This window comes from Acinetobacter sp. 766875 (assembly GCF_000582055.1).
Lineage (GTDB): Bacteria > Pseudomonadota > Gammaproteobacteria > Pseudomonadales > Moraxellaceae > Acinetobacter > Acinetobacter nosocomialis.
The window spans coordinates 1-57,671 of sequence record NZ_JEXX01000013.1; the positions used below are offsets into that span (position 1 = coordinate 1).

Consider the following 57,671-nt stretch of genomic DNA (forward strand, 5'->3'; position numbering starts at 1 on the left):
TGTGACGCCAGTCGCATCGCCGGGTAGCTATGTTCGGAAGGGATAACCGCTGAAAGCATCTAAGCGGGAAGCCTACCTCAAGATAAGATTTCCCTAGGAATTTATTCCTCTAAAGAGCCGTTCGAGACTAGGACGTTGATAGGTTGGATGTGGAAGCATAGTGATATGTGAAGCTGACCAATACTAATTGCTCGTGAGGCTTGACTATACAACACCCAAGCAGTTGTATATAAAGCATCAATCGATTCATAAATCTACAAACAAACTTGATTTAGTTATAACACTAGATAAAATGAACACAGTCAGATTCAATCAGCCCAGTCTGTAAAGATTTGGAAAACGCTTCGGCAGTCAATAAGACCAAAGCAAGTATCCATAAACAGTTGTGCTGGCGACCATAGCAAGAGTGAACCACCTGATCCCTTCCCGAACTCAGAAGTGAAACCTCTTAGCGCTGATGGTAGTGTGGGGTTACCCATGTGAGAGTAAGTCATCGCCAGCTCATTATTCTAAACACCCCCAACTAAAATTGGGGGTGTTTTTTATTGCGCGGAATAAAGTGAAAACACATAATCAAAAAATCAGATTTGCACGGTTGCCGTGCTTCAGAGATATAGGGTCTTAGTTCAATGTAATAAAAAACATTTCATAATATTCCAATCTTTGCTTAATCTATAAATAATTAAATTTGAGTTTTTATCTATGCAGTTCAAAATTATCGCAGCCCAAGATCTAGATAAAAATCAATGCAATCAAATTGCTGAATTGTGTTTTGCTGCTTTTGATGAAGATCCTTGGAGCCAATATACTTTCATGCAAAAAGCATTTCATGTCGTGGGTATATTAGATGATCAAATTGTTTCACATGCCTTATGGACGGATAGAGTTTTTACTATAAATGGTAGCTCCAATGTAAAAACTGCTTATGTAGAGTATGTGACTACTAATTACACGATGAGAGGTAAGGGGCTTGCATCACAATTACTAAAATATTTAGTTGAAGCATTAACTGATTTGGAATATGAACTTGCTGCATTACAACCAGAAGATGAAGCGTTTTATAAAAAATTAGGTTGGACTACTTGGTGGGGAGATTTGTACATCAAACAAGATACATCTACTTATCTGACTGATGACTATGAAATTATGCTATATTCTTTGAGTATCTCTATGAAAGATCTACTATTGCATCGCTCACAGGGCGATAGTATTTGCGCAGAATGGCGAGAGGGTGAGGTTTGGTAGTTAGAATGGTCTAATAATTTTATTATTTTTTTCTAAGTCTAATTTAGATGTAGTTGTCATTTTTTTATATTACTTAACTTTTTCTACTTTCCTGTTTATTAGACAAGCCTATAATGATTCAGAATCATTCCAAATCTAATAAGGATATAACATGTCTACCGACCAGCAATTTCCAACTCCCAACAATTTAGGTATCGCGGTATATTCCAATAATGCCGAAGCTATTGGTAATACACCTTTAGTACGTATTAACCGTTTGATTAAACCGGGCGCAACCGTATTAGCAAAAGTGGAAAGCCGTAACCCTGCATTTTCTGTGAAATGCCGTATTGGCGCGGCACTTATTGCAGATGCAGAGAAACGTGGTGTATTAAAAGAAGGTATGCATATTGTTGAGCCAACCAGTGGTAATACTGGTATTGCATTGGCGTTTGTTGCTGCGGCAAAAGGATATCCAATAACTTTAACTATGCCTGCAAGTATGAGCCTTGAGCGTAGAAAAGTACTGAAAGCTTTAGGTGCTAATTTGGTTTTAACTGAACCCGCAAAAGGTATGAAAGGTGCAGTTGATGAGGCTGTACGATTAGCAACTGAACAGCCAGATCTTTATTTCTTGCCACAACAATTTGAAAACCCAGCGAATCCACAAATTCATGTAGACACAACTGGTCCTGAAATTTGGCAAGCTACAGGTGGGCAAGTCGATATTTTAGTTGCGGGCGTCGGTACAGGCGGTACGATTACAGGTATTTCTCGTTACTTTGAACAGGTTCAAAATAAACCTTTGTATTCAGTAGCAGTTGAACCTGCTGAGTCTCCAATTATTACTCAAACCAAAAATGGTGAAAACATTACACCTGCACCACATAAAATTCAGGGAATTGGTGCGAACTTTATTCCAAAGAATCTTGATTTGGACCTTGTGGATGAAGTCTTACCAGTGAGTAGCGAAGAAGCAATTCAATGGGCGAGAAACTGTGCAACCCAAGAAGGTATTTTAGTGGGTATTTCAAGTGGCGCTGCCCTGGCTGCTGCTGCAAAAATTGCAGAACGTCCTGAAAATGCTGGTAAAACCATTGTTGTTATTCTGCCAGACAGTGGGGAGCGTTATTTGTCTTCTGTCTTATTTGAAGGTTTATTTGACGAATAAAATTAATCGCATAAAAAAGCCCATCCATTGATGGGCTTTTATTTAAGCTTATTTATAAGGCACTTTTTAAGTTTTTTTGATGGTGCTTAATAGATCGAGCATATTTTTTCGCTTTGTGGCGGGTCCAGAAGCTTCGCTCATATCCTGTTGGCCCAACATTATAATAGGCCGTGGCTTTGAACCAGCTATCTGCTGTTTGATAGTAATGATTTAAAATATAAGCACCACATTGGATATTTGTAGATTCATCATATAAATTACCAGCACAAGTTTGTTGCCAATAGCTTGGAATAATTTGAGTTAAACCAACAGCCCCAGTCGGAGAGCGGGCATTACTATTATAGTTCGACTCTTGTCTGATAACTGCCGCGAGTAAAAGTGGAGGAACATTATATTTGTCAGCACTTTGAATAATCATAGGAGATAATCTATTCGCTGTACTCGGTGGAACGGAATAAGCTTTTTGTAAACCAGATGATAGCTTATTTGAACGCCAAGTAAATGAGCCACTATTAGGGCCTAAGCTTGTACATCCTGTCATTATGATCATCAAGAAAATTATGAAAAATTTCAGACCAAGGATGTGTAATTGTGATGGTTCAAAACGATTTTGGGTTAAAGATGGGGTAAGCAAAATACAAAACCAATAATGAAGTTTTAAATAAAGTGATGGTATTTAGCCGTACTTATAGGATCAATATTAGTTCTGTTGCTCAGCACATCTAAAAAGTAAGAATTTTGTATAATTGAAATGAAAAAACCCCGACATCCTGTCGAGGTTCCTTCGTATTCAGCTTTATGTAGCTAACTCCTGTCAACTACCGCTTCCTGCGTTCTTATTCTTCTTCAATGAGACATCCTGTCTCTCTATGATTCATATATTATGAAATAATACTAAAGCTGAATATCCGCAAATCACCGCAAGTTTTGTAAGTTTTAACTTACAGACGTACTTTTTTAACATTCTTAAATACAAGGTCAACGAGTTTCTGGGCTACAGGAGCACAAATCAATACACTCGGAAAAGCCAGTATCCATGCAATAATCCAAGCTGATATCCACAATGAAACGAAGTAATGATTTAGTCCTACTACTTTAAAAGTTGAAATACCTGAAACGATAAAAGACATCATTCCCGATAAAATTAAGAGGAATAAAAGTTTCTGTGCTTTCATGGTTTTATATTCCTTGATAAGCACTTAAGGTCAATGCAAAATTTTCTCCAAACTGTTGAGCAGTTTTAATATCTCCTTCATCAAACCTATCGGCATTACTGCCATGTTCAGCCTGAGCCATTAAGCCTGACCATGAACCAAGACGATTGGCTGCTTGAATATAAGGAATACCGTGGTGTTGCTCGGGCAGAATCGGGTTGCCGACCCAGAGCATGCCGTGTTGCATACAAAAGGTAAAAATCGAAATTAGTGTCGATTGTTTATCACCAGCGGGAAGAGAGGAAACGGTAAATCCAGCTGCTAATTTTCCTTTAAAATTCTGCTTTTTCCATAATGGCCCTGTTGCATCCATGAGTTGTTTTAATTTGGAAGATACGCCACCTAAATAAGTAGGAGATCCCCAAATTAAGCCATCATATTGATTAAGAATTTCTGGGCTCTCGATAAGATCTTCAGCATTAAGTAAATCTACTTCAATATCTTGATGGCTTAAAATACCAGTTTGAATTTGCTGAGCAATAAATTGGGTATGTCCTTGGCGACTATAGTAAATAATGGCAACAGTTTTCATGATTATTTTCCTCTTTATCTAAATTTGAAATATTTTTGCAGTGAGATATAAACCACAGCCAAAGACACTATGGTTCAGTAAGCTTTTTAAGCAGTTCAGAAAAGGGTGCGGGGTTTTTGATGAAGCAAAACCACTACCCATGGCCGGTTGCATAATAAAAAAGGGAATTAGAACAGTGACTACACCAAAGATTAGTGCTGAGTAAAACTGAGGATGAATGAGCCAATCTGAGCCGATAATGAGAAGAAAGCTCAATGCAAAAATAATCCCGACACTATAATGAGCAATCCAGCCCAATAAATATTCACCCTTAATTTGAGGGCTTTGAGCGATAGATTGATGGATGAGTTTTCCTTGAACTATCCAACCTACCCAGCGTCCGAGAAAGGAAAAATTTAAGGTCGGGATCTTAAATATTTTTAGTATTAACAGCCATATATCCATAATAACTGTTGCACCAATACCAAGACATAAAGCTTGAAAGAACAATGTAGAGGTATTCATTTTTACACCTTGCTTTTATACGTATGAAACGTGATAAATTTATTGTGCAAGTTCAAGTTCACTTGAAGTCAAGAGGATGTTATGGATATTGGTGAAGTTTCTAAGAAGGCAAAAGTCACAACAGCTACGCTACGTTTTTATGAAGAGAAGGGGTTAATTAAGTCAATTGGGCGGCAAGGTTTACGTCGGCAGTATGGTAAGCAGGTACTTGATCAACTGGCACTTATTGCTTTAGGACGTGCTGCGGGATTTTCTTTAAATGAGATCGCTACTATGTTTGGACAAGATGGTAAGCCTGATCTTGATCGTCAGAAACTAAAAAATAAAGCTGAACAACTAGAGCAAATGGCAAAGCGATTACATTTTATTAGTCAAGGATTACAACATGCAGCTGTCTGTCCAGCCGAAAATCATATGGAATGCCCAACCTTTCAGAACTTTTTGAAAGCAGCAATTGCTGGAGAATATCAGCCAACAAAACTTTAATTCGTTATAGTGAAGACATTTAATTTATGTTTGTATTGAGCAGTGGGCTTGTCATATATTCGCCATAAAGATTTCATCTTTTTGAAGCAAAAACTTCATATAAGCTTGATTAAATTTGCTTAATTTTTTACCAAATGTATAAAATCATGAGCAAAAAAACTTTAGTCGCATTATTATGCTGTGCCAGTTTAGGATTGACGGCATGTAATGATGATAACGATCAAGAACAAACTTCACCTGCAGAAAACGTTACCGAACCAACTTTAATTTCTTTTGCCAAATTGCCTGTAGAAACCTATGCTGCTGGCCCAGACTCTGGTGCATATGTAAAAGGTGCAAATGGAATTTATCCGCCATTTAAAGGCCAGCCTGTACAAGGTTTTTCGGCTGCATTAAAAAATGAAGATGGTAGCTATATGGCAATGGCCGATAATGGTTTTGGTACCCAAGATAATTCTTCTGACTTTTTGCTTCGTATTTATAAATTAAAACCTGATTTTAAAACTAAAGCCAAAGGTACAGGGCAAGTTACTGTACAAAGCTTTATTCAATTGCGTGATCCAAACAAGTTAATTCCTTTTAATATCGTGAATGGTAACACGCCTGAGCGTTTATTAACGGGTGCTGATTTTGACCCAGAGTCAATGCAACGGACTAGCGATGGTACTTACTGGATTGGGGATGAGTTTGGCCCTTATTTACTTCATTTTTCAGCGGATGGTGTGTTATTAGATGCCCCAATTCCTTTACCAAATCCATTAAATCCGACTCAAGAATTACGTTCACCACAAAATCAGTTTAATAAAGCACAAATTAATTTTGTAGAGCCTTTGGTTCAGCAAAGTGGTGGTTTTGAAGGAATGGCAATTTCACCAGATGGACAGTATCTTTACCCGCTTATAGAAAAGCCAATTAAATCAATTCGGGAAACGGAAAGACAATTACTGATTTCTCAATTCGATATTAAGAAAAAAGCCTATACAGGAAAATATTATTGGTTCCAGCTAGATAGTAAGGCAACCAACATTGGAGATTTCCAACTCTTTAATGATAAAGAAGGCATTATTATTGAGCGTGATGCAACTCAGAATAATTTAGGCGGATATAAAAAATTAATTCGTATTAAATTGAATGAGTCAGGCCAGCTAGTAAGCCGTGAAGATTTAGTCGATTTAATTAAAATTGCTAACCCGAATATGTTGTATGGCACAGCAAGAGCAGGGGATATTGGTACGGGACAAGTTTTTGCTTTCCCGTTTGAAACCATTGAAGATGTGATTATTGAAAATGGCACAACGCTTACAGTACTAAATGACAATAACTTCCCAGGGTCGACTGGGCGTAACACAAAACTGGCTGATGATAATGAGATTATTCAAATTCGTTTGCCAAAAGCTTTGTTCTAATGCCTATAAATAAATTGTGTTAAGACTACGGCGGATTTTATTCCGCCGTATTTATTCCGAGAATAAAATATTGGATAAACTTTAATCAAATTAATTTCTATATTATTGTTTTCGTATGTTTTATAAACAAGGAAAATGAATGAAATTCATGTTAAAATGATCGGCTTTCATCTTTAGATGTCTCTCCTTCATCTGCTAGCCGAGATTCGCAAGCCATGTCTACCGCTTATACCATGCAAACTGCGCCAAAAGCGTTGTTTGATTACGACAAATATTGGGCGTCGTGTTTTGAACCAGCGCCATTTTTGCCGATGTCACGAGAAGAAATGGACCAACTCGGCTGGGATGCGTGTGACTTTATTTTAGTCTGTGGTGATGCTTATATTGACCACCCATCATTTGTATCGGGTGTGATTGGGCGTGTACTTGAAGCACAAGGTTTCCGTGTCGGAATTATTGCGCAGCCCGACTGGACCAACGTTGAAAGCTTCCGCGTTTTAGGTAAGCCAACGATTGCTTGGGGTGTAACCGCAGGTAATATGGATTCGATGATTAACCGTTATACGGCAGATCGTAAAATCCGTTCGGATGATGCTTATTCCCCAAATAATGAACCGAACAAACGTCCTGACCGTGCTGCAACAGTATATTGCCAACGTTGTCGTGAAGCTTTCCCAGATGTACCAGTATTATTAGGTGGGATTGAGGGCAGTTTACGTCGTATCGCGCACTATGATTATTGGTCAGACAAAGTCCGTCGTTCAATTTTGATGGATTCAAAAGCCGATATGCTTATGTATGGTAATGGTGAACGTGCCGTTATTGATGTGATGCACCGTTTGGCTAAAGGTGAAAAAATTCACGAGATTACAGATGTTCGTGGGACAGCATTTATTATTAATAAAAATAACAGAGCATCTAAAGCAAAATTTGTTGAAATTGCCAGTAATGATGTAGATACGATTGGGCGTGTTGATCCAATTATTAACCCTTATGTCATGACTGAAGATATTGATGGCTGTGAGGTTGAGAAAGAAAAAGGTAACTCTTTAGCTCAATATCAAAATTTCCAAAAAGAGATTGTTGCAAATCCGATTGTACGTGAAGGCGATAAACTAGATGACGACACTCAAATTGTTCAACTAAAGCCTGCGCAATCAAAAGCAATTAAACACAAATTACCACCACGAGAGTTGGCGGTCATTCGCTTACCTTCTTTTGAAGAAGTGGCAAATGATCAAGTGCTTTACGCGCATGCAAACCGTATTTTGCACCTTGAAACTAATCCCGGTAATGCTCGTGCATTGGTGCAACGCCATGGTGAACGTGATGTATGGATTAACCCACCTCCAATTCCTCTAACGACTGAGGAAATGGATTATGTGTTTGATTTACCTTATGCACGGTTGCCACATCCTACTTATGGTGATGCTCGTTTTCCTGCATTTGATATGATCAAATTCTCGGTCAACATTATGCGTGGCTGTTTTGGTGGTTGTACGTTCTGTTCAATTACAGAACATGAAGGTCGTATTATTCAAAACCGTTCGGAAGATTCAATCTTACGTGAGATTGAAAAAATCCGTGATACGGCACCAAATTTCACCGGCATTATTTCAGACTTAGGTGGCCCAACGGCAAATATGTACCGTTTGCACTGTAAAGACCCAGAAATTGAGAAGAACTGTCGTAAACCTTCTTGTGTTTATCCGGGCGTTTGTCAAAACTTGCATACCGATCATGCGCCATTAGTGCAGCTTTACCGTAAAGCGCGCGCAATTAAAGGTGTGAAGAAGATTCTGATTGGTTCAGGTTTACGTTATGACCTTGCAGTATTGAACCCTGAATATGTCAAAGAGTTGGTACAACATCACGTTGGTGGTTATTTAAAAATTGCTCCTGAACATACTGAGCAAGGCCCGTTATCTAAGATGATGAAACCGGGTATTGGTACGTATGATCGTTTTAAACAAATGTTTGATCGTTTCAGTAAAGAAGCAGGAAAAGAGCAATATCTAATTCCTTACTTTATTGCCGCGCATCCGGGTACTTCAGATTATGACATGATGCACCTTGCTATTTGGTTGAAAAAGAATGGTTTCCGTGCCGATCAAGTACAGACTTTCTATCCTTCACCAATGGCAACTGCAACAACGATGTATTATTCGGGTAAAAACCCGCTTGCTAAAGTCGCTCGCTATACTGAAAAAGTTGATATTGTAAAAGGTGAAAAACGCCGTCGTTTGCATAAAGCATTCTTACGTTACCATGACCCAAATAACTGGCCATTACTTCGTGAAGCCTTAAAAGAAATGGGCCGTGCCGATTTAATTGGTAATTCAAAGCAGCATTTAATTCCGACTTATCAGCCAAAAGGTACTGAAGGGGAATATAAATCTGCCCGTAAGAAAAATTCGTCTACAGCAGGTGACTCAGTTAAACGAAATAACCAGCAAACGAATAATCATTCAAATCACAAGCGTCCACAAAAAGGTCAGGTACTTACCCAACATACGGGTTTACCTCCTCGTGAAACAGGTGAGAAGAGACCATTTGGTGGCAAAAGTAAACCAAAATCCAAAGCTCGTGGATAATGATAAAAAAGGCTCTTAAACAGAGCCTTTTTTATTTTTGAAGAGGGGATTTAAATCGTATAGTGAGATTTTTGAGAATTTTTGACCTAAAAATTGTAATGAAAAATGATAAATTCTGAAAATCTGACGAACTGCACTTGATTGTTGCTGACTCTATGATTATAAATAATGTGAGGGTGGCTAAATTTAAGCCAAGCTTGATAACTACAAGTGAAATTACTAAGTGAACCTTTTAAAAAACGGCTATGTCGTTATCAATTAAAACAAAGCGTGATCTAGCAAAATCATTATAAAAAACTTAAAGGATTGGACCCATGTACTATTTAATTACGATCTTATTACTCTTTTTGACTGTCGTGATGGCAGTGAAAAGTCTCTCAAGAAAGCACCAACAAGACAGTGCTTTAAAGCGTCGCGCCGTGTTAAGTAGTCATGAACAAATGACACTAACCCGCTTACAAACAGTATTGCCTAAATTTACTGTATTAGCTCATGTTTCATTTGATGCCTTATTAACGACTAAATATGCTCATACTCGCCGCAAATATCAGAATATGACGGCTGACTTTGTTGTACTTGATCAAAATTATCAGGTTTTTGTGGTGGTTATGCTTGAGGAAAATGGGCTACGTCGAGCACATCAGCAATATGAGCGCCGTTTATTACAACTTGCAGGGTATCGTGTACTTCGTTATAGCAGTGTGCCTGATTATCATGACTTAAGAAGAGATTTATTAACTCCTGAATCTGAGATGGCAACTTTACCTGCCACACCTCAGTTAGAGAGAATTTCAAATGCTTTCGTGAAGTCTTAAAAGTTATAACTAGATGTTATAGCAATTTAATTTTAGGGCTCATTAAAGAAGATTTGAATAAAATGCTGAAATTAAAATTTCTAAAAACATAAAAAACTGAGCACTATCTTAATCAATATTGCTCAGTTTTTTTATTAATTAAAATCAAAGAGAATTAAGGAAGTACTGCAACGACAGTCATTTCTACCAGTACATCAGGTGCATAAAGTTTAGACTCCACACAAGTACGAGCAGGCGGATGCTCTTTGCTAATCCATGTATCCCATACAGCATTCATAGCCGCATAATCCGTTTCAATATCTTTTAGAAAAATCATGACAGAAAGAATATGACTCTTGTCCGTACCAGCTTCAGCAAGTAAGCGATCAATATTGTCTAAAGTTTGTTGGGTCTGCGCTGTAATGTCCACGCTGGTATCATCAGCGAGCTGTCCTGCTAAATGAACCAAATTACCCGAAATCGCCACTTCACAATATCTTGAAGTCACGTGTAAGCGTTTTACCGTCATAAAAATGCTCTAAAGTTTCTTTATGGAATAGTTCGATTTTATGAAGAGTTAGTAGGCAGGTGCAAGCAAGTGCAAAAGAATTTGGGTAGATTATTGTTGTGATTTATAAGGATGGGCAAGCTCCATGTACTTTAAGTGCCCTGTAATATTCGGATTTGGTCGTCGCGCCAATCACAGGACGATATGCCAAAAATAAAGGTTGTTTTTGACATGTTGCAAATACATGGGTAATGAATATGCGCTGATTAGATTACTTCAAACTTTGAGCAAAAGGGAATAGATTTTGTTTAAAAGTTGTTCTTTTGTATAAAAAAACAACACTTACCATAATGACAACTGAAAGTCGTCAGCTTTGGTCTGTAATTGATAAACTCCAATACCAATCAGCCGAAATTGGAAGTTTTCGGGAATATGCATCTCATTTAAAAGTAAGAATAAAACTTGAATGAGGTCTTGTTGAGAATGAATTGGGTTCTTAAAACTTTTACTGTGTTGGAGTGTCTGGAAATTTTTGAGTTTGAGCTTAATATTTACACCACGAGCATTAAGTTGCTTTTTCTCTAAGCTTTGCCAGACTTTTTCGGCTAGGCCATGCCAGTAGGGTTGGCACTGGGCTAAAGTAAAGTCACTATCAAATGTGGTTTCTTTTGAAATTTGCTGACGAGCACGTTCAGCTTGAACGGGCCGGTTATCGATGCCTTGAGCGTATAAATAAAGCTGTTGCCCATATTTACCAAAGTGGTGAACTAAAACAGCTTCTTCAATTTTTTGTAAGTCACCCAGCGTATGTAACTCAAGCTGTTGGAGTTTTTCTTGGGTAACTTTACCGACCCCCGGAATTTTTTTTAAGGGCAAGTCTTGAATGAAATTGGCCACCTGAGAGGGCTTTATCACAAACAGGCCATTCGGTTTATTCCAGTCGGACGCAACTTTTGCCAAGAATTTATTGGGTGCTACACCAGCCGAAGCTGTTAGTCCTGTTAGCCTGAAAATATCTTCCCGAATATGCATGGCCACTTCGGTCGCACTCGCGATTTGTTTTAAATTTTCAGTGACATCAAGGTATGCTTCATCTAAAGATAAAGGTTCAATAAGAGTAGTGTATTGTTGAAAAATGCTATGAATTTGAGCCGAGATAGCACGATATTTTTCAAAATTAGGTTCAATAATAACAACTTGAGGACATAGTTTTCTGGCTTGGCTCATAGACATAGCAGAGCGTAAGCCAAACTCACGGGCAGGGTAAGAAGCTGCCGCAATAACAGCGCGTGGATGATGTGAAGATATAACGACGGGCAGATGCTTTAGATCAGGACGTTCTCGCAATTCGACTGATGCATAAAAGGCATCCATATCGATATGAATGATTTTGCGCATATTATTGTGCTTTCACGATGCCTTGCTGCTGTAAAAATTGGTGCCATTCTTTGACTGAACCCTCATAAACATTTAAGTCTACTGGCTTGGTCATACCTTCAATTTTACCTTGATTACTATGTTGCCAAAAGAGCCATTTTCTTTTGTCTTTAAGCTCAGGTTTTCCTTCGTAATCTCTGACCCACAGAGGTGTATTAGGGAAACTACCTATTAATACAATGTGGTAAAAAGTTTTGGAAATATAAAAGATAGGCTGTTTACCATAATGCTGTTTTAAGCGGTCATGCATGATGCCTATTTCTTTAAGTAGTTGTTCTTTGGTGTGCGCATTAATACAGTTGCCGTCATATTCCAAATCAATAACAGGGGGAAGGGCATCGGTCTTGTTGGGCACAGTGGCAATAAAATTTTCAGCTTGTGTTTTACCATCACGGCATAAACGATAAAAATGATAAGCCCCGACATGAAATCCATGTTCGCGTGCTTTTAGCCAGTTTTCTTGAAATTTTGGGTCTTTATAATCACCGCCTTCAGTTGCTTTTAAATAAACAAATTGGAATTTTTTTGGGGATATTTTTTTCCAGTTGATATCTTCTTGATGATGAGAAATATCAAAGCCTTGAACAGTGTAATCTTGAGCGATTGCTTTTTGTTGGTAGAACAGACCGAAGTAAGTCAGAACCCCCATAACACAAGCTAAAACAATCCCAATTAGGGTATTGTAGCGTGGTGCAGAAAAGGTTTTTGCCAGCTTGGTCATGCAAAACTCAGTATTGATATGAAGCCCACATCATAGCGTGATTTAAGAAATATAAACCATGCTAAAAATGCAACTGCTTACACAGGTGTATTTTTTGGAATTTGCCAAAAGATAATCGCAGTAATGACATTAATACACCCTAAACAAATAAGGGTGACATGGAACGCTGTTGTTACATGGGCTGTACCATAGTAATTGGTAAATACATTGATGAGTGTACCTGCTAGCGCAACACCAATACTCATTGAAAGCATCATAATCATTGATAAGAAACTATTCCCACTACTCGCATCTTGCTGAGGCAAATCTTTTAAGGTGAGTGTATTCATTCCTACAAATTGTAATGAGTTTAATGTACCAAATAAGAAGAAGTGTAAAGCTCTAAACCAAGTTGGGGTGTCGACAGTCATAATTGCAAAAGACCCAATACATAGTCCCACTAAAGTTGTGTTAATTAACAGAAAACGACGATAACCCAGTTTCTGAATGATCGGTCTAACAATCGGCTTGGAGAAAAGCGAGCCTAACACTAGCGGAATCATCATTAATCCCGCAATGAATGGCTCAAAACCAAAAGCGACCTGTAGCATGAGTGGTAAAACAAAAGGTAGGGCATTACCACCAAAGCGGGCGAAGAAATTGCCTAAAATACCAATCGCATAAATTTTATTTCTAAAGAGACGGCTACGGAATAATGCATTTTGATGTGTATGTGAATGATAGGCATACCAAAGCGTTGCGATTACTCCCACCACTAACAGTGAAATACTGAACCATTTGGAGTATTCAGGCGAGGCAATATGTTCAATACCTAAAGACCAGCCAATCATTGCAACGACTAAGAGCACAAAACCAATAAGATCAAAGGATTTTACTGTAGGTTCTTTTACATTTGGCATGACTTTTAATGTCATTAATATACCGAGTATACCCATTGGAATATTAATAAGAAAAATCCAGTGCCATGTTGCAACTTCAACGAGCCAGCCTCCGAGTGTGGGACCTGCCAAAGGACCAAGTAAACCTGCCAGACTCATAAGACTCATGGCAGCTAGGAACTGAGTTCGGGGAATAATTTTTAAAAGTGATAAACGACCAACGGGGAGTAATAATGCCCCCCCAACACCCTGAATGACACGGAAAAATAAAAGTTCATTAAGGCTTTGAGAAAGACCACAACCTAAAGATGCAAGCGTAAAAATAACAATTGCTGATAAAAACGTATTTCTAACACCAAAGCGGTCTGCCAACCATCCACTTAAAGGAATACAGGCCGCCACAGATAAAACATAAGCTACCACCACGCTATGCATACGTAATGGATCTTCATTTAAATGATGTGCCATTGCAGGAATAGCTGTATTTACAATTGTTGTATCTAATGCCTGCATAAAAAAGCCAATGGAAACCAAAAGAACCAATAGGCGATATTCAGGTTGCAAAGCTTGATGAGTCGGCGTGGCATTCATAACATTTGAAAATTAACGTTTTCGCTTAGTGTAAAACAAATTGAAAGTAAAAAGAGTAAGGCAATGTTGAGTACCCCTTTACTAAATCTAATTGCTTTTGAAGGCAATCGTGAAAATAGTTAAAACAAAAAAAGCGGAAGAACCGCTTTTTTATTGAGATAGGAGAGTTTACACAACAAATCTTTTTGGCATTTTTAAATTTTTAATGACGTTATAAATTTGATCGATTTCTTCACATACAATTAATTTAGCTCGATGCTGAAGAGGGAGGAAGCCTTCTTGTACAGCATGGTCTAACTGAGCAATTAATGCATTATAAAAACCATTTACGTTATATAAAATCATAGGTTTTTGATGCTGATTGAGTTGACCCCACGTCGCAATTTCCAAAATTTCTTCGAATGTTCCCAAACCACCAGGTAGTGCGATAAAAGCACTCGCACGCTCTGCCATCATGGCTTTACGTTCATGCATGGTTGCGACTACATGCAGTTCGGTCAATCCTGCATGAGCCACTTCATAATCAAGCATAAATTCAGGAATGACACCTACAGCTTCTCCACCATGCGCAAGTACGCTTTCTGCAACTTGTCCCATTAGACCAATGCTGGCACCGCCGTAGACCAAACCAAAACCTTGTTCAGCAATTCCGCTGGCTAACTCAATTGCCTTTTCGCGATAAATCGGGTTATTTCCTGCTCGTGAGCCACAATATAATGCAATAAGAGGTTGTGTTGTTTTTACAGATGTTATTGGTGAATCATTTACTGCCATTGTTAATACGCTATTCATTGCTTTATTTTCACCTTATCACGTTCATATTTCTTGTCTACACTAAGCAAAAAATATGACAACTTTATAAGCAGTTTTATAGGAAAGATTCATGTTTTGTATGGGTTTGGTGAATACATATAATGATCAAATAAAAATGATGAATTTATGTTAAATCTTGCCTATACTGAAAATTCGTTTAACAACATATGAACAAATATGGGTAGTGGTTGTAGTCGCTCCGTTTTAATTTCTTGTCCTAAAAAAACATTATTCCCCTTTTGTCTAGGCACGCCTATTGTGTTGCCCAATAAAGATAAAATCCACCCAGCACAGGAGCAGGATCAATGATCTTTGAATGGATGTCTGATCCGTCTGCTTGGGTAGGCTTAGCTACATTAATTGTTCTTGAAATCGTACTAGGGATCGATAACCTCGTCTTTATTGCTATTTTGGCTGAAAAGTTACCGCCAGAACAACGTACTAAGGCACGTATAGTGGGTTTAATACTCGCTTTGGGAATGCGTCTTATTCTGTTAGCTTCAATTGCTTGGGTTGTGACACTCACCCAACCACTTTTCCATATTTTTGACCATCCATTCTCTGGCCGTGATTTGATCTTGTTATTCGGTGGTGTGTTCTTGTTATTTAAAGGCACCATGGAATTGCATGAGCGCATGGAAGGTAAACAGCTTCATAAAGAAGATAATCCAGTTCATGCTGCGTTCTGGATGGTGATTGTCCAGATTGTAGTGCTTGATGCCGTATTCTCACTAGACAGCGTAATTACTGCTGTAGGTATGGTCAAAGAGCTTTCAATCATGATGGTTGCTGTTGTGATTGCTGTAGGTATTATGCTGTGGGCTTCAAGACCACTCATGGACTTTGTAAATAAGCACCCAACAGTCGTTATTCTGTGTCTTGGCTTCTTAATGATGATTGGTTTCTCGTTGGTGGTGGAAGGTTTTGGTTTCCATATTCCGAAGGGTTACTTATATGCTGCGATTGGTTTCTCGATTTTAGTCGAAATGATCAACCAAACCATGCGTCGCAATCAAGAAAAGCTAGTGACGACTACAGATTTACGTTATCGCACAGCTTCTGCGGTTTTACGTATGTTAGGCAGTAAAAATAGCGGTTCTACTTCAGATGCCCAAACGGCTGATAAAGAAGATGTATTGGCTACTCAAGCTTTTGCCGATGAAGTCTTTGATGAAGAAAATGGTGCTTACCATAGTGTGCTTGTACAAGGCGTACTTGGGTTATCTGAACGCCCAGTAAAGTCGGTGATGACTCCACGACCTGAGCTTGAATGGATTGACTTAGACGATGAACCAGAAGTTTTAAAAGAACGTTTAATGTCGATGACACATTCACGTTTAATTGTTGCTCGTGGTGAACTTGATAATATTGAAGGTATCGCGCTTACGCATAAAGTTCTAAATGGCTTTATTGAAACAGGTGTTGTTGATTTTCAAAAGTACTTACGTGAGCCAGTCATTGTGCATGAAAATGCTCAAGTGCTTATGGTGATGGAACAATTGCGTCAGGCTCCTTTGCAAATGGCGATTGTTCTAAATGAATATGGTTCAATTGAAGGTATTGCGACACCAATTGATATTTTAGAAGCAATTGCGGGTGAGTTCCCTGATGAAGACGAACTAGATGCAGCAGCAGAAAGTTTAGAAGACGGTTCGTTAATACTTGAAGGTTCAACCGATATTCGTCATGTATCGCTTTTACTTGGTCGTGACTTAGTTGATGAAAGTGAACAATATTCTACTTTATCGGGTTATTTATTATTCCATTTAGGCCGTTTACCTGAAAATGGTGAAACTGTTGAAGCGGATGGTTATCGCTTTGAAGTTGTAACCATGGAAGGCCATAAAATCGAGAAAGTTCATATTGTTTCTATCGAACAAGATGAATCGAAAGATTAAATTGCGTGTCAGATTTAGAAACATCATAAAATAGCTCAACTTTGAGCTATTTTTTATTTGAGAAGTACCAAATGACCCAACAAACTTGTCCATGCGGAAAAGGCAGCTATGCAGAATGTTGTGAACCTTTACATTTAGGCACAACAAAAGCACTCACCGCAGAGCAGCTTATGCGTTCACGTTATAGTGCATTTGCATTGCAGCAAATTGATTATATTGTGCAAACGACGGCTTTAGGTCAGCAAACTGCTCTTGATAAAGAGGCTATTGCGGAATGGAGCAAACAAAATCAATGGTTGGGTTTAGAGGTGGTTAACGCCAACGAAAAATTAGATAAAACCCATGCACAGGTAGAGTTCAAGGCCCATTATCATGATGGTAAAAGCGCTCAAATTCATCATGAAGTTTCACATTTTGTATTTCATCAGCAACAATGGTTTTTCCTTGATCCGACGGTCGATATGCAGGTCACCATGAAACAACCTTGTATATGTGGTTCAGGAAAAAAATTTAAGCAATGCTGTGCACAATTCCTATAACTTTATCTTAAAATACGCCCACCGTTTGGCCTGAGGGAAAGGGCAATGTTACTCACCGTTATTTATATTATTGCGATTACTGCCGAAGCCATGACTGGTGCATTATCTGCTGGGCGACGGAGTATGGACTGGTTCGGTGTTGTACTGATTGCCTGTGTGACGGCCTTGGGTGGTGGTTCTGTACGTGATGTACTACTTGGACATTATCCCTTAACGTGGGTAAAGCATCCTGAATATTTAGTTTTAACGTGTTGTGCTGCTTTTGTTACCATCATTATTGCCAAGTGGATGCGCCATTTACATAACATTTTCTTGGTGCTTGATGCTTTAGGTTTGATTGGATTTACCATTATTGGTTGCCAGATTGCCTTACAAATGGGACATGGCTTTGTCGTGTCGGCTGTAGCAGGCGTTTTAACGGGAGTATCTGGCGGTATTTTACGTGACATCTTATGTAACGATGTCCCGTTTGTTTTCCGCCGTGAGCTCTATGCAAGTATTTCTTTTGTTGCCGTTATTTGCTATTGGGTCTGTCTAGACTTAGGTTTAAGTCTAGAACTTACTGTTATTTCAACCTTGGTATTTGGTTTTACGCTTCGTTTAATTGCCATTTATTTTGGTTTGGAAATGCCTAAATTTATTTATAAAGATGATGATGCAGAGTCTGCTTCTTCAACCGACGAACATTAATCATGCAGAACTTCATGTGGGCATGATATAACAATTCTATATATGGTCTTGTCCACTTATTCTTTCCAGTAGAGTTGTTCCTATGGATCTGGTTTCACGTATACAAAATCTTCCAATTGGCAAATTTCACTACACGCTTTTATGGGTAGTGGGCTTAGGTTGGATGTTTGATGCGATGGATACCGGTATTATCGCTTTTATTATGACGACCCTTGTTAAAGACTGGTCATTAACGCCAGTTGAAAGTGGCTGGATTGTCAGTATTGGCTTTGTGGGAATGGCCATAGGTGCAGTTTGTTCTGGTGCCTTGGCAGATCGTTTTGGCCGAAAAACTGTATTTGCGATGACTATGGCCATCTATAGTATTGCGACTGCCTTATGTGCTTTTGCTCCAGATCTGAAGTGGCTATTAATTTTTCGTTTTATTGTGGGACTAGGGCTAGGTGGACAGTTACCTGTAGCAGTTACATTGGTCAGTGAATATGTTCCTGCTCATGTTCGTGGACGGTTTATTGTTCTGCTTGAAAGCTTTTGGGGATTAGGCTGGCTAGTCGCAGCACTTATTTCTTATTTTATTATTCCTAAATTTGGCTGGCATATTGCCTTTCTTGTGGGCGGTCTTCCACTTATTTATATTTTAGTGATTTGGAAAAAAGTCCCTGAATCGATACCGTATCTAATTAACCGTGGTCGTATTGAAGAAGCGCATGTACTTGTACAAAAACTAGAAGCCAAAGCAGGTGTGCAAATTGTTCACCATATTGAAGTCGTGCCTGTGGCGATGCGACAAAAAGTTTCATTTAAACAGCTTTGGAGTGGTCAATTTGCTCGAAGAAGTTTAATGCTCTGGCTGATCTGGTTTGGTATTGTTTATTCCTATTACGGCATCTTTACTTGGTTGCCGAGTTTATTGGTGAAACAAGGCTACGACGTTGTCAAATCATTTGAATATGTATTGCTTATGATTTTGGCGCAGTTACCGGGCTACTTGGCGGCCGCGTGGTTTGTTGAACGATTAGGCCGAAAAATCACACTTGCGGCATTTATCGGTTTTTGTGCTTTGTCGGCATATTTCTTTGGACAAGCCGACAGTGTAAATAGCATTATGTTTTGGGGCTGTCTCATGTCATTCTTTAATTTGGGTGCATGGGGAGTGTTATATACCTACACACCAGAACAATATCCAGCCAACATTCGGGCCTTTGGTTCGGGGTGGGCATCGGCAATGGGGCGTATCGGTGGAATTGTTGCGCCAATGGTCGTGACACATATGATGGTCGCCAAAAACGGGTTTAATCACGTTTTTATGATGTTTACTATTGTTTTACTTGCTGTGGCCTTAGTTATTTTGGTATTAGGTGAAGAGACTCAAGGTAAAAGGTTAGAGTCGATCGGGCTATAGTTTTTGCCTAACTTTATAGCAAGTAACTAAAAATATAGAGAGATAAGACACAATTTGACGCTCAGGTGACAGAGTCCCTCTTGTGTCTGTAACATAGCCCACTTAGCATAATACACACTTAAAATAACGACTGATTTGGAAGATAAGCTGACTATGACCAGCCTTGCGCATCATGCGACAGAAAACCGCTCTGTAGCCGAATTTACTGAACAGGCTTACTTGAATTATGCCATGTACGTCATTATGGACCGTGCATTGCCGCATATCAGTGATGGCTTAAAACCCGTACAGCGCCGTATTGTCTATGCTATGAGCGAGCTAGGCTTAAAAAGCAGTGGCAAGCCAAAAAAATCAGCGCGTACAGTGGGTGATGTACTTGGTAAATACCACCCACATGGTGACTCGGCTTGTTATGAAGCCATGGTCTTAATGGCTCAGCCATTTAGCTATCGCTATCCTTTAATTGAAGGTCAGGGGAACTGGGGTTCACCAGATGACCCTAAGTCTTTTGCTGCGATGCGTTATACAGAAGCCAAACTCTCGGCTTATAGTGAATTATTGCTGAGCGAATTAGGCCAAGGCACCAGCGAATGGCAAGATAACTTTGATGGTTCTTTAAAAGAACCGATCACTTTACCTGCACGTGTACCTAATATTCTTCTTAATGGTACGACAGGTATTGCTGTAGGTATGGCCACCGATATTCCACCGCATAATTTGCGTGAAGTGGTAAAAGGAACAATTGCCTTAATCCGTAATCCGCAAACCTCGGACGAAAAATTAGCTGAATATATTCCGGCTCCAGACTTACCAACCAAAGCTGAAATTATTACTCCGCCAGAAGAGTTACTTAAAATCCAGATGACTGGTCGTGGTAGCTACCGCATGAGAGCGGTTTATTCTGTTGAAAAGCATGAAATTGTGATTACTGAGTTGCCATATCAAGTATCTGGTTCTAAGGTGATTACTCAAATTGCTGACCAGATGCAGGCTAAAAAGCTGCCATTGGTCGTTGATGTGCGTGATGAGTCGGATCATGAAAACCCGACACGACTCGTGATTGTGCTGCGTTCTAACCGTATTGATGCGGAAGCAGTGATGAGTCACTTATTTGCGACCACCGATTTAGAGTCGAGTTATCGTGTCAACTTGAACATGATTGGTGAAGATGGCCGCCCTCAAGTTAAATCGATTCGCCGTATTTTACTGGAATGGATTGAAATCCGTAAAAAAACGGTAACTCGCCGTTTGCAGTATCATTTAAACCGTATTGAAAAGCGTCTACATATTTTGGCAGGTCTTTTAATTGCTTATCTCGATATTGATACTGTTATTCGTATTATTCGTGAAGAAGATCAGCCTAAACCAGTGTTGATGGAACACTTCAATATTGATGAGATACAGGCTGAAGCAATTTTAGAGCTTAAATTACGTCATTTGGCAAAACTTGAAGAGATGGAAATCCGTCATGAACAAGATGAGCTTTCGGCGAAAGCTGCCATTATTCGTGAACAACTCGAAAATCCTGAATCTCTAAAAAATCTGATTATTGGTGAACTAAAAGAAGATGCGAAAAAGTTCGGTGATGAGCGCCGTTCTCCAATTGTCGCACGTGCTGAAGCGGTTCAAATTAAAGAACAGGATTTAATGCCAGCCGAAACGGTAACAGTTGTGTTGTCTGAAGCTGGCTGGGTCCGTGCGGCAAAAGGTGCAGATGTTGATGCTGAAAATCTGAACTACCGCGCAGGGGACCAATATTTAAGTCATGCTGTCGGTAAAACCAATCAGCGAGTTTATTTCCTTGATGAAACAGGGCGTAGTTATGCCTTACCGATTAGTAATTTACCTTCAGCCAGAGGCTTGGGGGATCCATTAAGTTCTAAGCTTTCTCCAGCAAGTGGTGTATCGTTTATTCAGGTTTATTTAGATGATGATGAGTCTGAATTGATTGCTGCAAGTTCCGCAGGTTACGGTTTTAAAACTCAAACTAAGCAATTAGATACCACTGCGAAAGCCGGTAAGACATTTTTAACGGTACCAGAGAAGTCAAAAGCTCTACCACTCATTTCTGCCCAAAATATGACGCATTTGGCTGTACTGAGCTCAGCAGGGCGTTTGTTAATTTTAGATTTGGCCGAGCTGCCAAATTTAAATAAAGGTAAAGGTAATAAGTTGATACAACTTGAAGCCAAAGAGCAAATTTTATCCATGACAACCCTGAACTTAGATGAAATAATTCAGGTGGTTGCAGGTCAACAACATCTCAAATTAAAAGGTGATGATCTACAAAAATACATGGGTAAACGTGCTTCGAAAGGTCAGCTCTTACCACGTGGATATCAAAAAGCAAATAAACTGTTGATTCAGAGATAAAGCTAGCGTCTGGCAACATAAATACGCTATATATGGCAACAAGTTCAAGCAGTGAACTGAACTTGTTGGTATGGAATAATGATTAAAAGGGCAGCAATTTGGAGTACATAATTTGTACTCCATGCAAAAAATTTGGCAGGGTCAAATTTTCAAAACTTCTGTCTCATAATCTTGTTCGAAAGTGTCATGAATGTGCCAATAAGTTTTAAATATGTTCTGGCACCAAGAAGCTAAAGAATAGCTGGGGCATTGAATAACAGTTATTACTAAGGATTACGAATCGGAGATAATGGCATTATGGAAAAGATTTGGTTTGCAGAATACCAAAAGACAGGGATTCCAGAAACAGTAGCATTGCCTGCAGAAAATACCTCACTTGTTGATATTTTTGAGCGTAATTTCCAAAAATTTGGTTCTCGTGATGCCTTTATCTTTATGGATAAAGCCATGTCATTTAACGAGTTGGAACTTGCAAGCCGTAAGTTCGCGACCTATTTGCAAAATTTGGGGTTAGCAAAAGGTACGCGTGTTGCAGTAATGATGCCAAACGTATTGCAGTACCCTGTAGTGGCATTGGCAGTCTTCCGTGCTGGCTTGATTTTAGTGAATGTTAACCCGCTATACACAGCACGTGAGCTTGAACATCAGTTAAATGACTCAGGTGCTGAAGTTCTCGTCATTATTGAAAACTTTGCGAGTGTTTATCAAAGTATTTTAGGTAAAACTCCAGTCAAGCATGTTGTAGTTGCTTCTGTTGGAGACATGTTAGGTACACTAAAAGGTACTTTAGTGAACTTTGTTTTACGTAAAGTGCGTAAACAAATTCCAGCTTGGAATATTCCTGGCCATGTTAAATTTAATAGCGCATTAAATAAAGAAAACCCAAGCAATTATAAACGCCCGACTTTAACTTTAAGTGATACTGCTGTGCTTCAATATACGGGTGGTACAACAGGCGTTTCAAAAGGTGCTGAGCTGACGCATCGTAATTTGGTTGCTAACCTTTTACAGTGTGACGGTATTTTCCAAAGTAAATTTGGTGCAAATGATGGTGCTAAAGGCGATCGTATCGTTTGTGCATTACCGCTTTACCATATTTTTGCATTCATGGTTTGTGCGATGTACGGCATGTACAAAGGACAGGCAAATATCCTGATTCCGAACCCGCGTGATTTACCAGCCGTGATTAAGGAATTACGTAAATACCAACCTTCTTTCTTCCCAGCAGTAAATACATTGTTTAATGCCTTGGTAAATAATGAAGAGTTCAAACAACTTGACCATAGCAATTTAAAAATGGCAATGGGCGGTGGTATGGCAGTTTTACCTTCTACAGCAGAAGCTTGGAAGAAAATTACTGGCACTACCATTATTGAAGGCTACGGTTTATCAGAAACTTCTCCGGTAGCGACTGCAAACCCTCCAGCTTCTACTGAATTTAGCGGCACCATTGGTATTCCATTACCTTTAACAGAAGTTGCTATTTTAGATGATGACGGTAAAGAATTACCTTTAGGTGAACAAGGTGAAATCTCAATCCGTGGTCCTCAAGTGATGAAAGGCTATTGGAACCGTCCAGATGAGACAGCTAAAGTGATGACAGCTGACGGCTTCTTCCGTACAGGTGACATTGGTGTAATGGACAGCCGTGGATATACAAAAATTGTAGACCGTAAAAAAGATATGATTTTGGTTTCAGGCTTTAACGTTTACCCAAGTGAAATTGAAGAAGTTATTGCTAAACATCCAAAAGTGTTGGAAGTTGCTGCAATTGGTGTTCCAGATGAAAAATCAGGTGAAGTACCAAAACTCTTTATTGTGAAAAAAGATCCAAGCTTGACCACAGAAGAAATTTTGAACTTTGCTAAAGAAAACTTAACAGGTTATAAACGTCCTCGTTATGTTGAGTTTATGGATGAATTACCAAAATCAAATGTAGGTAAAATTTTACGTAAAGATCTACGTAAACCTGCTTAATCGTTAGTGATTAAAAAAAGCGCCGTAGGGCGCTTTTTTATTTAGTGGCTTTTCATAAACCAGCGATCTACATAAGGACGGCCGATTCCAACCATACCAACGAAAATAATCATTGTGCCGAGTTGTAGGCGTAAGTGAGACAAGTCAAGTTGGCCATAACTAAGGTAATTATCTATCAGACAATACACGGTAATTACAATGAGCCAATGCCATAAAGGAAGTCTTTTGACACCCACTGCAATAAAAGTGATTGTCAAAATGACAAAGGTACCCAGTGTCGATTGCCAATTGAAATTCGCGCAAATCACACTCAGTAAAAAAGCGACAATGGGTAATACAATTTTGAAGATAAGATCTACCTGAAGCTGGTTCTTCTTTTGCTTTTCTAAGACCTCGAGCAATTCTTTTTGATCAGGTTGTTGCATACATAGCCCTATAAATCAGTGATGACATGCGATTGCATAAAATTTCACGTAAAAACGATGAGTTATGATAGCATGATCAACAGTATTTTCAGTGATGGATGGCACTATGCACGGCATCAGCAGCATTATCTATATTATTTTAGTGGCATGTTTGCTGCCATACGCATTTACCGTAATTGCAAAATTTAAGGGTGGTTTTCAGCCCTCTGATAATCAGAACCCAAGAGATTTTCTTGCTAATACAAAGGGGATCGCTGCTCGGGCAAATGCAGTACAACAAAACAGTTTTGAAAGTTTACCTTTATTTTTAACAGCTATTCTGATGGCTGAATATATGGTGGTGCCTGAGTACTTTATTTTGAGACTGGGCTGGGCATATATTATTTTGCGCGTGATTTATGGCATTTGTTACTTGAGTAATTGGGCAACTTTACGCTCGATTGTCTGGTTTTTATCATTGTTATGCCCAATATTCTTGTTGATCGTGACAATTAAGTTGACTTGAGTGTCATTCTGTCACCATTCATATCAACTTTCGCGTGTGCGCATTGTATAATCGGCATCATTTTGATGATATCCACGTTATAATCGAGTGGATTTTACATCTGACTTCATAACGAAAGAGTATTGATATGAGTTACAGCAATATCCCAGCAGGTAAAGATGCACCAAATGACATCTATGTCATCATTGAAATTCCTGCAAATGCAGCGCCAATTAAATATGAAATTGACAAAGATTCTGATGCATTGTTTGTAGACCGTTTCATGGGCACAGCAATGTTCTATCCAGCAAACTATGGTTATGTACCAAATACTTTGTCTGAAGATGGCGACCCATTAGACGTACTTGTTGTAACTCCGCATCCTGTTGCTGCTGGCTCTGTAATTCGTTGCCGTCCAGTGGGTAAATTAAACATGGAAGATGACGGTGGTATCGACGCGAAATTAATCGCGGTTCCACATGAGAAATTATCTCCACTTTACAAAGATGTGAAGGAATATACAGATCTTCCTCCATTGTTGATTAGCCAAGTTGAGCATTTCTTCAGCCACTATAAAGATTTAGAACCAGGCAAATGGGTAAAAATCAGCGGTTGGGAAGGTGCGGACGTTGCTAAAGCTGAAGTATTGAAAGCAATCGAAGCTGCTAAAAAATAAGTTCTGATTTTATGAGTCTAGTGTGTCTCAATTGATATTCTAGGCTCAATAAAAAACCTACCTGTGTTACCAGAGGTAGGTTTTTTTATGCTTGATAGATCTATGAATTAGAATAATTTCACAGGGATATCAAGGAAGATACGCCATTCGTTTGTATCACCGATGTACGCACCTTGGTAAGAATCACTTGCACGGTAATAAGAGTTACGGACACGAAGACTTGCATCTTTAGCAAAACCACTTTGAACTGTGTATTTTACTTGGTTGAAGAATTCGCGCTCTTGAGCATTGTCAGTTACATCACGAACTTTGATGTCCCAACCGTATACAAATGCAGTTGTCCAGTTCAAACCAGGTAATACGCCTAATTTACCGAAATCAACGTTGTATTGAATTTGTGCAGATTTCTCGTGGTTACCAATGAAATCAGACATATAAGAGTTTGGTAAATAAATACTTTGGAAACCGTCAGCGTTTTGACCATAGTCATAACCAACATTACCAGTGTTTTGTTGGTAAGCAAGCATCACACTGTGTGGACCAGTAGCATAAGTTCCTGAAATTGCCCAAATGTTGTTGGTCTTTTCTTCGCCTGCTTTACCATTATCAGCATAATCTGGTGCTACAAAGCCAGTTGCTGAATAAGTGCGTGCATTTGCATCAAACTTAGTATGGTATCCACTGAAATCATAAGTTAATGAACTGTCATTAGCCAAAGGCTGTTTATAGTTCACATTAGCATAATGACGTTCAAGTTTATTTTTGCTATCTAAACCATAGTAAGAGGCATTTAAGTTATCATCAAACTTGTATTTACCGCCCCAAACGATTGCACGATCAAGACCTTTACCAAATACATCAGCATCGGTATTAATTTGATCAGACATTTGGTCTTTAGTGAATTTACCAGCTACTAATTCAAGGTTCTTGATTTCATGGCTTGTTAATAAAGTACCTGTAAAGTATTCAGGAACCATACGGCCAGTGTTACTTGCTAAAACTGGTAAATCGAGTACTTGAGTACCATAACGTACAGTCGTATTTGAGAAACGAGCTTTAACGCTACCGCCACCACGGCCCCAATGATCGTAAGCTGAACCATCATTGTGCTTAGGAATCATTTGGTTACCGGCATTATTATTTTCACCGATTTTAAATGAACCGTCACCAACAACGCCTACACCGAAACCAACAATACCAGGGGTAAAGCCAGATTCAAGATTTACAATTGCCGATTGAGCAAATGAACTAGTATCTTTCGCGCCTTGTTTTTTGTCGCGAGTTAGATAACCTGTACGGAAGAGAATAGAACCGTTCGCATCTTCAACAAATCCTTTTGCCTCACTTTGCTCGCTTGCCTGAGCTGAGGAAATTATTGCCGCAGAAATGAGAACTGCTAATGTAAGTTTTTGTGCATTTAGCATATTTAAAGAACCTCATAAAAACGATAAATCCTGTGCCTTGTTATAGTTCAGGGCCTAGGATTTCCATCAATTGTATAAGTAATCTATAAAAAAGATATATTTTTGTTGATTTTATTTTATATATGCTATGCAGAAATTGATTAATGTGCTACCGGTTATTTAGTAAATTTACTCATAGCCTTTTGTACTTAATGTATTGTTTAAAATAAAAAAAGTAATTTATTTTTTAGTTGATTTTTACCATTTATTTTATAGTCAAACTTCAAAAAATACGTGATTCTTGTGTTCATTTTTTATCCTTTTTTGCTGGATATGTTTACTTTTTAACCTTGCTTTGAGTTGATTTTTTCAACGATTTATTTTAAGCCTACTTATAAATTGTTACTGTATAACATTATTTTTAGAAGTACTGTATATATGAACCGATTGTTATAATAAGCCAATAGAATTTAATTGAACTGATCAAATCTAGTGCGATATTTTGCATAAATTCTGTGCAGTACTTTTTTTATTTATATTGGTGCCTAAAAAAGACCCAAAATAGTTCATCGACTTTAACTCAGAAATAAATACAGAAATGAAGTAAGCAAAAATGCTCAATCACAGATCATTTCATCTACCGCCTTCAATAATTTACATACTTTTTATATCTCAACTTTAGATCTAAATAGAAAATTTACGCGTATCAAAGGAATACTTCTTACCTCGGTTACTAATTTCCGATAAGGGGTTTTTCTATGTTGAGTATTTTTAGATTTGTAATAAATCTATTCTATATATTTGTTTTTTATAAATATATTTCTATGAGCGTTAGGCAATATTTTCATTTTAAAAAGAATTTGATTTCAAAACTTATGCAGCCCAGCGATACGAAATATGGACTTGGCACAGCAATTGCTAAAGCTTAAGTAACAAAATTTGTTTAATTCAATTAAATCGTGCGTTCATTGTGGGGGAGATCAAAATGATGAAATTTGCACTTAAAGCAGTAGCAGTCGGCGTACTCACAGCAGGTTCAACCATGGTTATGGCTGAAAGTGCTCCATCTTTCTATGGAATCACGACAACAGGTAGCGTAGCAGCAACTACAGATTATCGTTTCCGTGGTGTTACACAATCTTCAAATAACCCTGCCATTCAAGGTGGTTTTACTTTTTCTCATAAATCAGGTGCTTATTTATCGCTTTGGGGTTCAAGTGTTGATTTTGGTGTAACAGGTAACTCAACTGAAACAGATGTCGCTTTGGGCTATACCAATACATTAAAATTATCCGATAAGCTTGCGCCAACTTATGATGTAGGTGTGATTCATTATGGTTACATTGGTTCGGGCCATAGTTTTGACCGTAACGGTATTGGTTACGATGGCAAAAATGGATTAGATTTTAATGAAGTTTACGGTAAGTTAACGTTTGCCGACTCTTTATTTAAAGGTGATGCACTCAGTGTGGGCGTTAACTATTCAAATGACTACTGGGCGAACTCTAAACAGTTCTGGTATTTTAACGTAGGTTATTCGGCACCAATTGCAAACACTGGATTTACTGGACTTGCATCAGTTGGTTATAACAAATTCAAAAACAAAGAGGCTTTAGCCGTAGTTGCGGGCGGCCCTGGTACAGACGACAGCTATATCGATTATAAAGTTGGTGTAAACCGTAACATTTTAGGTATTTTGGCTGAATTAGACGTAGTGGGTACCGATGTGAGCACTTCTGGTATGACTGATGCTCAGAAAAAGCCTTATGACGCCGGTCTAGTATTTAGTTTAACTAAAACTTTCTAAGTTTATGCTGTAAAAAAGCGGGTAAATAAACCCGCTTTTTTATTAGTTTTCTATTTCAGAAAGTAGTTGTTTTAACTGATTAAGCTCAATATTTGTGGCTTTAGACAAAGGCTTACGTGGTGACCCCGCAGAAATACCTTTTAACTGTAAACCTGCTTTAATCGTTTTAGGCAAACCACCAGTTACAATAAAACGTAGGACAGGAAGTTGTTGGTAAAATGACTTCTGAGCTTGCTCTAATTCACCATTTTTGACGTGTTGAATAAGCTGTTGAGGTTGTTGACCTAGCAAGTTTGGTGCTGCTGTACACCAACCGCTTGCTCCCGCACATAAGGCCTCTAAAGCTAGAGGATTACAACCGTTATAAAACGGAAGTTCACCTTTTGATAGTTCATAAATTTTATGCATGCGCTGAATATCGCCGCTGCTTTCTTTTACCATCGTGATATTTGCGATGTTGTTAAACATACGCACAATTAACTCTGGAGACATATCAACGCCACTGGTTGCAGGGTTGTTATACACCATAATCGGTAAACTCGTGGCCTGAGCAATCGCTTGATAATATTCAAAAATCTCTTGATCAGTTAGTTTCCAATAAGATACAGGAATCACCATAAGTGCATCTGCACCATAGCTTTGCGCGATCTGGGCTTTTTTGATGGCTTGATCAGTGGTGAGTTCTGAAATTCCAATAATGACAGGCACGCGCTTATTAATGCTTTCAATTGAGGTTTTTGCGACTAAGCACCATTCATCCCATTCAAGATAAGCGCTTTCGCCTGTACTGCCTAAAGGTGCAATTGCATCGCAACCATTTTCAATAAGCAAATTCAGCATTTGTTTTAGAACAGGAAGATTAATGGTGTTGTCATCAGAAAATGAAGTAACAGGGTAGCCAATAATGCCTTTTAGTTTCATGGTCGAAGTCTCTTTTTAAATACAGTCAGAATGGTTTTTCAAAGCTTTACGTGCGTAGTAAGCAAAGTTCACTTTGTTGCGTTTATCGTTAGATACCCAGTCATGTGCTTCTGTTGCTAGACTGTGGGGGATAGGCTGAATTTGCCCGGCAGACATTGCCAGTAGTTGCAGTTGGGCTGCGCGTTCAATTAAAAGAGCCAAGTTACATGCTTCTTCAATGGTTTTTCCTGTGACCAGTTGGCCGTGGTGAGACAACAAAACAGCGCGGTTTTTACCCAGAGCAGAGGAAATCAAAATGCCTTCTTCATTACCTACAGGAACACCTGGCCAATGACCTACAAATGAGCAGTCCTCGTAAAGTGCACAGACGTCCATTTGAGAAATCATGAGTGGAATCTGTAGCATAGATAAAGCAGCTACATGGGTGGGATGTGTGTGAATAATGCAATTCACCTCTGGATGTTCTTTATAAATCCAAGTGTGAAAACGGTTGGCTGGGTTTGCCATTCCTTCTTGATTGATGGGTTCTAGATCTTGATTTACTTCAAGTAAGTTTGAAGCAGTAATTTCATCAAAACCTAATCCGAAACGCTGAGTAATAAAAGTTTCTTTATTTTCACTACGGCAAGTAATTTGTCCCGCTAAACCAGCATCATGACCATGATCAAATAAAATACGACAAGTGAGTGCAAGCTTTTGACGATCAGTTAAATCTGAGTCGCTAATCCACTTTTGCATGTCTTGCTGTGCATGTTGCATCAGCTCTTGTTTGTTTACAGAAGCAGTCTTCATCTCTTCTCCAGTCCAGTTGACCAAATTAAGTAGGTGAAGGCAGAATAGAAAATAACTGGATGAATCAATACATCCAGTTTTTATAAGTTATATGGTCCAGATGGGGCGAATATGTTAAGACCTTGGCAAGTACATTTTCGTATCGATGAGAGAGAAGAAAAAACAGTTTTTTTAAAGCTTACTAACTTGATTAGCCAAGAAATTTTAAATGGGCGTTTAGTACAGGGAACTATGCTACCGGGGTCTCGTAGCTTGTCAAAAGAACTAGGAATTAATCGGAAAACGGTACAAGCGGCATATGAGGAATTAGAGGCACAAGGATGGCTAGTGACTCGCCCTCGAAAAGGCACATTTGTGGCAGATGTTTTGCCAGAAAAACAGCTTCAAATAGAGTCAGTATCTGAGCTAAAAGTTAATGAGAAGCCAATTATTCAAGAAGTGATTCAACGTCCACATAATGATGGTGTGCCAGATCCGAGGCTTATTCCATACGAATTGTTTTCGAGGGCCTATCGGCATGCACTCATTAAAATTACGCAAAATCAGTACATGGGATATGGTGACCCACGAGGAATGATTGAGTTAAGACAAGCCTTGCAACAAATGCTATCGATGGAACGTTTTATGAATGTTGCCGAAGATGAGATCTGTGTTGTACGTGGAAGCCAGATGGGAATTTTTCTTGCATCGCGCGCGTTACCAAACCGCCAAGGCGTCATTGTCGTTGAAGAGCTGTATTACCCATCTGCTTTTAAGGCATTCCAGTCAAATGGTTTTCAGGTTGTTACTGTCAAATTAGATGGGCAAGGTATTGTCATTGAAGATTTGGAACGGATTTTACAAGAATATTCTGTCGCTGCCATTTATACAACGCCACATCATCAATATCCCACAACAGTTACCATGCCAATGAGTCGTCGTCTTCAACTCTTAGAGCTTTCAAAAAAATGGGGGTTTTACATTATTGAAGATGACTATGACCATGAATTTCACTATGACAGCCGACCTATGCCACCCTTAGCGAGCTTACCTCACTCTGAGTTGGTCATTCATGTGGGCTCATTGTCTAAAGTTTTTGCACCTGGTATTCGGTTAGGCTACATCGTGGCAGCTCCCCCTATCATTCACTCCATTACTGGAGATATTTTATTGATTGACCGGCAGGGCAATAATATTACGGAACTCGCTTTAGCGGATTTAATGCAGAGAGGAGAGATCAAACGACACATACGTAAAATGAAAAAGATTTATAAGTTACGTCGTGATCATGCCTTAGCTGAGTTTCAAAGAGTTTTTGCTCAAAGTATTCAAATACAACCACCTGCAGGTGGAATGGCTTTGTGGGTGAAATTTCAGAAAACATTTACCCAAGAACAGCTCATAAAGTTAAAAGAACTCAACATTGATACAGAACATAAGTTTAAACAGGAAGAACATCCTAATTGTAGTATTCGCTTTGGTTTTGCAGCTTTATCAGAGAAAGAAATTACGACTTTAATTGAAAACTTAAACAATATTCTTAATAAAAATAAATGAACAGCGGACACATAATCCGCTGTTTTATTTTAAGAATGATTGCCTCGATAAGAGAGTGCTTCTGTAAGGTGAGGACTTTGAATCATCTCACTTTGAGACAAATCGGCAATGGTGCGAGCAACCCGTAAAACACGATGATAAGCACGTGCAGATAAATTTAAACGTTGCTGAGCCATTTCAATCATTCGCTGTGACGCGTCATCTAGGGCAGCGAATTGTTCTAATTGTTTCGGTGAAAGTGCCTGATTCAAACAATCCTGCCTTTTTATTTGTTGTTCATAAGCATAAATCACACGTTGTCGCACAGTTGTTGAATCTTCGGCGGGTGTTGGATCTTGTAGTTCCTGAGCTTTTAATGGCGGTACATCGATATGTAAATCGATGCGGTCAAGTAATGGCCCCGATATACGATTTTGATAGCGCTTAATACTTTCGGGTGAACACTGACAACGACTGTCTTGATTAAATGCGTAACCACATGGGCAGGGGTTCATTGCTGCTATAAGCTGAAAGTTGGCAGGATAGGTAATTTGCCGGGCTGCCCGTGAAATGATAATTTCTTTTGACTCAAGCGGCTGGCGTAAGACTTCTAATACTTTGCGATCAAACTCGGGTAATTCATCTAAAAAGAGAACCCCTAAGTGAGATAAGGTAATTTCACCCGGTTTAGGATGAGAACCGCTGTCATTTACAGCAATAGAATAGAGTGGCATTATAGATAATCAATAGGTTGTCACTCTAATTTCACACAATTAAATTAGATTATTTACATAAATAGATAAGAGTGGCTTGCAAAATTACATTAATAGGCACGAGTGCCTGAATGGTGAATTTTTTATGAAAAAATTGAGTGACGAATACTCACCTGTTAGAAAAGCTCAAACTGTTTATGGGAGTATTTCGGGAAATTATGCCTTTAGAGGCGAGAAAACCATTTGGTTTGAATCGACCCTTGAGCGTGATTTCATACTTAAGCAAGAATTTAATAACAATGTGATTGATGTTGTCGGTCAACCTGTAGTTATCCCCTACATCACTGAATTGGGTAATCAATCAACCTACACTCCTGACTTTTTAGTGCAGTTTTCAAGCTCGAATTGTGATGATTTTGAGGATTTTCCTGTACCAATGCTCATCGAAATTAAGCCTAAGAAAAAGCTTGTTGAAGACTGGGATAAGTTAAAACCAAAATTCAGAGCAGCCCATCGTTTTGCTGCTGATAAAGGATGGAAGTTCAAAATTATCAGTGAAACAAGATTATATGATCAGTATTGGGAAAATATTAATTTCTTAAAAAAATTTAGACGCTCTCATGTCGATGCCGTTGATCAACAATTATTACTCGATACTCTGCAAAAATTAGGTCAATCAACAATTAATCAATTACCTGCCCATATTTTTAAAGATAAAACCAATGTTTTAAAAGGGATTCACCAAGTTTGGGCATTAGTGGCAAAGCGAATGGTTACTTGTGATTTGTATTGTCCTTTAACTGCTGAAACAGTGATATGGGTGAACCAAAATGATGCATTTGCGAGGAATATCTAAATGATTGAATCTAATGCTGTCAATATCGATCGTAGTCGTATCATTCTAAAACCCAATGTGGTTGTCGGTTATGAGGGGCAACCCTATAAAATTGTGAATGTTTTAAATGCCAATGACATTGTTATATCAAGTCTTGATTCGGTACGTAGTCTACAGGTCAATGCTAGAAGTTTGACCGTTTTTAATGGGGAAAATACGCTAACTGAGAGTTTGAATAAGGGTGATCAGGATATTAGTAATGAAGCTTGGCAGATTGCTTTACAACGTTATGAGATTATTAAGCCTTTGATTGAGTATTCAACGACTGAACTGGTCGAAAATAGGGCGAATGAATATGATGTGAATCGCTCAACATTGTGGAAATGGCTTAAAGATTATCGGGAAAATAATTCTCTAATGGCGTTGATTCCCAAAAAACGAGGTTGGACAACTGAAAAATCGAGGTTGTCACCTCAAGTGAGCAATATCATTAAACAAGCCATCAATGATGAATATTTGAATGCGAAGAAACCAAGTATTTCCAAAACGATTGAAATTGTAAAAGCAGAGTGTTCTCGGCTTCAGCTTGAAGCACCGCATGAAAACTCTATTCGTAGAAGAATCGAGGCTTTAAATGATTACCAAGTAACGAAAGCACGTCTTGGATCAAAAGCTGCAATAGATAAATTTAAGGCTGCTGCGGGTTCATTTCCAAATGCTGATTACCCTTTGGCGTATGTGCAGATTGATCATACTCCTCTAGATATTGAAATCGTGGACGATGAGTTTAGAGAAGCGATTGGAAAACCTCATTTAACCTTGGCAATCGATGTTTTCAGTCGGATGATCGTAGGGTATTACCTATCACTAGAAGCGCCAAGTACGACTTCAGTGGCGATGTGTATCGCATCTTGTATTTTGTCAAAAAAACGTAAGTTGATCGAACTAGATATTGATGCTGAATGGCAGGTCGAAGGGATTATGGACTCGGTGCATACAGATAATGGCCCCGATTTTAGAACCAATCACATCAGTAAAGCTTGTCTAAAGTATGGGATTCATTGGGAATACCGACCAATTGGTGGGGCAAGATTTGGTGGTCATATCGAGCGTATGCTTGGTATCGTCAATCTTGAAATGCATGTCTTGGATGGTACAACTTTTTCAAATGTACAGCAGCGTGGGACTTATGATTCCGCTAAACAAGCCTGTATGACATTAAAAGAGCTTGAATACTATATCGTGTATTGGATTACTAAAGTTTATCACCAGAAGAAACATTCCGCTTTAGGAACATCCCCAATCGTTAAATGGGAAGAAGGAGTTTGGGGGACGAAGACGACAGCAGGTACAGGTTTGAAAGAACGTGTATCAGATGAAGATACCTTGTTTATTGATTTTCTACCTGAATTTGAAGCGACTATTCAGCGTACAGGGGTGCAAAAAGATAACTTATTCTATTTTGCCGACTGTTTAAGACAATGGGTTAATTCTATTGATCCAGAGGACAATAATCGAAAGCGTAAAAGAAAATTTTTGTTTAAACGTGATCCGAGGGATATTTCACAGATTTGGTTTTATGAGCCATTTTCTAATACCTATTTTAAAGTACCCACTGCAAAGCGAGAGATACCACCGATTAGCTTATTTGAATATAAGCAGGTTCAGAACTATCTCAAAAGTGAACGTCAGGATGTTCAGAATCAGGATGAGATTTACATGGCGATTTTGCACCTACGTGAGCAGCTTAATCAGGCTCGAAGCTTGACTCGAAAACAACGTCGCTCAAACCAAAGAAAAAAGGAAAATGAAAAAGCCATTACTCAGCTATCCGAACAGAATCAGTCTAAAAAGGCTGTAGTTTCTGAAAGCCTTCAGACAAGTGATGATTTGTGGAATACCCCTTTAACTGCATTTGATGATTTAAGGTGATGTGATGGAAAAATATGAACATCTTGCAGAGCATGTACTTGAAATCATGCAATTAAGCGATAGTGAACGGATTGAGACATTATTTACTGATCGATGGATTGGCTATAAGAAAGCCATTACCATCATGAATACATTGACCGATATTTTGAATCGCCCCAGAAAACTAAGACCTGAGTGCCTACTGATTGTGGGTGACTCCAATATGGGTAAAACAACTATCATTCATGAGTTTGCTAGACAGTATTATACAAAAACCGTAAGTGATGCTGACATGGATTTATTGTCCGTGACCAAGCCTGTTTTACCGATACTTGCTCCAGCAAAAGCGAATGTTAAAGAACTCTATATTAATATTTTAAATCACTTCTTTGTGCCATTTCGGGCAAGTGATCCTGAAGCCAAATTAAGAAATCAAGCCGTACACTTGATGCGTAAGTATGAAACAAAAATGTTGATTATCGATGAAATTCATAATTGTCTGACAGGTTCAGCCAAATTGCTTCCCGAAGTCATGAACACACTCAAGAACCTCAGCAATGAATTGAGTCTGAATATCGTAGGTGTCGGTACTCGTGAAGCAATCACCATACTGCATACTGATCCGCAATATGCCAGTCGCTTTGATGTGGTGAATTTACCCAAATGGGAACTCAATCAAGACTTTTTAAGATTATTAGTCAGCTATGTTCGATTATTGCCATTAAAAAAACAGTCTAACCTTGCATCCAAAGAGATTGCTACGTTGATTTTTGAAGTGTCAGGTGGAAATCTGGGGGATTTAAATCGATTACTGGTGGAGTGTGCCAAAGAAGCCATTTTACAAGGTGATGAAGAAATCACCTATGACATCGTACATAAGTTTAAATGGCTTAAACCGACTGAGGGTTTAAGAAATATTAGAAATATAAATCTCAGCCTAAGTTAATTCTGCGAAATCATTATAGGGAGTTAGAGATGAGTCAACCTGAACAATGTTGGTATATCAGAACTCCCATTCAGCAAGGGGAAGTATTCTCATCGTGGTTGATACGTTCCGCCTTAGATGTAGGTTGCTCACCTATGGTTCTAATTGAGGCTTTATGGGGGAAATGGAGAGCATTAACGATTGATTTAGACAAAGGGGTAGATGCAGAAAGGTTCGATGCTCTGTTGTCTCATAGTATGGAGTCAAAACAAAATATACAGCAATCGATGTTGAGTAGCGTTGTTTCTGAGATACACACAAATTATGATCCAAAGCAAAATACCCCTTGGGTTTTATCCTTGGGCACACGAAACCGCTCAAATACATCAGGTCGGCAAGTGTGTGTTGAATGCTTGAAAAGTCGTGAAAATCCGCCTTATTTGCGTTTAATGTGGCGTATGGGGTGGCATTGTAGTTGTGTTGAGCATCAAGTAAGTTTAATTGACCATTGCCCTGAATGTGGTGTGACGATCCAACCATTTAAAGCCGATATGGAGCATGGTTGTTTAGCGATCTGTACGACATGTGGTTTTGATTTAAGGCATTGTGAGGAAAACAAAATCATCAATTTAAATGCTTTAGACTTCCAAAATAAAGCAGAGCAAGTCTTAAAACAAAAATTTGGTTTTTATAATCAATCCCCAGTAACTTCTCAAGTATGGTTTGAAATTGCTCGTGCATGGCTTAGTGAGATCAGATTTTTGGTCAATACGCCCAATAAAAATGTGATTCAATTATTTGAAAGTTTTGACGTAAATTTACATCTTCCAAATCCAATTACTCCTTTGGCATTTGAATATCTGAATACTCAGGAACGAATAGTTTTGCTTTCAATATTGGATCAGATTATGGATATTCCATGTGATTTATTGGTACAGCGATCAAATGAATATGGAGTAAGTCGTGCAAACTTTTGGGACAAGCGCAAGAAGTTGCCTGTTCAGCTTCAACAGATGAAAGATTTAATGATTAAGCCTACAAGACGTTATCCTGTCTCTCGTGTAGCAATAACTGTTACTAAGCCAAAATCTAAAGCGACTGTACAACGTCAATGGTTAAATTTATTAAGAAGAAGCAATAATAGTGGAGCGAGGCATATTGACTGAAAATGTTATTGAACATGACTGTCATGGATGCAACCAGTCTGTTTCTTTCATAAAAAAACGATATAAAGGCAAGAAATATTGTTCGACTTGTTATGCTCGTATCTTTAAAAAACGATTATGCCCAAGTTGTGGTGAATTTGCCCGACTCCCTAGAGATGATGAACAAGCTATCTGTAATGAATGTATTAAGAAACAACCCTGTATTCGATGTAATCAGACAAATAAACCAATAGGTAAGCTGACCGAATATGGTGTGGTGTGTAATAGTTGTTCCGTGTATTTCAGACCCATTGAGCCTTGTGAACGATGTGGTACGCCATCACAAAAATTGACCCGAATTTCACGATTTAATGATGATCTACGGGTATGCCCAAAATGTGCGACACGAGATTATGAGACATGTCCATCGTGCCAGAAGCATCGTTTATTGGAGTCTGATATATCAGGACAAAGAACGTGTAAAAAATGTAGAGATAAGCCTCAGAAATCCTGTAAAGCATGTCATTGTATGATTGCAGCAGGTTGTGCTGATTTATGCGATGATTGTTATTGGCATCAAAATCTATGGAATAAATTTGATCAAAATCAGAAAGTATTTGAGTCTAGTTACTTAAAACAGCAGTATGAAAACTATACAGGCTGGTTAGAAAAGAAAGTTGGATCACATAAAGCTGCATTATATATAAATAAACATACCCATTTCTTTATGAAAACCGAAATAGATTGGAATCAATCTGTGCCTACCCCAAAGCAGTTATTAGTGAGGTTACGAAGTAGTGGGCTTAGAAAATTTGAATTGGTGATGCAATGGCTTGAAGAAGTGCATGACATTCGAATAGATATGGATAACAAAAAAAGTTGTTCAGAACGAGATCAGATGGAAAAGCTTGTGCAACGTATTTTGCAACCATCTTTTGCTTATGATGTTGTACTGGAATACAAAAATAAATTAGAAGAAAAAATCAAACGAGGTGATACCTCAATACGTTCAGCTCGGTTGGCAATAAAGCCTGCTGTGGCGTTAATGCTGTCAATTGGGGAAGAAAGTGATCAGTTACCAAATTTGGAGCATGTCAAAGCGTATTTGGCTGATTATTCGGGTCAAGCTGCTGCACTCACTGGATTCATTAACTTTTTAAATGAGAATTACGGTATTTCTATTGATTATTTAAAATTAAAAAAGTCTTCTTTTTTAAAGACTAAGCAAAAGAAAAAACTAGAAATGGAACTTGTTGCACTTACCCAAACTGATTTAAGTGACAATGAACTTATTCTAAGTTGGGTGAGAAATGGGCTTAGGTATTTTCATCAACTTCCTTACATTGATGCTCTAAAGATTAAAACAGAAATGATTACAGAAATAGAAGATGGTTATGATGTAAGATTTAATGGACATTCATATTGGTTACCAAAACCCATAGAGCTTCAAAAAAACAGCTAGCTATTTGTTTTATCAGTAAAATTTTTAGCAAACATCTTTCTTAAACTTAGTAGGGGGAGAGTATGAATAGCACTTTAAAAGGGTAAGCGGATTAAATGGTTGATCTTACCTTTGCATGAGAGTGAGGCAAACCGGCATCTCATCGGATTATCTGGTTGGCACTCCAACCTACTGCTGATGCATGCTTCCCTCGCTAATTCCAGCAAGAACCCCACACGCCTTAACTTCCCGGTCATCGTTGCAACGCGCTCTTAGTGAAACGAGTTGTTTCTCAAGCGCCTGTAGAGCGGTTATCTGCGAGCGCACATGAGAGATGTGATCATCGAGCAAGGCATTGACAGCGGTACAGGACTGATGAGGGTCGTCCTGATAGCGCTTTAGTTCGTGAATTTCTGCCAGTGACAGATCCAGGATGCGGCAGCGACGAATAAAGGCCAGCCGCTCAACGTGTTTCTCGGTATAGACACGGTAACTGTTCTCCTGCCGACCAGGCGGCGGCAACAAGCCCTGCCGTTCGTAGAAGCGGATCGTCTGTGTATCTACCCCTACTGACTGTGCCAACTGACCAATACGCATCGGGTTCCTCCGCAACGGATTCTCTACGCTATTGACATTATAGCTACTATATAGTTTTAAATGAAAACCCGATCACATTCAAGTGGAGTCATATCATGAGCAAAAACTGCGGAGGCCCCTGTGGCGACGATGTAAAGCCCGCGGCGGATACCGATATGCAGGCCTCCTCCGACGCGTCGGGGGAATGGGTCAGCGTTTATGCCGTGCCGAAGATGGACTGCCCATCAGAAGAGCGCATGATTCGCCTGGCCCTGAACGGCGTTGAGGGGATTCGGGCGCTGTCCTTCGACTTGTCGAACCGCCGGTTGAAGGTCGTGCATGACGGCGCGGTCGAGCCCGTCACCGCGAAACTGAAGACCTTGGGGCTAGGTGCCTCGCTTCAGGAAAGCGTCGCTGCCGACCCCGAGACCATCAAGGGCGCCGAGTTCTCGGCAGCCTCTGCTAAGCAAGAATCCGGGGCCCTGCGCTGGTTGCTCGGCATCAATGCAGTCCTGTTCGTGGTGGAAATGACAGCCGGCCTGATCGCCCAGTCTACCGGCCTGATTGGAGAATCCCTGGACAATTTTGCCGATGCGGCCGTGTACGGGCTCGCCCTTTATGCGGTTGGCCACAGCGTGAAAATGCAGGTACGTGCCGCGCATCTTGCGGGTGTGCTGCAACTGATATTGGCTGTTGGCGTACTCATAGAGGGGGTGAGACGCTTTGTATTCGGTAGTGAGCCTGAATCGCTGGTGATGATGGCTATCGCATTCGTCGCGTTGATTGCCAATACCAGTTGTCTGCTGCTGATAGCCAAACACCGGGAGGGCGGAGCGCACATGAAGGCAAGCTGGATATTCTCGGCCAACGACGTGGTGATCAACCTGGGGGTCATCACCGCCGGCGCTCTGGTCGCGTGGACCGGGTCCAATTATCCGGATCTGATTATCGGCACCATCGCGGGGGTAATTGTACTTAACGGTGCTAGACGCATTCTGGCGCTCAAGGATTAAGCAATGTCCATTTTTGGCAAACATCTGTCACCGTACGCTCTGTTGTCCATATCGGGCCTGCTGGCAGCGTCTGATCAGGCCGTAAAATGGCTGGTGCAACAATCAATGGCATATGGCGAGTCTATTTCAGTGACCTCATTCTTTAACTGGGTACACGTATGGAATACCGGTGCCGCATTCAGTCTTTTTGCGAATGGTGGAGGCTGGCAGCGCTACTTTTTTATCGGAATCGCGGTAGTGGTCTCGATTTTTCTGATCAAGCTGATCCTTGAAAATCGTCATAAAGGAGAAGCCATCGCTTACAGTCTTATCCTCGGTGGCGCCATGGGCAACCTGATTGACCGGGTCTTTCGCGGCTATGTTGTGGATTCCTTTGATTTCTATTGGCGAGACTGGCATTGGCCGGCCTTCAACCTGGCTGATATTGCAATTGTCCTCGGTGCCTTACTTTTAGTTTCCAGCAGCTTGTTGGGTAAAAAAGCAAACACCAATGCCGAGTCGGATGGATCTGACTGACACCTACGCCTATACAACACCATGACCGAACTTCCCGACAACATCCTTGCCCTGCCGCAATACCAAGTACTGGGCTGCAAATCAACCGACGACGAAATGCACTTCGAGGTGGACGTGCCCGATCCCATCGCCTGCGAGGAATGCGGCGTGCAGGGTGAGTTCGTACGGTTCGGCAAGCGTGACGTTCCCTATCGTGATCTGCCCATCCACGGCAAGCGGGTCACTCTCTGGGTGGGGGCACCTCAGAAATCGGAAAATAAAGCACGCTAAGGCATAGCTGACCTTGCCAGGCCTGCTTCGCCCTGTAGTGACGCAATCAGCGGGCAGGAAACGTTCCCTTTCCGCGCATGGCAGGCGCACATCAGTTCAGACAGCACGGCCTCCATGCGTGCCAAGTCGGCCATCTTCTCGCGCACATCCTTGAGCTTGTGCTCGGCCAGGCCGCTGGCTTCCTCGCAATGGGTGCCATCCTCCAGCCGCAGTAGCTCGGCGATTTCGTCCAGGCTAAAGCCCAGCCGCTGGGCCGATTTCACGAACCGCACTCGTGTTACATCCGCCTCGCCATAGCGGCGAATGCTGCCATAGGGCTTGTCTGGCTCCGGCAGCAGGCCCTTGCGCTGGTAGAACCGGATGGTCTCCACATTGACCCCGGCCGCCTTGGCAAAAACGCCAATGGTCAGATTCTCAAAATTAATTTGCATATCGCTTGACTCCGTACATAACTACGGAAGTAAGCTTAAGCTATCCAAACCAAATTTGAAAGGACAAGCGTATGTCTGAACCACAAAACGGGCGCGGCGCGCTCTTCGCCGGTGGGCTGGCCGCCATTCTTGCGTCGGCCTGCTGCCTGGGGCCGCTGGTTTTGATCGCCTTGGGGTTCAGCGGGGCATGGATCGGCAACCTGACGGTATTGGAGCCGTATCGGCCGATCTTCATCGGCGCGGCGCTGGTTGCACTGTTCTTTGCCTGGCGGCGCATCGTCCGACCGACCGCAGCCTGCAAGCCGGGCGAGGTGTGCGCGATTCCGCAAGTGCGCACCACCTACAAGCTCATTTTCTGGTTCGTCGCCGTGTTGGTCTTGGTCGCGCTTGGTTTTCCCTACGTCATGCCATTTTTCTACTAATCAGGAGTTCATCATGAAAAAGCTGTTTGCCTCCCTCGCTCTCGCCGCTTTCGTTGCCCCCGTGTTCGCCGCCACTCAGACCGTAACGCTGTCCGTGCCTGGCATGACCTGCGCCTCTTGCCCGATCACTGTCAAGCACGCGCTTTCCAAGGTTGAGGGCGTGAGCAAGACCGACGTAAGTTTCGACAAGCGCCAGGCCGTCGTCACCTTCGACGATGCCAAGACCAACGTCCAGAAGTTGACCAAGGCGACCGAGGACGCGGGCTATCCGTCCAGCCTCAAACGCTGATCCGTTAACCGAACTCGGGAGCGACACATGGGACTCATCACGCGCATCGCTGGCAAAACCGGCGCGCTCGGCAGCGTCGTTTCCGCGATGGGCTGCGCCGCCTGTTTTCCTGCCATCGCCAGCTTTGGCGCGGCCATCGGACTGGGCTTCTTGAGCCAGTACGAGGGGCTATTCATTGGCATCCTGCTGCCGATGTTCGCCGGCATCGCGTTACTCGCCAATGCTATCGCTTGGCTCAATCATCGACAGTGGCGACGCACGGCGCTCGGCACGATAGGCCCGATCTTGGTGCTGGCAGCGGTGTTTTTAATGCGGGCTTACGGCTGGCAGAGCGGTGGACTGCTCTATGTCGGCCTGGCCTTGATGGTTGGGGTGTCGGTCTGGGATTTCATCTCGCCAGCACATCGCCGCTGCGGGCCGGACAGCTGTGAATTGCCAGAACAACGTGGCTGACGGCAACAGCCGTAGCCACCACAGAAAAGGAAAAATACATGACCACCCTGAAAATCACCGGGATGACCTGCGACTCGTGCGCGGCTCACGTCAAGGAAGCCTTGGAGAAAGTGCCCGGCGTGCAATCGGCGCTGGTGTCCTATCCGAAGGGCACAGCGCAACTCGCCATTGAGGCGGGCACGTCATCGGATGCGCTGACTACCGCCGTGGCCGGACTGGGCTACGAGGCAACGCTTGCCGATGCGCCACCGACGGACAACCGCGCCGGCCTGCTCGACAAGATGCGCGGCTGGATAGGGGCCGCTGATAAGCCCAGTGGCAACGAACGCCCGTTGCAGGTCGTCGTCATTGGTAGCGGTGGCGCGGCAATGGCGGCAGCACTGAAGGCCGTCGAGCAAGGCGCGCAGGTCACGCTGATCGAGCGCGGCACCATCGGCGGCACCTGCGTCAATGTCGGCTGTGTGCCGTCCAAGATCATGATCCGCGCCGCCCACATCGCCCATCTGCGCCGGGAAAGCCCGTTCGATGGCGGTATTGCGGCAACTGTGCCTACGATTGACCGCAGTAAGCAGCAGGCCCAGCAGCAGGCCCGCGTCGACGAACTGCGGCACGCCAAGTACGAAGGCATCCTGGGCGGTAATCCGGCCATCACCGTTGTGCACGGTGAGGCGCGCTTCAAGGACGACCAGAGCCTTACCGTCCGTTTGAACGAGGGTGGCGAGCGCGTCGTGATGTTCGACCGCTGCCTGGTCGCCACGGGTGCCAGCCCGGCGGTCCCGCCGATTCCGGGCTTGAAAGAGTCACCCTACTGGACTTCCACCGAGGCCCTGGCGAGCGACACCATTCCCGAACGCCTTGCCGTAATCGGCTCGTCGGTGGTGGCGCTGGAGCTGGCGCAAGCCTTTGCCCGGCTGGGCAGCAAGGTCACGGTCCTGGCGCGCAATACCTTGTTCTTCCGTGAAGACCCGGCCATCGGCGAGGCGGTGACAGCCGCTTTCCGTGCCGAGGGCATCGAGGTGCTGGAGCACACGCAAGCCAGCCAGGTCGCCCATGTGAACGGCGAATTCGTGCTGACCACCGGACACGGTGAATTGCGCGCTGACAAGTTGCTGGTTGCCACCGGTCGGGCACCGAATACGCGCAGCCTCGCGCTGGACGCGGCGGGGGTCACTGTCAATGCGCAAGGGGCCATCGTTATCGACCAAGGCATGCGCACGAGCAACCCGAACATCTACGCGGCCGGCGACTGCACCGACCAGCCGCAGTTCGTCTACGTGGCAGCGGCCGCCGGCACCCGTGCCGCGATCAACATGACCGGCGGCGACGCAGCCCTCAATCTGACCGCGATGCCGGCAGTGGTGTTCACCGACCCGCAAGTTGCCATCGTGGGCTACAGCGAGGCGGAAGCGCACCACGATGGCATCGAGACCGACAGTCGCACGCTGACACTCGACAACGTTCCGCGAGCGCTTGCCAACTTCGACACACGCGGCTTCATCAAGCTGGTCATCGAGGAAGGTAGCGGACGGCTCATCGGCGTGCAGGCGGTGGCCCCGGAAGCGGGCGAACTGATCCAGACGGCGGTGCTCGCCATCCGCAACCGCATGACGGTGCAGGAACTGGCTGACCAGTTGTTCCCCTACCTGACAATGGTCGAGGGGTTGAAGCTTGCGGCGCAGACCTTCAACAAGGACGTGAAGCAGCTTTCCTGCTGCGCTGGATAAAAAAAGGAGGTTTTCAATGAGCGCCTACACCGTGTCCCGGCTGGCCCTTGATGCCGGGGTGAGCGTGCATATCGTGCGCGACTACCTGCTGCGCGGATTGCTGCGTCCGGTGGCGTGCACCCCGGGCGGCTATGGCCTGTTCGATGATGCCGCCTTGCAACGGCTGTGCTTCGTGCGGGCGGCCTTCGAGGCGGGCATCGGCCTGGACGCGCTGGCGCGGCTGTGCCGGGCGCTGGATGCTGCGGACGGCGATGAAGCGGCCGCGCAGCTTGCCGTTCTGCGCCAGTTCGTCGAGCGTCGGCGCGAAGCGTTGGCCCATCTGGACGCGCAACTGGCCTCCATGCCAGCCGAGCGGGCGCACGAGGAGGCATTGCCGTGAACGCCCCTGACAAACTGCCGCCCGAGACGCGCCAACCCGTTTCCGGCTACCTGTGGGGTGCGCTGGCCGTGTTGACCTAGAGAGAGTGCGCAAGGGCCTCAGAAAGGAGCTGAAACCGTCCCAGAGCCGGACTCTCAAGGGAGACCGGAAAATCCTGCTGAAACGCGCTCACGAAGTCTCAGACCGGGAGCGCCTCATCATGGAGACCTGGACAGGCGCGTTCCCGCAACTGCTGGCCGCCTACGAGCACAAGGAGCGCTTCTACGGCATCTGGGACGCCACCACACGGCTCCAGGCAGAAGCCGCCCTGGACGAGTGGATAGCCACCATCCCGAAGGGCCAAAAGGAAGTCTGGAGCGATCTGGTCAGGGCAGTGGGAAACTGGCGCGAAGAGACCATGACCTACTTCGAGACGGACATGCCCGTCACCAACGCTTACACGGAGTCCATCAACCGACTGGCCAAGGACAAGAACCGTGAAGGGCGCGGTTACTCCTTCGAGGTGATGCGGGCACGAATGCTCTACACCACGAAGCACAAGAAGAAGGCACCGACTGCGAAGGTCTCTCCTTTCTACAAGAAAACCATCGGTTACGGACTGCCGGACTTCGCAGAGGAACTCAACTACGGAGTCGATCTATCAACCATCTGAGGGTGGTATCAGATTGATGGGGTGAAGGTGCCCCATCAACCATTAAATCCGTATACCCAATAACAAATGGAATTTTCTTACGTTTGAGAAAATAAGCTGTGGCAAGGGCTGCCTGACCACCACCAATAATGACTACATCGACTTCAGCTTGTAATTGAGTCAAAGCTTCTCTCCTATTCTTTATTGTCATAATCAAAATAACACCCAGTCTGCTCAACAGGCTGGGCGAATTTTATACAATTTTCAAGCGTTTAAATGAGCCTTTCAATTACTCAATTGATCAAGATACTTTTCAGCATCTAAAGCAGCCATACAGCCTGAGCCTGCCGAGGTAATTGCTTGACGATAAATGCTATCAGCAACGTCACCCGCAGCAAATACACCTGCCACAGAGGTTGCTGTTGCATTTCCAGAAGTGCCACTTTGTACTTGAATGTAGCCATCACGTAGGTTAAGTTGACCGTCAAACATGCCTGTATTCGGTTTGTGACCAATAGCAACAAATAAGCCCTGAACTTCAACATCTTGTGTGCTTCCGTCCGAAGTTGACTTCAAGCGAACTGAAGTAACACCAGTGTTGTCACCTAAAACCTCATCAACTTGATTGTTCCAAAGAATACTAATTTTGCCTTCTTTTTCTTTGGCAAAAAGATGATCTTGTAGAATTTTCTCTGAACGCAAACTGTCTCTACGATGAACTAAGGTGACATGTTCAGCAATATTAGAAAGATAAAGCGCTTCTTCAACTGCGGTGTTACCACCACCTACGACCATAACTTTTTGGTTCTTATAGAAGAAACCATCACAAGTCGCACAAGCACTGACACCTTGACCCATGAATTTAGCTTCAGATTCAAGACCTAAGTATTGTGCAGTCGCACCTGTAGCAATAATCAGTGCATCACAAGTGAATTCTTCCATGTCACCTTTAAGCAAAAATGGACGGACACTTAAATCAACTTCATTAATGTGGTCATACACAATCTCTGTACCAAAGCGTTCAGCATGGGCTTGCATTCGTTCCATAAGTACAGGACCAGTTAAACCTTCTGGGTCGCCCGGCCAGTTATCTACCTCAGTGGTCGTTGTTAATTGACCACCAAGTTGTAACCCCGCAATCAATGTAGGTTTTAAGTTTGCGCGTGCTGCATATACAGCAGCACTATAACCCGCAGGTCCTGAACCTAAGATTACTAATTTAGAATGTCTCTTTTGCATTTCTGATTACCTAAAGTTTATAAGCTACGTTGATTGACACGCTTAGATAATTCTTCTGCCGACTCTTTTCTCTCTGAATAACGATCTGTGAGATACTGACTTTGCCCACGCGTCAATAGCGTGAATTTATACAGCTCTTCCATCACATCGACAATTCGATCATAGAAGGATGAAGGTTTCATCCTGCCATCTTCTTCAAATTCTAAAAAAGCTTTTGGGATAGATGATTGGTTCGGGATAGTGATCATGCGCATCCAACGGCCGAGAATACGCATCTGGTTTAAACTGTTAAAGGACTGCGAACCGCCACTCACCTGCATCAAGGCTAAAGTCTTGCCTTGCGTTGCACGAATTGCACCACCTGCTAATGGTATCCAATCAATTTGTGATTTAAAAATCGAACTCATTGAGCCATGACGTTCAGGTGAGCACCACACCATTCCTTCAGCCCAAGCGAGTAAATCATGCAACTCTTTCACCTTTGGATGTTCTGTGTCTGCATCTTCGGGTAAGGGTAGGCCTTTTGGATGAAAGATTTTTACTTCAGCGCCAAACTGCTCCAAAATACGTCCTGCTTCCATTACCGCCAATCGGCTGTATGAGCGCTCACGGTTTGAACCATACAACAGCAAAATACGCGGTGGATGATCCAGCTCTTTAGCTTGTACTTTTTCTAAAGTAGGTTGATCGAGAAGATTCATATCTACATTTGGGAGAGTCATAGAAATTACACCTCTGCTTTAAAAAACTTTTTTCTAAGCCACAAAGACACGCTAACTAAAGCAATCAATACTGGCACTTCAACCAATGGTCCGATTACCGTAGTAAACGCCACAGGTGAAGCTAAACCAAAAGTTGCAATCGCTACAGCCAGTGCCAACTCAAAGTTATTCCCAGCAGCAGTAAACGAAATTGCTGTTGTTTTAGGGTAGTCATTCCCCATCCATTTGCTCATAAAGAAGCTAATGAAGAACATCACGATAAAGTAAATCGTCAATGGAATGGCAATACGCAAGACATCTAATGGCAAGCTCACAACATCGTTCCCTTTGAGACTAAACATCGCCACAATCGTGAACAATAAAGCCAACAAACTCAGTGGACTGATCTTAGGTAAAAAGACATTTTGATACCAATCAAGACCTTTCGCTTTCACTAGAGTGAATCGTGTAATAAAGCCAAGGAAAAATGGAATTCCCAAATACACTAATACTGCATGAGTAATCGTCCAGAAATCGACATTGATCACTTGCCCTGCAACACCAAAATATGGTGGTAAAAAAGTCAGAAATAACCAAGCATAGGTACTAAAAAACAGAATCTGGAAAATACTATTGAATGCCACCAATGCAGCTACATATTGGTTATCACCACAGGCTAAACCATTCCACACCAAAACCATCGCAATACAGCGAGCTAAACCGATCAAGATCAAGCCTGTCATGTACTCTGGATAGCTATGCAAAAAAATAATGGCTAATGCAAACATCAGTACTGGTGCAATCACCCAGTTCTGTACCAAAGACAAAGTTAAAGTTTTTTTGTCTTTAAACACTTGTGGTAGGGCTGCATAATCCACTTTGGCTAACGGTGGATACATCATCAAAATCAAACCAATCGCAATTGGAATATTGACGGAATCCACACTCATTTTATCCAAAGCGACGGAGGCTTGCGGAAAGAACACACCTATCGCAATCCCCAATGCCATGGCGATAAAAATCCATAGCGTGAGGTTACGATCTAGAAAGGATAATCTTTGTTGAGCCATGATGTTCTCATTCAATATGCGAAATTTGATTGATTGCTGCAATCAAATCTGGGCGAGACATATGAGTAGTATCTAGTGCCAATAAAGCATCTAAGCGGCGGTTGATATGATCAACAGTAACTTGAAATGCTTTTAATTTTTCTTCTTTCGGCAAATCTAAATGTGAAGGATCAGCCAAGCCCCAATGGGCCTTGATCGCTCCCCCCAAATAAAGTGGACACGCTTCCTGAGCTGCTGAATCGCAAACAGTAATCACCACGTCAGGTTGATATTGTTCACAGTCATCAATGGTTTTGCTCCACAAACCATCTGTTGAGAGACCAAGATTTTCTAAAGTTTCTATGGTCAATGGATGTACTTGCCCTGATGGCTTACTACCTGCACTGTATGCTTTCCAACCCTCTGGGGCACGACTATTAAACAGCACTTCTGATAGGATGCTACGGCAACTATTTCCAGTACACAAAAAAAGGAATTTCATATTTTTCTACTCACAATAACTATTGATTTGTTGAAATGAAGGAGCAACTTTTGGCTGTAAATCGGAATTTTTGACGGTATTTAAGACTTCTATACACCAAGTGGGTAAATTAGGATTGAGACTGTAATAGACCCATTGTCCTTGGCGTCGATCTTGTAAAAGACCAGAAGAACGCAGTAAGGCTAAATGCCGTGAAATCTTGGGTTGGCTCAACTCTAGTTTTTCAGTCAAATCACAGACACACTGCTCATTATTCCCAAGAACCAACATGACGATGTTGAATCGCGTTTCATCAGCCAAACATTTAAAGAAATTGATTTGATCCATATTTTCACTCACTCAAACATATGGATATATTAATATTCACATATATCCATGAAGTTTTTATTTTAATCGTTGCCCATTTGCATCAATCACTTGTTCACCATCTTCTTTAGTGAAAGCACCCTTTTGTGGGAGTGGCAGAATTTCTAAAACCAGTTCTGATGGGCGACTTAAACGAGTTCCTAGTTCAGTCACCACGAATGGGCGGTTAATCAAAATTGGATACTGAAGCATAAAGTTAAGCAATTGATCTTCAGTCCAATCCTCTTGATCAATTCCTAAATCTGTATATGGAGCAACATTTTTACGAATCGCTTCTCTCACCGTTAAACCTGCATCCGCGATCATTTGAATCAGTTCATTTTTAGATGGAGGTGTTACAAGGTACTCAATCACTTCAGGTTCAATATTGGTATTACGAATTAATGCCAATGTATTACGTGATGTACCACATTCAGGGTTGTGATAAATCTTAACTTTTGGATTAGCAGACATTTGCTCAAACTCAATTAAATTCACAAATATATTTATATACGAATAAACATATATATGCAAATACATATATTAAATTTTGTAAAATCTTTCCTCAGTATTATTACATCCATGATGTCTTCTCATTTTTCTGACTGTAGTTCTATTTTCCACTTCTAACTTAATAAATATAAAGGGATAGACCAAAATCTACCCCCTAATAAAATTATCGTAGTAACAGGACTGGTTTATTAGTGCTTGTGATCACTTTTGTTGTGGTACTGCCAATAAAAAATTGGCGTATCTTGGAATGACCATAAGCCCCAACCACAATCAAATCGATTTGATGCTGTTCAGCGTAATTGATAATTGCCTTATCAACTTCACCATCCAACGTATTCGAGGTGATATTAAAACCTTGTGATTCAAGTTGCTCTTTTGCCCAAGAGAGCTGATTTTGCATTTCAATATTCGGATTTCCGACATAAACCAAATGTACTGCAAGACCTTTAAGTAATGGACTTGACGCAATGCGTTCAACACATTTTCTTGCAGTTGGACTACCATCAAAAGCCACTAAAAATGAAAGTGGCTTTTGGAATGGAAAGGATGCAATCAATACGGGTTTATGAATAGCACGTACTATACTTTCGATCTGCGACCCAATTTTATCAGAACGGTATTCTGTCTGAGTGCCGTGTTTCCCCATAATCAACACACGAATATCTTCTTCTAATCCAACAACGGTTTCCAATAAACTGCCATGTCTTTGGAAACTATGAGCATCCAGACTGAATTTTTCGAGTACATATTTTTTTGCTTCTCTTAGCAAAACTTTTCCATGCTCAAGTTCAATCTTGCCTTTACGTTCTTCAAGCTCAACCAACTCTTGCAATAGTGTTTCACGGCTACCTAAGCCAATTGCGCCACTCAAATCTTGAGGTGCTTGAGCTTTGGGTGTATCGATTACGTGTAACAGTTCAAGAGGTGCGTTAAGTTTTTGACTCAACCAAGCTGCATAATCACATACGGTATTTGTACCGAGTGAGCCATCTATACATGCAATTATTTTTGACATTGTTCTAACTCCTTTTAGTGATTACTCAAGCGATCTAATGCATCTGGTTTATCGTGAATACCAAATTTTTCAACCATTGTTTGACTTGCTTCATTCATACCGATTAATTCAACTTCAGTACCTTCACGTTTAAACTTAATGACAACTTTATCAACGGCTGCTACGGCTGAAACATCCCAAAAATGTGCTTGGCTTACATCAATCACGACTTTTGAAATCGCTTCTTTAAAATCAAAAGCTGCTGTAAATTTATCGGCAGAGCTGAAGAAGACTTGTCCCTTAACAATGTAAGTTCTCGTATTTTCAGCATCATCCAATACAGATTGAACTGCCATATATCGTTCAATTTTGTTGGCAAAAAATAGAGCTGAAAGTAATACACCAATCAAGACACCGTAAGCTAAGTTATGTGTCGCAACTACGACAACTACTGTAGCAATCATCACGATATTACTTGAGAGGGGATACTGACGAATATTTCTGAGTGAATCCCAGTTGAATGTTCCAATCGATACCATGATCATCACAGCAACTAAAGCAGCCATAGGAATGACTTTTAACCAATCACTGATAAAAACCACCATGATCAGTAAGAATATTCCTGCACAAAAAGTTGATAATCGGGTACGACCACCAGATTTTACATTGATAATCGATTGTCCAATCATGGCGCAACCAGCCATACCACCCATAAATCCTGAAGCAATATTGGCAACCCCTTGACCTTTACATTCACGATTTTTATCACTCGATGTATCAGTTAAATCATCAACAATCGTTGCTGTCATCATTGATTCAAGTAAACCAACAGCCGCTAAAGCTGCTGCATATGGAAAAATAATAGTTAAGGTTTCAAGGTTTAATGGAATATCAGGTAGTAAAAACACTGGAAGTGTGTCTGGCAATTGCCCCATATCTCCCACAGTACGAATGTCTAATCCCAATGTAATTGCTGCAATGGTTAAGACTACGATGGTCACTAAAGGTGAAGGGATTAAGGAGCCGATTTTAGGTATTAATGGAAATAAATAAATGATACCCAAACCAACGGCAGTCATTGCATATACATGCCAAGTTACATTGGTTAATTCGGGTAGTTGAGCCATGAAAATGAGAATTGCAAGCGCATTCACAAATCCAATTACCACAGATTTAGACACAAATCGCATCAAAGCGCCTAATTTTAGGAAGCCTGCGACAATTTGAATGACACCAGTCAGAATTGTCGCTGCTAGCAAATATTCAAGTCCGTGCTCTTTGACGAGTGTCACCATGAGCAAAGCCATCGCACCTGTTGCTGCGGAAATCATTCCTGGTCTTCCACCCACAAATGAGATCACGACTGCAATACAGAATGAAGCATATAGCCCGACTTTGGGATCGACACCTGCAATAATAGAAAAAGCAATTGCCTCTGGAATGAGTGCTAAAGCAACGACAATACCCGAAAGTACATCACCACGGATATTCGAGAACCATTGCTCTCGTACATTGGAAAACATAAAAATAGCCTATTTATATAGTTTTAGATAAAGGCTAGTGATGTGATATATACAACACACAAGCGACTACACCACATCACTAGACAGTGATGAGTTATTTACAAAAAGATGGGTAAATAAACTAGGGTGGAGTCAAAAGCATAAGTGTGTGAATACGAATAGAAATTTAAATTGAATTGTTAGTATAGGTGAACTGAACTAAAATTTCACTCTTTTCTATTTCGCAAATTTATAGAAAACATGAAATATCAAGTAATTTCACACACATATGATTGTATAAAAAATATTCTTTAATTAGGATTTGTCCTTCTGTAAGCTTATGAATAAATTTTTAAAGCGATTTTTCCATTCATCAGGTGTTGCGTATAAATGTTTTATTGCGATCATTTTATGAATGAAATTATCACAGTAGAGTGCCCATTTTTTTATTCCCTTGGCATTTTCTAGTTCAATACAGATTTTTTTAATTTGTTCGCTTGTCAACTTATTCTGAGTAAAAATAAGAAAGGCACAAAATGCTTCATGATTTTTATTTTTATGTATATCGATGAGATAGGAAAATCTATTTTGATCTTTTAAGTCTAATTTTAAGAACAATAATTTTCGCCCTTTATCATAATCAATCCATGAGGGATGCTTGGGTTCAGGCACAAGTTTTTTGATTTGAAGCAAATTAATACTCGCTATCATTTCACCATGTTCATTAATTGCAGACAGATGTTCTAGAGGAGAGTCCATTTCTGAGGCAAGTTCTTGGAGAGATTGAATAATATATTGAATATCAAAGCGCTCATCTCTGCTAGGTGGTGTATCTGTCGTTTCAGATTTTTTGATCTTAGTATTTTGATTACCATAAGGTTCATCAGATGATGTTTCAACCTCTTCTGATTTATCTGAATAAGGTTGATTAGGTGCTCCGACTTCAATTGGATCATTGATTGGTTCATAAAAAGAATACTTCAGAATACCTTGTGTATTTCCAGTTTCCACCTCAGAACGCTTACGATATTCACCGCTTGTTCTTGATGGTGGTTTTTGCGTATTGATGTGCTCATTCTTATTTTGACTTTTTTCACGAGGTCGAGGGTTTTTCTCATCAGGCTTTGAAATAGTATTGGTTAGGTCTTTGTTGACATCAATCATGTGATCGTTAATAGGATCAAATTTTTTCACTCTAGTGATAAAAAAACGAGTCTTATTGTCATCTAGCCAAATTCCTTCTGCTTCAAGGAAAAGCTTTGTGGGATGTGGCGGAAACACAATGGGATACCTTTTGCCTGCACCCTGCTGAAGATGATTAAACTCGGTAATTTCCATACTTCGTTGAATTTTATCAACTATCGTCTGCACATATGGGTTTAAGGCAAGATTAGCAAGAAAAATAATTGCAGTCTCGCCTATATCTTCATATGGTTTTCTGATTTTAATTTTATATTCAACATTATCGTCCACAATTTCTGTTGTATAAGATTCTAAAAAACGATTAATGATGGATTGGCTCGAAGTTCCTAATAAAAGTCCCCTAATATCCTTCCGATTGACGAATAAGCTATGCAAAATATGAATTGATGATGTGATGACTTGAGTTCCATCATTGGAATGCATTAAGCAGTGATTCACTTTACGATATGAATCATTGGTGTATTTAGTGAATGGATAGCCTTGTAGAACATAATCAATTTTATTGGGGAGAAAATAGTTTTTTAATGGAATGTAGTACTCTGACGTATTGGGGATTCTGTCCGTAAGTTTTATGTTCTTAGGTTTATTATTGGAGAAGTCAAAAGAAAATCGTTTTGTGATAAGTTTTCCTGAAAATCTATAGGATTGATCGGTTAAAATATTTCCATCCCAAATACTGCCATGTTGAACAGCATCAAGATCAAGAACTGGAACAAGGAATGTTGAGCACTTATCTAAAAACAACCATTGATCACTTTTTCTAATCTCAATTAATAACACTTCAACAAAAGGATTAGTTGAATCGTTATCTTCGTTTCTAACAAGTCCGCCATATCTATAAACCACTCGACTAATATTATCGTTTGGGAAGCAATCAATAGTCGTTATTTTGTCATTATTAACAGGCATATATTTTTACAAAATGAAAAATTAAAGCTTATAGATAATATAATTTTTATTCTTGCTCTAGTTTATTTGTGTAAACTCTGATTTATTTGTGGAACTGACAACCGCCCCCAACTAGTGCAATTGCTGAGGCTGTATGGTGGGGTGCACGAAAAGGGCGCTGTCCAAAAATATGCGGTGTATTTGAAATCGAATAAATACTCGCAACTTCAAGCGTTTCTTGAGTAGAAAGTGGTGGTAAAATTGAAGGAAGACGTGAGGCGAGTAAAGTCTTACCTGTACCCGGTGGTCCTTTAAAGAGCAGGGAGTGCCCTCCAGCAGCTGCAATTTCCAGTGCACGACGTGGACGTAGCTGACCTTTTACATCAGCAAGGTCAAATTTATACGGCATGTCATGTGAGCGGGAAGATGATTGCACCTGAGATAGCTTGGTATTTCCTAAAAAGTGTTCACAAACTTCTTTTAAATGACTAACCGGATAACACTCAAGATTTGGTAAATGACTAATATCTTGACTATTATCTTGGGGTAAAACAATTTTATGCTGGGCTTGTTGGCAGGCCATTGCCATAGTTAAAGCACCTGAAATAGGTCTTACATGACCATCTAGTGCTAACTCTCCAATAAATTCAAAGTCTTCAGTGCAGTTCTCTGGAAGCTGACCTGAGGCAATTAATATCCCTAATGCAATCGGTAAATCTAAACGTGAACCATCTTTGGGCAAATCTGCGGGAGCAAGATTAATAGTCAGCCGTTTAGTCGGAAACTGAAATCCACTATTAATAATGGCTGAGCGAACCCTGTCCTTACTCTCCCTGACTGCTGCTTCAGCAAGCCCTACGATCGTTAGAGAAGGTAAGCCTTGACTCACATGTACCTCTACTTCAATGAGAGGCGCATGTAAGCCTAAAAGTCCCCGAGTATAAATTTTAGAAAAAGACATCTTCTTGTTCCATTCTGGTGCTTAATTTTTAATCGTTGTAAAGTATAAGTGCGCTACATTGGTGCTTATTTTTTATTCTTTAAAGTTTCTTCTAATAGACTTACTTGTTTTTGTAGCTCTTCTAAACGTTGGTTGGCTAAATGAAGTGCAGTTTTTTGTCTTTCGATTTCTTGTTTAGACACGAGGTCTAATTTCTCGACAGTTTCATTTAATAATGCACGTAAGTTTTTTTCTAAATCTTTTTTAGGCTCGTCAATTTGTTCCAAAATAGCCTGTAATAGAGTTTCTAGCATGAGATATCCAAACTGTTGTATTACCTTATGCTTGCCAGTTTAACACTGCTTGAACCTCGTATATAGGCTTCTTGGCTTTTCCATATTGGATAACGATAAAATGAAATAAAAACAGGACTGCAAATTCATTTTATTTTTAGTAGCTCATCTACATCTTGATAACTAAATAGGTTATAAAGAAAGCTCATGCAAAAGATTCATCTCCTCCAACCTTTGAAATATTGGCATGAAAATTGAACATAAAACCTTACTGGTGAAAAGAAGCCGAAGGAAACAAACATGAAGCTTGTAACTGCAATTGTAAAACCGTTTAAATTGGATGATGTGCGTGAAGCACTCTCTGACATTGGTGTACAAGGGATTACCGTAACTGAAGTTAAAGGTTTTGGTCGTCAAAAAGGGCATACAGAACTTTACCGCGGCGCGGAGTATGTGGTTGATTTCTTACCTAAAGTAAAAATCGAAATTGCGATTAGCGATGAAATGGTCGACGCAGTAATTGAGTCAATTACTCGTGTGGCAAGCACTGGGAAAATCGGCGACGGTAAGATTTTTGTGACTAATCTGGAACAAGTCATCCGTATCCGTACGGGTGAAACAGGACCAGATGCTGTCTAAATTGGCACAAAGCTTGCTGAGCAATAAATAGCTCGCAAATGAGGTTGGGGGACACGAATGAAAAAAATGCTTATGGCGCTGAGTCTAACAGGCGCACTTTTGGGTGGTACTGCCGCTTGGGCAGAAGAGACTGTAACAACACCGACATCTGAGGTTACAGCAACATCAACGTCTGCAGCACCTGCAACATCTGCAGCAGCACCAGCAGCTGCCGCAACTCCGGCAGCTCCAGCACCGACACCAAAACTCGATACAGGCGATACATCTTGGATTTTAGTTTCAACAGCTTTAGTACTGTTGATGACGATTCCTGGCTTGGCATTGTTCTACGGCGGTATGGTCCGTAAGAAAAACGTATTAAGTACCATGATGTTCAGCCTTTCTGCTGCAATTTTGGTAAGTTTGCTTTGGGTGATTGCTGGTTATTCACTCGCGTTCTCTGGCACAGGTGCATACTTTGGTGACTTGTCTAAAGCGATGCTCAATGGCGTAGGTTTTAACGCACTAAGTGGAACAATTCCTGAAAGCTTATTTGTTATTTTCCAAATGACTTTTGCCATCATTACTGTCGCAATTTTGAGTGGTTCGATTGCTGACCGTATGAAATATTCAGCTTTCATGGCCTTTATTACAATTTGGGTACTTGTGGTTTATGCGCCAATTACTCACTGGGTGTGGGCAACAGATGGTTGGTTATTTAAAGCAGGCGCATTAGATTTTGCTGGTGGTACAGTTGTACATATCAACTCTGGTGTTGCAGGTTTAGTCGCAGCTTACATGCTTGGTAAGCGTATTGGCCTTGGCCGTGAATCTATGGCACCGCATAACTTAACTTTAACTGTAATCGGTGCAAGCTTACTTTGGGTAGGTTGGTTCGGCTTCAATGGTGGTAGTGCGTTAGGCGCTGGTGCTCGTGCAAGTATGGCAATTTTAGTGACTCAAGTTGCTGCCGCTGCTGCTGCCTTCTCTTGGTTAGTTGTAGAACGTATGATTCGTGGTAAAGCTTCTGTATTAGGTGGTGCATCTGGTGCTGTGGCTGGTTTGGTTGTGATTACACCAGCAGCAGGTTTCGTCGGCGTAGGCGGAGCTCTAGTGATGGGCTTAATCGGTGGTGTAGTCTGCTTCTGGGGTATTACAGCACTTAAACGTTTACTCAAAGCGGATGATGCATTAGATGCCTTTGGTTTACATGCAGTAGGTGGTATTGTCGGCGCGATTTTAACTGGCGTGTTCTACAGTGATGAAATCATTAAAGCAGCTAGTGTGACTTTAGCACCAACATTTGCAGGCCAATTGTGGGTACAAGTTGAAGGTGTACTTGCAACTATGGTTTACAGCGGTATTGCAACCTTCATTATTCTTAAAGTAATTGATGTGGTGATTGGTCTGCGTGTTAATGCCGATGATGAACGTA

The 57,671-nt window shown here is 41.1% G+C and carries 57 protein-coding genes, 2 rRNA genes and 4 pseudogenes (1 of these 63 running past the window's edge); 35 read left to right on the top strand and 28 right to left on the bottom strand.

Annotation, left to right across the window (positions count from 1 at the left end; all coding sequences use genetic code 11):
* From J576_RS11895 to cysK, 4 genes are all read left to right on the top strand, one after another.
* A 23S ribosomal RNA gene (locus J576_RS11895) occupies positions 1-208 on the top strand; the annotation flags it as partial.
* Positions 209-387: 179 nt separating this feature from the next.
* Positions 388-502 (top strand): 5S ribosomal RNA (gene rrf, locus J576_RS11900).
* Positions 503-702: 200 nt separating this feature from the next.
* Positions 703-1,245, top strand: a complete 543-nt coding sequence (locus J576_RS11905) for a GNAT family N-acetyltransferase (RefSeq protein ID WP_002048924.1) — start codon at positions 703-705, stop codon at positions 1,243-1,245.
* 151 nt (positions 1,246-1,396) lie between these two features.
* Complete coding sequence (cysK, locus tag J576_RS11910; RefSeq protein ID WP_002048937.1) at positions 1,397-2,395, top strand: cysteine synthase A; 999 nt, start codon at positions 1,397-1,399, stop codon at positions 2,393-2,395.
* 52 nt (positions 2,396-2,447) lie between these two features.
* Here the strand turns inward: cysK and J576_RS11915 are convergent, their stop codons facing one another.
* The 4 genes from J576_RS11915 to J576_RS11930 form a co-directional block, all read right to left on the bottom strand.
* Positions 2,448-3,029 (bottom strand): lytic transglycosylase domain-containing protein, encoded by a 582-nt coding sequence (locus tag J576_RS11915; RefSeq protein ID WP_025465618.1) that lies wholly within the window; start codon positions 3,027-3,029, stop codon positions 2,448-2,450.
* 307 nt (positions 3,030-3,336) lie between these two features.
* Positions 3,337-3,570 carry a DUF2798 domain-containing protein gene (locus tag J576_RS11920; protein WP_002048955.1) on the bottom strand — a complete coding sequence of 78 codons (234 nt, stop codon included), beginning with the start codon at positions 3,568-3,570 and terminating at the stop codon, positions 3,337-3,339.
* A gap of 4 nt (positions 3,571-3,574) precedes the next feature.
* A complete protein-coding gene (locus J576_RS11925; RefSeq protein WP_002048904.1) occupies positions 3,575-4,141 on the bottom strand; it encodes a flavodoxin family protein in 567 nt (188 codons plus the stop codon).
* Between the two features lie 18 nt (positions 4,142-4,159).
* Positions 4,160-4,645, bottom strand: a complete 486-nt coding sequence (locus tag J576_RS11930) for a DUF2938 domain-containing protein (RefSeq protein WP_002048933.1) — start codon at positions 4,643-4,645, stop codon at positions 4,160-4,162.
* 81 nt (positions 4,646-4,726) lie between these two features.
* On the opposite strand from J576_RS11930, the gene J576_RS11935 reads away from it, so the two are divergent.
* From J576_RS11935 to J576_RS11950, 4 genes are all read left to right on the top strand, one after another.
* On the top strand, positions 4,727-5,131 hold the full coding sequence (locus tag J576_RS11935; RefSeq protein WP_002048943.1) for a helix-turn-helix domain-containing protein: 405 nt from the start codon (positions 4,727-4,729) through the stop codon (positions 5,129-5,131).
* Between the two features lie 146 nt (positions 5,132-5,277).
* A complete protein-coding gene (locus J576_RS11940; protein WP_025467719.1) occupies positions 5,278-6,537 on the top strand; it encodes an esterase-like activity of phytase family protein in 1,260 nt (419 codons plus the stop codon).
* A gap of 215 nt (positions 6,538-6,752) precedes the next feature.
* Positions 6,753-9,131: a YgiQ family radical SAM protein gene (locus tag J576_RS11945; RefSeq protein ID WP_002048940.1), complete on the top strand. Its 2,379-nt coding sequence runs from the start codon at positions 6,753-6,755 to the stop codon at positions 9,129-9,131.
* Between the two features lie 314 nt (positions 9,132-9,445).
* Complete coding sequence (locus J576_RS11950) at positions 9,446-9,946, top strand: DUF2726 domain-containing protein (protein ID WP_002048972.1); 501 nt, start codon at positions 9,446-9,448, stop codon at positions 9,944-9,946.
* A 154-nt stretch (positions 9,947-10,100) separates the two neighbouring features.
* Here J576_RS11950 and J576_RS11955 read toward each other — a convergent pair whose 3' ends face one another.
* The 5 genes from J576_RS11955 to J576_RS11975 form a co-directional block, all read right to left on the bottom strand.
* Positions 10,101-10,454, bottom strand: a complete 354-nt coding sequence (locus J576_RS11955) for a RidA family protein (RefSeq protein ID WP_002048958.1) — start codon at positions 10,452-10,454, stop codon at positions 10,101-10,103.
* A 321-nt stretch (positions 10,455-10,775) separates the two neighbouring features.
* Positions 10,776-11,831 (bottom strand): DNA polymerase IV, encoded by a 1,056-nt coding sequence (dinB, locus tag J576_RS11960; protein WP_002048935.1) that lies wholly within the window; start codon positions 11,829-11,831, stop codon positions 10,776-10,778.
* 1 nt (position 11,832) lies between these two features.
* Entirely contained in the window at positions 11,833-12,591 is a 759-nt protein-coding gene (locus J576_RS11965) for a glycoside hydrolase family 25 protein (protein WP_002048934.1), read from the bottom strand.
* A gap of 77 nt (positions 12,592-12,668) precedes the next feature.
* Entirely contained in the window at positions 12,669-14,060 is a 1,392-nt protein-coding gene (gene mdtD / locus J576_RS11970; protein WP_002048895.1) for a multidrug transporter subunit MdtD, read from the bottom strand.
* A 168-nt stretch (positions 14,061-14,228) separates the two neighbouring features.
* Positions 14,229-14,852 carry an LOG family protein gene (locus tag J576_RS11975; protein WP_002048930.1) on the bottom strand — a complete coding sequence of 208 codons (624 nt, stop codon included), beginning with the start codon at positions 14,850-14,852 and terminating at the stop codon, positions 14,229-14,231.
* Between the two features lie 326 nt (positions 14,853-15,178).
* Between J576_RS11975 and J576_RS11980 the strand changes: the two genes are divergently transcribed.
* From J576_RS11980 to J576_RS12005, 6 genes are all read left to right on the top strand, one after another.
* Complete coding sequence (locus tag J576_RS11980; RefSeq protein ID WP_004710994.1) at positions 15,179-16,771, top strand: TerC family protein; 1,593 nt, start codon at positions 15,179-15,181, stop codon at positions 16,769-16,771.
* A 71-nt stretch (positions 16,772-16,842) separates the two neighbouring features.
* Positions 16,843-17,310, top strand: coding sequence for a YchJ family protein (locus J576_RS11985; protein ID WP_000194004.1), 468 nt, complete (start codon positions 16,843-16,845; stop codon positions 17,308-17,310).
* 45 nt (positions 17,311-17,355) lie between these two features.
* The gene (locus J576_RS11990; protein WP_002048969.1) at positions 17,356-18,000 is read left to right on the top strand and encodes a trimeric intracellular cation channel family protein; all 645 of its coding nucleotides are present in this window, start codon (positions 17,356-17,358) and stop codon (positions 17,998-18,000) included.
* Positions 18,001-18,082: 82 nt separating this feature from the next.
* Positions 18,083-19,402 (top strand): niacin transporter NiaP, encoded by a 1,320-nt coding sequence (gene niaP / locus J576_RS11995; protein WP_002048909.1) that lies wholly within the window; start codon positions 18,083-18,085, stop codon positions 19,400-19,402.
* 153 nt (positions 19,403-19,555) lie between these two features.
* Positions 19,556-21,775 (top strand): DNA topoisomerase IV subunit A, encoded by a 2,220-nt coding sequence (gene parC / locus J576_RS12000; RefSeq protein ID WP_002048971.1) that lies wholly within the window; start codon positions 19,556-19,558, stop codon positions 21,773-21,775.
* Between the two features lie 297 nt (positions 21,776-22,072).
* A complete protein-coding gene (locus tag J576_RS12005) occupies positions 22,073-23,752 on the top strand; it encodes a long-chain-fatty-acid--CoA ligase (RefSeq protein WP_002048927.1) in 1,680 nt (559 codons plus the stop codon).
* Between the two features lie 41 nt (positions 23,753-23,793).
* Here J576_RS12005 and J576_RS12010 read toward each other — a convergent pair whose 3' ends face one another.
* Positions 23,794-24,177 carry a hypothetical protein gene (locus J576_RS12010; RefSeq protein ID WP_002048951.1) on the bottom strand — a complete coding sequence of 128 codons (384 nt, stop codon included), beginning with the start codon at positions 24,175-24,177 and terminating at the stop codon, positions 23,794-23,796.
* 106 nt (positions 24,178-24,283) lie between these two features.
* Here J576_RS12010 and J576_RS12015 point away from each other — a divergent pair, with 106 nt between their 5' ends.
* Together J576_RS12015 and ppa are read left to right on the top strand one after the other, a co-directional pair.
* Entirely contained in the window at positions 24,284-24,682 is a 399-nt protein-coding gene (locus J576_RS12015; protein ID WP_002048944.1) for an MAPEG family protein, read from the top strand.
* 127 nt (positions 24,683-24,809) lie between these two features.
* On the top strand, positions 24,810-25,337 hold the full coding sequence (gene ppa, locus J576_RS12020; RefSeq protein ID WP_002048945.1) for an inorganic diphosphatase: 528 nt from the start codon (positions 24,810-24,812) through the stop codon (positions 25,335-25,337).
* A 107-nt stretch (positions 25,338-25,444) separates the two neighbouring features.
* Here ppa and J576_RS12025 read toward each other — a convergent pair whose 3' ends face one another.
* Complete coding sequence (locus J576_RS12025; RefSeq protein ID WP_002048907.1) at positions 25,445-26,761, bottom strand: OprD family outer membrane porin; 1,317 nt, start codon at positions 26,759-26,761, stop codon at positions 25,445-25,447.
* A 964-nt stretch (positions 26,762-27,725) separates the two neighbouring features.
* Here J576_RS12025 and J576_RS12030 point away from each other — a divergent pair.
* Positions 27,726-28,547, top strand: coding sequence for a TorF family putative porin (locus J576_RS12030; RefSeq protein WP_002048960.1), 822 nt, complete (start codon positions 27,726-27,728; stop codon positions 28,545-28,547).
* Between the two features lie 42 nt (positions 28,548-28,589).
* Here the strand turns inward: J576_RS12030 and J576_RS12035 are convergent, their stop codons facing one another.
* On the bottom strand, positions 28,590-29,468 hold the full coding sequence (locus J576_RS12035; protein WP_002048953.1) for a dihydrodipicolinate synthase family protein: 879 nt from the start codon (positions 29,466-29,468) through the stop codon (positions 28,590-28,592).
* 15 nt (positions 29,469-29,483) lie between these two features.
* On the bottom strand, positions 29,484-30,260 hold the full coding sequence (locus J576_RS12040) for an aldolase (protein WP_002048900.1): 777 nt from the start codon (positions 30,258-30,260) through the stop codon (positions 29,484-29,486).
* Between the two features lie 111 nt (positions 30,261-30,371).
* On the opposite strand from J576_RS12040, the gene pdxR reads away from it, so the two are divergent.
* Positions 30,372-31,796 carry a MocR-like pyridoxine biosynthesis transcription factor PdxR gene (pdxR, locus tag J576_RS12045; RefSeq protein ID WP_002048936.1) on the top strand — a complete coding sequence of 475 codons (1,425 nt, stop codon included), beginning with the start codon at positions 30,372-30,374 and terminating at the stop codon, positions 31,794-31,796.
* A gap of 29 nt (positions 31,797-31,825) precedes the next feature.
* Here pdxR and J576_RS12050 read toward each other — a convergent pair.
* Positions 31,826-32,485 (bottom strand): annotated as a pseudogene (locus J576_RS12050) (ATP-binding protein); the annotation flags it as partial.
* A 148-nt stretch (positions 32,486-32,633) separates the two neighbouring features.
* Between J576_RS12050 and J576_RS12055 the strand changes: the two are divergent.
* Genes J576_RS12055 through J576_RS19785 form a run of 5 tightly spaced genes read left to right on the top strand, consistent with a single transcriptional unit; the run spans position 32,634 to position 38,766 of the window.
* Positions 32,634-33,344, top strand: a complete 711-nt coding sequence (locus J576_RS12055; protein ID WP_000736404.1) for a heteromeric transposase endonuclease subunit TnsA — start codon at positions 32,634-32,636, stop codon at positions 33,342-33,344.
* Positions 33,345-35,255 (top strand): TnsB C-terminal domain-containing protein, encoded by a 1,911-nt coding sequence (locus tag J576_RS12060; protein ID WP_000573062.1) that lies wholly within the window; start codon positions 33,345-33,347, stop codon positions 35,253-35,255.
* A gap of 4 nt (positions 35,256-35,259) precedes the next feature.
* Positions 35,260-36,180, top strand: coding sequence for a TniB family NTP-binding protein (locus J576_RS12065; RefSeq protein WP_000417085.1), 921 nt, complete (start codon positions 35,260-35,262; stop codon positions 36,178-36,180).
* A 29-nt stretch (positions 36,181-36,209) separates the two neighbouring features.
* Positions 36,210-37,325: a TniQ family protein gene (locus J576_RS12070; RefSeq protein ID WP_002024550.1), complete on the top strand. Its 1,116-nt coding sequence runs from the start codon at positions 36,210-36,212 to the stop codon at positions 37,323-37,325.
* Entirely contained in the window at positions 37,318-38,766 is a 1,449-nt protein-coding gene (locus J576_RS19785; protein WP_005116093.1) for a hypothetical protein, read from the top strand. The genes J576_RS12070 and J576_RS19785 overlap by 8 nt, the downstream gene beginning before the upstream one ends.
* Positions 38,767-38,934: 168 nt before the next feature.
* Here the strand turns inward: J576_RS19785 and cadR are convergent, their stop codons facing one another.
* Positions 38,935-39,342 (bottom strand): Cd(II)/Pb(II)-responsive transcriptional regulator, encoded by a 408-nt coding sequence (gene cadR / locus J576_RS12080; RefSeq protein WP_025467722.1) that lies wholly within the window; start codon positions 39,340-39,342, stop codon positions 38,935-38,937.
* Between the two features lie 95 nt (positions 39,343-39,437).
* On the opposite strand from cadR, the gene J576_RS12085 reads away from it, so the two are divergent.
* From J576_RS12085 to J576_RS20335, 3 genes and pseudogenes are all read left to right on the top strand, one after another.
* On the top strand, positions 39,438-40,334 hold the full coding sequence (locus J576_RS12085; RefSeq protein ID WP_033855606.1) for a cation efflux transmembrane domain-containing protein: 897 nt from the start codon (positions 39,438-39,440) through the stop codon (positions 40,332-40,334).
* Positions 40,335-40,394: 60 nt separating this feature from the next.
* Positions 40,395-40,850: a signal peptidase II gene (gene lspA, locus J576_RS12090; RefSeq protein ID WP_228127330.1), complete on the top strand. Its 456-nt coding sequence runs from the start codon at positions 40,395-40,397 to the stop codon at positions 40,848-40,850.
* Between the two features lie 21 nt (positions 40,851-40,871).
* Positions 40,872-41,084 (top strand): annotated as a pseudogene (locus tag J576_RS20335) (transposase family protein); the annotation flags it as partial.
* A 32-nt stretch (positions 41,085-41,116) separates the two neighbouring features.
* Here J576_RS20335 and merR read toward each other — a convergent pair.
* A complete protein-coding gene (gene merR, locus J576_RS12100) occupies positions 41,117-41,551 on the bottom strand; it encodes a mercury resistance transcriptional regulator MerR (RefSeq protein ID WP_025467725.1) in 435 nt (144 codons plus the stop codon).
* A 71-nt stretch (positions 41,552-41,622) separates the two neighbouring features.
* Here merR and merT point away from each other — a divergent pair, with 71 nt between their 5' ends.
* The 7 genes and pseudogenes from merT to J576_RS12130 form a co-directional block, all read left to right on the top strand.
* On the top strand, positions 41,623-41,973 hold the full coding sequence (gene merT / locus J576_RS12105) for a mercuric ion transporter MerT (protein WP_001294659.1): 351 nt from the start codon (positions 41,623-41,625) through the stop codon (positions 41,971-41,973).
* Positions 41,974-41,986: 13 nt separating this feature from the next.
* Positions 41,987-42,262 (top strand): mercury resistance system periplasmic binding protein MerP, encoded by a 276-nt coding sequence (gene merP / locus J576_RS19790; protein WP_004178136.1) that lies wholly within the window; start codon positions 41,987-41,989, stop codon positions 42,260-42,262.
* Between the two features lie 27 nt (positions 42,263-42,289).
* Entirely contained in the window at positions 42,290-42,715 is a 426-nt protein-coding gene (gene merC, locus J576_RS12115; protein ID WP_000522996.1) for an organomercurial transporter MerC, read from the top strand.
* A 38-nt stretch (positions 42,716-42,753) separates the two neighbouring features.
* Positions 42,754-44,439: a mercury(II) reductase gene (gene merA / locus J576_RS12120; RefSeq protein ID WP_002048890.1), complete on the top strand. Its 1,686-nt coding sequence runs from the start codon at positions 42,754-42,756 to the stop codon at positions 44,437-44,439.
* 16 nt (positions 44,440-44,455) lie between these two features.
* Positions 44,456-44,818, top strand: a complete 363-nt coding sequence (gene merD, locus J576_RS12125) for a mercury resistance co-regulator MerD (protein ID WP_025467726.1) — start codon at positions 44,456-44,458, stop codon at positions 44,816-44,818.
* Positions 44,815-44,898 (top strand): hypothetical protein, encoded by an 84-nt coding sequence (locus J576_RS19795; protein WP_425265850.1) that lies wholly within the window; start codon positions 44,815-44,817, stop codon positions 44,896-44,898. Before merD ends, J576_RS19795 begins: the two co-directional genes overlap by 4 nt.
* A pseudogene (locus tag J576_RS12130) lies at positions 44,895-45,470 on the top strand (ISL3-like element ISPpu12 family transposase); the annotation flags it as partial. The gene J576_RS19795 and the pseudogene J576_RS12130, both read left to right, overlap by 4 nt.
* Here J576_RS12130 and J576_RS20640 read toward each other — a convergent pair.
* The 12 genes and pseudogenes from J576_RS20640 to J576_RS12190 all read right to left on the bottom strand — a co-directional run bounded on the left by J576_RS20640 (position 45,439) and on the right by J576_RS12190 (position 55,639).
* On the bottom strand, positions 45,439-45,633 hold the full coding sequence (locus J576_RS20640; RefSeq protein WP_002048932.1) for a hypothetical protein: 195 nt from the start codon (positions 45,631-45,633) through the stop codon (positions 45,439-45,441). The pseudogene J576_RS12130 and the gene J576_RS20640 sit on opposite strands and share 32 nt — an antisense overlap.
* A gap of 101 nt (positions 45,634-45,734) precedes the next feature.
* A complete protein-coding gene (trxB, locus tag J576_RS12140; RefSeq protein WP_001172025.1) occupies positions 45,735-46,688 on the bottom strand; it encodes a thioredoxin-disulfide reductase in 954 nt (317 codons plus the stop codon).
* Between the two features lie 17 nt (positions 46,689-46,705).
* Positions 46,706-47,410, bottom strand: a complete 705-nt coding sequence (gene arsH, locus J576_RS12145; RefSeq protein ID WP_000174605.1) for an arsenical resistance protein ArsH — start codon at positions 47,408-47,410, stop codon at positions 46,706-46,708.
* Between the two features lie 5 nt (positions 47,411-47,415).
* Entirely contained in the window at positions 47,416-48,459 is a 1,044-nt protein-coding gene (gene arsB, locus J576_RS12150) for an ACR3 family arsenite efflux transporter (protein ID WP_000068656.1), read from the bottom strand.
* A 7-nt stretch (positions 48,460-48,466) separates the two neighbouring features.
* Positions 48,467-48,940, bottom strand: coding sequence for an arsenate reductase ArsC (locus tag J576_RS12155; protein ID WP_004699737.1), 474 nt, complete (start codon positions 48,938-48,940; stop codon positions 48,467-48,469).
* A 6-nt stretch (positions 48,941-48,946) separates the two neighbouring features.
* Positions 48,947-49,267, bottom strand: coding sequence for a metalloregulator ArsR/SmtB family transcription factor (locus J576_RS12160; RefSeq protein ID WP_000372102.1), 321 nt, complete (start codon positions 49,265-49,267; stop codon positions 48,947-48,949).
* 57 nt (positions 49,268-49,324) lie between these two features.
* Positions 49,325-49,759: an arsenate reductase (glutaredoxin) gene (arsC, locus tag J576_RS12165; RefSeq protein ID WP_001275666.1), complete on the bottom strand. Its 435-nt coding sequence runs from the start codon at positions 49,757-49,759 to the stop codon at positions 49,325-49,327.
* A gap of 202 nt (positions 49,760-49,961) precedes the next feature.
* Positions 49,962-50,813, bottom strand: coding sequence for a universal stress protein (locus J576_RS12170; RefSeq protein WP_002048946.1), 852 nt, complete (start codon positions 50,811-50,813; stop codon positions 49,962-49,964).
* A 14-nt stretch (positions 50,814-50,827) separates the two neighbouring features.
* Complete coding sequence (locus J576_RS12175; protein ID WP_000492599.1) at positions 50,828-52,315, bottom strand: SulP family inorganic anion transporter; 1,488 nt, start codon at positions 52,313-52,315, stop codon at positions 50,828-50,830.
* Between the two features lie 294 nt (positions 52,316-52,609).
* Entirely contained in the window at positions 52,610-54,406 is a 1,797-nt protein-coding gene (locus J576_RS12180; RefSeq protein WP_002048912.1) for a hypothetical protein, read from the bottom strand.
* A gap of 100 nt (positions 54,407-54,506) precedes the next feature.
* Positions 54,507-55,346, bottom strand: a pseudogene (locus J576_RS12185) (YifB family Mg chelatase-like AAA ATPase); the annotation flags it as partial.
* Positions 55,347-55,411: 65 nt separating this feature from the next.
* Positions 55,412-55,639: an accessory factor UbiK family protein gene (locus J576_RS12190; RefSeq protein ID WP_002048939.1), complete on the bottom strand. Its 228-nt coding sequence runs from the start codon at positions 55,637-55,639 to the stop codon at positions 55,412-55,414.
* A 279-nt stretch (positions 55,640-55,918) separates the two neighbouring features.
* Between J576_RS12190 and glnK the strand changes: the two genes are divergently transcribed.
* Together glnK and J576_RS12200 are read left to right on the top strand one after the other, a co-directional pair.
* Positions 55,919-56,257: a P-II family nitrogen regulator gene (gene glnK / locus J576_RS12195; RefSeq protein WP_000780326.1), complete on the top strand. Its 339-nt coding sequence runs from the start codon at positions 55,919-55,921 to the stop codon at positions 56,255-56,257.
* Positions 56,258-56,314: 57 nt separating this feature from the next.
* Positions 56,315-57,671, top strand: partial view of an ammonium transporter gene (locus J576_RS12200; protein WP_002048891.1) — the 5' portion only. Its footprint extends 41 nt past the window's final position; the window shows 1,357 of its 1,398 coding nt (coding positions 1-1,357); it begins with the start codon at positions 56,315-56,317; its stop codon lies off the right edge, out of view.

What these genes read in the sequence shown, in the direction of transcription:
- J576_RS11905 (WP_002048924.1), top strand. Translation starts at nt 703, where the DNA reads ATGCAGTTCAAAATTATCGCAGCCCAAGATCTAGATAAAAATCAATGC.
- cysK (WP_002048937.1), top strand. Translation starts at nt 1,397, where the DNA reads ATGTCTACCGACCAGCAATTTCCAACTCCCAACAATTTAGGTATCGCG.
- J576_RS11920 (WP_002048955.1), bottom strand. Translation starts at nt 3,570, where the DNA reads ATGAAAGCACAGAAACTTTTATTCCTCTTAATTTTATCGGGAATGATG.
- J576_RS11925 (WP_002048904.1), bottom strand. Translation starts at nt 4,141, where the DNA reads ATGAAAACTGTTGCCATTATTTACTATAGTCGCCAAGGACATACCCAA.
- J576_RS11930 (WP_002048933.1), bottom strand. Translation starts at nt 4,645, where the DNA reads ATGAATACCTCTACATTGTTCTTTCAAGCTTTATGTCTTGGTATTGGT.
- J576_RS11935 (WP_002048943.1), top strand. Translation starts at nt 4,727, where the DNA reads ATGGATATTGGTGAAGTTTCTAAGAAGGCAAAAGTCACAACAGCTACG.
- J576_RS11940 (WP_025467719.1), top strand. Translation starts at nt 5,278, where the DNA reads ATGAGCAAAAAAACTTTAGTCGCATTATTATGCTGTGCCAGTTTAGGA.
- J576_RS11945 (WP_002048940.1), top strand. Translation starts at nt 6,753, where the DNA reads ATGTCTACCGCTTATACCATGCAAACTGCGCCAAAAGCGTTGTTTGAT.
- J576_RS11950 (WP_002048972.1), top strand. Translation starts at nt 9,446, where the DNA reads ATGTACTATTTAATTACGATCTTATTACTCTTTTTGACTGTCGTGATG.
- J576_RS11955 (WP_002048958.1), bottom strand. Translation starts at nt 10,454, where the DNA reads ATGACGGTAAAACGCTTACACGTGACTTCAAGATATTGTGAAGTGGCG.
- dinB (WP_002048935.1), bottom strand. Translation starts at nt 11,831, where the DNA reads ATGCGCAAAATCATTCATATCGATATGGATGCCTTTTATGCATCAGTC.
- J576_RS11965 (WP_002048934.1), bottom strand. Translation starts at nt 12,591, where the DNA reads ATGACCAAGCTGGCAAAAACCTTTTCTGCACCACGCTACAATACCCTA.
- mdtD (WP_002048895.1), bottom strand. Translation starts at nt 14,060, where the DNA reads ATGAATGCCACGCCGACTCATCAAGCTTTGCAACCTGAATATCGCCTA.
- J576_RS11975 (WP_002048930.1), bottom strand. Translation starts at nt 14,852, where the DNA reads ATGAATAGCGTATTAACAATGGCAGTAAATGATTCACCAATAACATCT.
- J576_RS11980 (WP_004710994.1), top strand. Translation starts at nt 15,179, where the DNA reads ATGATCTTTGAATGGATGTCTGATCCGTCTGCTTGGGTAGGCTTAGCT.
- J576_RS11985 (WP_000194004.1), top strand. Translation starts at nt 16,843, where the DNA reads ATGACCCAACAAACTTGTCCATGCGGAAAAGGCAGCTATGCAGAATGT.
- J576_RS11990 (WP_002048969.1), top strand. Translation starts at nt 17,356, where the DNA reads ATGTTACTCACCGTTATTTATATTATTGCGATTACTGCCGAAGCCATG.
- niaP (WP_002048909.1), top strand. Translation starts at nt 18,083, where the DNA reads ATGGATCTGGTTTCACGTATACAAAATCTTCCAATTGGCAAATTTCAC.
- parC (WP_002048971.1), top strand. Translation starts at nt 19,556, where the DNA reads ATGACCAGCCTTGCGCATCATGCGACAGAAAACCGCTCTGTAGCCGAA.
- J576_RS12005 (WP_002048927.1), top strand. Translation starts at nt 22,073, where the DNA reads ATGGAAAAGATTTGGTTTGCAGAATACCAAAAGACAGGGATTCCAGAA.
- J576_RS12010 (WP_002048951.1), bottom strand. Translation starts at nt 24,177, where the DNA reads ATGCAACAACCTGATCAAAAAGAATTGCTCGAGGTCTTAGAAAAGCAA.
- J576_RS12015 (WP_002048944.1), top strand. Translation starts at nt 24,284, where the DNA reads ATGCACGGCATCAGCAGCATTATCTATATTATTTTAGTGGCATGTTTG.
- ppa (WP_002048945.1), top strand. Translation starts at nt 24,810, where the DNA reads ATGAGTTACAGCAATATCCCAGCAGGTAAAGATGCACCAAATGACATC.
- J576_RS12025 (WP_002048907.1), bottom strand. Translation starts at nt 26,761, where the DNA reads ATGCTAAATGCACAAAAACTTACATTAGCAGTTCTCATTTCTGCGGCA.
- J576_RS12030 (WP_002048960.1), top strand. Translation starts at nt 27,726, where the DNA reads ATGATGAAATTTGCACTTAAAGCAGTAGCAGTCGGCGTACTCACAGCA.
- J576_RS12035 (WP_002048953.1), bottom strand. Translation starts at nt 29,468, where the DNA reads ATGAAACTAAAAGGCATTATTGGCTACCCTGTTACTTCATTTTCTGAT.
- J576_RS12040 (WP_002048900.1), bottom strand. Translation starts at nt 30,260, where the DNA reads ATGAAGACTGCTTCTGTAAACAAACAAGAGCTGATGCAACATGCACAG.
- pdxR (WP_002048936.1), top strand. Translation starts at nt 30,372, where the DNA reads ATGTTAAGACCTTGGCAAGTACATTTTCGTATCGATGAGAGAGAAGAA.
- J576_RS12055 (WP_000736404.1), top strand. Translation starts at nt 32,634, where the DNA reads ATGAAAAAATTGAGTGACGAATACTCACCTGTTAGAAAAGCTCAAACT.
- J576_RS12060 (WP_000573062.1), top strand. Translation starts at nt 33,345, where the DNA reads ATGATTGAATCTAATGCTGTCAATATCGATCGTAGTCGTATCATTCTA.
- J576_RS12065 (WP_000417085.1), top strand. Translation starts at nt 35,260, where the DNA reads ATGGAAAAATATGAACATCTTGCAGAGCATGTACTTGAAATCATGCAA.
- J576_RS12070 (WP_002024550.1), top strand. Translation starts at nt 36,210, where the DNA reads ATGAGTCAACCTGAACAATGTTGGTATATCAGAACTCCCATTCAGCAA.
- cadR (WP_025467722.1), bottom strand. Translation starts at nt 39,342, where the DNA reads ATGCGTATTGGTCAGTTGGCACAGTCAGTAGGGGTAGATACACAGACG.
- J576_RS12085 (WP_033855606.1), top strand. Translation starts at nt 39,438, where the DNA reads ATGAGCAAAAACTGCGGAGGCCCCTGTGGCGACGATGTAAAGCCCGCG.
- merR (WP_025467725.1), bottom strand. Translation starts at nt 41,551, where the DNA reads ATGCAAATTAATTTTGAGAATCTGACCATTGGCGTTTTTGCCAAGGCG.
- merT (WP_001294659.1), top strand. Translation starts at nt 41,623, where the DNA reads ATGTCTGAACCACAAAACGGGCGCGGCGCGCTCTTCGCCGGTGGGCTG.
- merP (WP_004178136.1), top strand. Translation starts at nt 41,987, where the DNA reads ATGAAAAAGCTGTTTGCCTCCCTCGCTCTCGCCGCTTTCGTTGCCCCC.
- merC (WP_000522996.1), top strand. Translation starts at nt 42,290, where the DNA reads ATGGGACTCATCACGCGCATCGCTGGCAAAACCGGCGCGCTCGGCAGC.
- merA (WP_002048890.1), top strand. Translation starts at nt 42,754, where the DNA reads ATGACCACCCTGAAAATCACCGGGATGACCTGCGACTCGTGCGCGGCT.
- merD (WP_025467726.1), top strand. Translation starts at nt 44,456, where the DNA reads ATGAGCGCCTACACCGTGTCCCGGCTGGCCCTTGATGCCGGGGTGAGC.
- trxB (WP_001172025.1), bottom strand. Translation starts at nt 46,688, where the DNA reads ATGCAAAAGAGACATTCTAAATTAGTAATCTTAGGTTCAGGACCTGCG.
- arsH (WP_000174605.1), bottom strand. Translation starts at nt 47,410, where the DNA reads ATGACTCTCCCAAATGTAGATATGAATCTTCTCGATCAACCTACTTTA.
- arsB (WP_000068656.1), bottom strand. Translation starts at nt 48,459, where the DNA reads ATGGCTCAACAAAGATTATCCTTTCTAGATCGTAACCTCACGCTATGG.
- J576_RS12155 (WP_004699737.1), bottom strand. Translation starts at nt 48,940, where the DNA reads ATGAAATTCCTTTTTTTGTGTACTGGAAATAGTTGCCGTAGCATCCTA.
- J576_RS12160 (WP_000372102.1), bottom strand. Translation starts at nt 49,267, where the DNA reads ATGGATCAAATCAATTTCTTTAAATGTTTGGCTGATGAAACGCGATTC.
- arsC (WP_001275666.1), bottom strand. Translation starts at nt 49,759, where the DNA reads ATGTCTGCTAATCCAAAAGTTAAGATTTATCACAACCCTGAATGTGGT.
- J576_RS12170 (WP_002048946.1), bottom strand. Translation starts at nt 50,813, where the DNA reads ATGTCAAAAATAATTGCATGTATAGATGGCTCACTCGGTACAAATACC.
- J576_RS12175 (WP_000492599.1), bottom strand. Translation starts at nt 52,315, where the DNA reads ATGTTTTCCAATGTACGAGAGCAATGGTTCTCGAATATCCGTGGTGAT.
- J576_RS12180 (WP_002048912.1), bottom strand. Translation starts at nt 54,406, where the DNA reads ATGCCTGTTAATAATGACAAAATAACGACTATTGATTGCTTCCCAAAC.
- J576_RS12190 (WP_002048939.1), bottom strand. Translation starts at nt 55,639, where the DNA reads ATGCTAGAAACTCTATTACAGGCTATTTTGGAACAAATTGACGAGCCT.
- glnK (WP_000780326.1), top strand. Translation starts at nt 55,919, where the DNA reads ATGAAGCTTGTAACTGCAATTGTAAAACCGTTTAAATTGGATGATGTG.